This is a genomic window from Oceanobacter sp. 3_MG-2023 (genome assembly GCF_030688925.1).
Taxonomy (GTDB): Bacteria; Pseudomonadota; Gammaproteobacteria; order Pseudomonadales; family Oceanobacteraceae; genus Oceanobacter.
The window spans coordinates 1-57,671 of record NZ_JAUYVX010000013.1; the positions used below are offsets into that span (position 1 = coordinate 1).

Genomic DNA, 57,671 nt, shown 5'->3' on the forward strand with positions numbered 1-57,671 from the left:
CTCGTAGCTCAGCTGGATAGAGTACCTGGCTACGAACCAGGTGGTCGGAGGTTCGAATCCTCCCGAGCGCACCATTTATTAGATTAAATAAATGATTCAAATCGTGAGTGCTTTTCTGATGTGCGCTCGTAGCTCAGCTGGATAGAGTACCTGGCTACGAACCAGGTGGTCGGAGGTTCGAATCCTCCCGAGCGCACCATTTCAGAGAAATCTCAGAAAAATCCTTCGAAGCGTCCGCTTCATGATCAAATCCCCTGTTATAAATATTCATGCTTAATCAACGGCAACCTTCGTTGTCGTACGGCTTTTATATCAATCACACTCTTTCGAACCCAGGCACTGCTGCTGTTGCACCCACTCTAACAACTGCTCAAATCGTTCCGGCGGAAAGCAGACAATGCCATGCTGTTGCAGCAGCGCAGCGGTGATGCCGCTATAGGGTGTCAACTGCTTGCTGAATGAGCCATCGTAAGTACTGTCGGTGCCACAGGAAGGAGAACGTGATGCCAGTAACGCCGCTTGTACGTTATGGGCCTGGGCATAAGCCAGGGTGTGCCGAGCGCCCGCCAGAAACGATTCAGTAACGTCGTCACCACTGTATGTCAGCACTCGGCGCTGGCCAGCCAATACCTGCGCACCATCACCGCCAACGATTTCCGCCGCCGGTCGTGGGGTCGGCAAACCGCCAGCCATTTCCGGGCAGACCGGTATCAGCCATCCCTTGCGCCGCCACTGATCAAGCGTTGAGTGGTGGTGGGCCAGTTTGGTGGCGTTGTCGGCACCATCATAGCGGACGGGCTGACCGAGCAGGCAGGCTGATACCAGAATATTCATGGGTTGATTATCACCGAGTGGTACGTCTGGCCATTACATGGATATAACGACCGAACAGGCGATAGGGATCTTGCAGGCCAAATTCCAGATCGGCCTGATTAACTGCCGACTGGCCGATACGGTCACGGATTTTCTGGTGCATATGATCGTGGATGCAGCGGATGCCACGCCAGCGGACAATATCAAAACCACCTGCTTGCAGCTTATCCATCACCTTGTCTGGGTCGAGAGGATGCTGGGGTGCATTGCCTTCCTGGCGCAGCCGATCATTGGAGCCGTCCGGAGCATGGGTACGGCCGTTCATAAGCTGACGCCACTGATGACCATGGCGGTTGTAAAACATCAGCGAGAGCCAGCCGTTGGTTGCGACCTTGCTGGTGATGGCCTGCAGTGCATCGTAGGGCTGTTCCAGCCATTCCAGTACCGCATGGTTGAGTACCAGGTCAAACTGACCAGGAAACCGGTCTGAGGCTGACTGCAGGGAGCAACAGGCACTGTTGAGCGGCAGGTTGTCGGCCGCAAAGCTGTGTTTTGCCTGCGTCAGCATGGTTTCGGAAATATCACACAGATGGATCGCCGCCCCTTGTCGGGCCAGTTCCAGGGCAAATTGCCCTTGTCCGCCACCGAGATCCAATACCCTGGCGTTGGGTAGCGCGATCTTCAGGTCGGCAAAATCCTGTCGCAGGGCCGCCAGGCGCAGCTGGCCTTTGGGGGTGTCGTAAATCGTTTTGCGAAAGCGGGCAGAGATATCATCAAAATTACGATCAGGTGCCAGTTTGTCACTGACTGTTGGCGGTTGAGTACTCATTATCAGCTCTGTGGGCGCACCATTTTTTTCTGTTTGGCCAGCCAGCGATCGAGGCTATTGGCAAACGACTGTTTGTCACGTTGATCAAAGGCAGAAGGCCCGCCACTCTGAATACCGCTGGAACGCATGGTTTCCATAAAGTCACGCATGTTCAGCCGTTGACGGATGGTTTCGCGGCTATAGGGTTCGCCGCGAGGGTTCATGGCATCCACCCCCAGCTCCATGATTTCTGCGGCCAGCGGAATATCCTGAGTAATCAACAGATCACCGGGGCGAGCGCTTTGCACAATCGAGTTATCGGCGACATCAAATCCGGCGGCCACGGTACGGCTGTGGATCCACTCCGATTTGGGTAGCGGTAGCGTATGGTTGGCAACAAACCAGATATGCACCTGTGTGCGCACAGCGGCTTTACAGAGAATATCCCGGATGGCTTTGGGGGCGGCGTCGGCGTCAACCCAGATACAGGCTGGTTGTGGCAGGGTGTTCAATAGAAAAATCCGTTCAAGACAGTATTGCTTGCAGCACCCATCGTTCTTGGTGGTGATGGGCGTGCTCGCCGGTTAAAGGTGGTCGACTGTATGTACCAATGACATGTTAAGCCATGACAGTGGAGGCTTGCATTTACCATCGAGCGTGTCGTTGTGGTTATCAACCAGAGCTGCCGAGACCAAACGATTATCCGGGTTCATCAGGTTAAATCCAAAGCGGCTTTGAAAGGCTATGGGGTAGTCACGATGACCGGCGTTATTCTGGGCGCTGGCGACAGGAAACTGGGTAATGGAGCCAGCCAAGGCTTTATACGTATCGCTGCAAGGGCCGGGAGAGCGGGCCATATCAATGAGCCAGCCACTCCAATCCTGATTGTTGTGGATACCGAAAGCAGCACAATGGTCGATGCCCTGTTTTGCATCCGGGCAAACCCCCCAGGGGATTTGCAGTTCATCCAGCCGTGTTTCCCATAGATGGTTGCTGGCAGATAGCACAACAAACAAGGGTAGCTCACTGCCGATAGCGGATTGCAGTGCTGATTCCAGCTCAGGCAGAGGCATCAGGCTGGCAGATAAATCATTAAGACACGCGGCCTTGTTGGCGACTAATACGATACCGGGTGAAGACATACGATGACGCCCCTGATTCAAGGGCTTAAACCCTACTACAGAGACGGGAAGTGGTAAATATATAACCGTATTGTTTGATCCAGCGCCGTAGAGCAGCCGGGCCAACACCAGGCGCTTGGCAAGCCTTGTGGTTGGGGGCTTATTGATAACTCAAGCTTCCAGAGGGATTAGGCTATCGCAACCTGGCCGAGGCCAAGAAAGATGTTGGTGGTTATCTGATGGACTACTACAAACGGTTCGATAAATGTCACAGAAGCCCCCTGTAGAAATTGGTCATCAATCTTGTTTGAATTGTGTGATCTCCACGTCTTGCCCATCTGGAAATTTTGCATGGATTTCGAGTTTTCCACCTAGGGCTTCAACATAAGACGCCAGTGTGCTGATCATTGTGTCAGGGCGCTTTTCAATTTGAGAAACATTAGGTTGGGCTATACCCAAGGCGCGAGCCACCACTGCTTGACTGCGACCGCGCAGCTTACGAGTTTCTGCCAGTGACATTTCTGCAACTATGCCAACTGCCTTTGCTCGTGCGGCTGCTTGTACTTCAGGGCTCATTTTCTTTCGCAGTTCGCTTAAAGGCTTTGCCATTTCATTTCTCCCAGACCTACTTGAGGCCTTCGCTTTTTAAGTGATCCGCAAACTCTGCTTCAGCTAGCGGAACCATCTGTTTGTAAAATTGTTTATCTTTCGATCCATCTTTGCGACCACCGCATAGAAGAACAGCCCGTCGTTTGGGATCAAAGGCATAGAAAACTCTATATGGTTTTCCTGCGTGCTGAATGACCAGCTCCTTAAGGTTTTTGACCTTCTTTGTGCCTTTGATTGTGTCTGCCTGAGGGCGGCCAAGATTAGGGCCTTTGATTTCCAGAACATCTACCATTGCTTGAACGTCAATTTGTTCCGCGTCAGTTAGATCTAGAAACCAGCCCTCATATTCATCTGTGACTAATATTTCCCACGTCATGTACTGTCCCTACTTTCTTCAAAAAATACCCTGCAGCTTATATATCGTCAAGCGTATTATTTGGCTGGATGGGTGAGGGTTTGATGCGCCTCGCCAGTAAAGCTAATCGGGCAGTTAGAGGCTGTAAAGGCTATCGTTATGTATGGGTATGTAGATGATGTAACCCCGGAAAAATTAGCGTTCGGCGCTTTGATGAATCGTGTTGGAGAAGATTGGTTGGGGTTACGTCTTTCTGAACCCCGGCGGGAAGGATAAGAAATCAGGAAAGGTTTATAACTATCTGATTTTAAAGGTTTAAATGGTGGGCCTTCCCAGACTTGAACTGGGGACCTGCCGATTATGAGTCGGATGCTCTAACCAACTGAGCTAAAGGCCCTTCTGATCGAGGTGTGCGGTCGCACGCCTCTGGTTGCTGCCATAACTGGCAAAAACAGGGCGCTGATTATAAATTGGCGCTCGTGACTATGCAAAGAGTAGATATAAAAAAACCGGCGCAAAGCCGGTTTTTTTATATCACGCTGGCCGATTACACGACTATTCGTCGATAAAGCTGCGCAAGTGATCTGAGCGGCTGGGATGACGCAGCTTGCGTAATGCCTTCGCTTCGATCTGGCGGATACGCTCGCGGGTCACGTCAAACTGTTTACCCACTTCTTCCAGAGTGTGATCGGTGTTCATATCGATACCGAAACGCATACGCAGCACTTTGGCTTCACGGGCCGTCAGGCCAGACAAGACGGAGCGGGTCGCTTCGGTCAGGCCATCGTTGGTGGCGGTATCCATCGGAGACTCGGAATGCGCGTCTTCGATAAAATCACCCAGATGCGAATCTTCATCGTCGCCGATTGGCGTTTCCATGGAGATAGGCTCTTTGGCGATTTTCAGTACTTTGCGGATTTTGTCTTCTGGCATTTCCATTCGTTCTGCCAGTTCTTCCGGGGTTGGCTCGCGGCCCATTTCCTGAAGCATCTGGCGGCTGATACGGTTCAGCTTGTTGATGGTTTCAATCATGTGTACCGGAATACGAATGGTGCGTGCCTGGTCGGCAATCGAACGGGTGATTGCCTGACGAATCCACCAGGTGGCGTAAGTCGAGAACTTGTACCCACGACGGTATTCGAATTTGTCGACGGCTTTCATCAGGCCGATGTTGCCTTCCTGAATCAGATCCAGGAATTGCAAACCCCGGTTGGTGTACTTCTTGGCGATCGAGATAACCAGACGCAGGTTGGCTTCCACCATTTCTTTCTTGGCGCGGCGGGCGCGGGCTTCACCGATGGAAACACGGCGGTTTACTTCCTTGATTTCCGGGATGCTCAGGCCAACACGGGTTTCAACGGCTTGTATTTTGCGTTGGGCACGGAAAATATCGAGCTTGTAGGTGTCGAGTTTTTTCGAGTAGGGCTTGTTAGAGGCGATCAGGCCTTCAATCCAGTCATGATCAACTTCGTTGCCCTGAAAAAACTTGATGAAGTCCTTGCGATCCATCCCGCACTTGCGCGTCATCATCATCATGATCTGACGTTCCTGGGTGCGAATGACGTGCAATGATTCACGGGCAGCGACGACCAGTCGTTCAAAGTACTTGGGCGACAGCTTGATCGGCGCAAAGACAGAGGCCAGTTCAGACAGGGCCGTTTCGGCTTGTTTGCTGGCGCGGCCATGTTTTTCAATCGTGGCCAGCACTGCTTCGTTGGCGTCGTAGATTTCTTCGAAGCGACGGTTAACCTCGGTCAGGTCGATACCACCGCTTTCTTCGTCATCGTCGTCATCGCTGTCTGAGTCGTTTGTTTCTTCGACAACGGCATCAGGGCCACTTTGTGGGCCGGGTTCCGGGTCTTCATCGGAAGGGTCGATAAAACCGTTGAAGATATCACCAATGCGGTTCGGGTCCTGTTCGGCGTCTGCAAATGCCTTGAGGATGGTCTGTACGGCGCCCGGGTAATAGGACAGTGCTGACATCACTTCGCGGATGCCTTCTTCAATACGCTTGGCGATAACAATTTCGCCTTCACGGGTCAGCAGCTCAACGGTGCCCATTTCGCGCATGTACATACGGACTGGGTCGGTAGTGCGACCAACATCGCTTTCAACGGATGCCAATGCAGCAGCGGCTTCTTCAGCGGCAGCATCGTCGGCAGCATCGTTCATGAACAGTGCTTCGCCATCCGGTGCCACTTCTGATACCGGAATGCCGATGTCGTTGATCATGCGGATGATGTCTTCAACCTGATCCGGGTTGGCAATGTCATCTGGCAGATGGTCGTTCACCTGAGCATAGGTGAGGTAGCCTTGCTCTTTACCTTTGGCAATGAGTTCTTTCAATCGGGACTGTTGGGTATTCGCAGACATAGGGGCCCTGTGATCCGTTGGTATCAGGCGTGGCAAGAAAAGCGCCGAAGTATATCTTTTTGACCGGTTTTAGGCCAGCACCAAGGGGATGGGTTCCATCCGGGCTGTGAATAAAAATATACAACAAGGACTCTTTGTGTTGAGTCGGGGCATTTCTGATACGACTTATCCATATGGGGGTGAATGTTTGTGTTTTCAAGCAGCATAGACCGGATCTAACGCTGATGTGGGTTGTTCAGGTAAATATCGCCACGTCCGGCGGTGAGTTCACGGCGTTGGCGTTGGTAGGTTTTCAGCTGTTTTATATCGTCGGCGCTCATTTGGCGGCGGCTTTCCTTGTGCTGGTAGCGTGCCAGTAGTGACTGGTATTCACGTTCCGTCTGGCGGGCACAGAGGCGCTTGATGGCATTGCCAACTTCGGCAAGAACGGGTCTGACCGGTGTTTCGTTGTGGTTGGCCAGGCGAGTCAGCTCGGTGTGGAAGGGGGTGCCTATCCATTGTATGAGTAGTCCAACGCTGCTGGATTGTGGCGACTGATGCAGCTTTTTCATAACTTCCAGCAAGAGTTGTTCGCGCTCGGTGAGGGGCTCAAAGTCGACGGGGTCCAGCTGGCTGGCGAGTGCCGGATTGCGTATCAGGGCGGACAGTGCGCGTTCCACTGCCGCTACCATGCGTTGGCTGTCGCTGGCGGAACTGTTGTCGGAACCGCTTTGACCGGTCTGGTTATTGTAGGAGTGGCTGGTATCGGTGGTGTCATCATCGAGCCAGGCGGGCACGTTATCTGAGTGTGGATGGCGCTCGATTGCTGGCTGGTGATTCTGGCTGGCAGGTGGTGTGTGATCGTCATCGGCGCTGTTGATTTTGTTCATTGCCCGGCTTTGCACGCCCAGCTGTTTTTCCAGTTCAGCGGTCATCAGGTCGCGCAGGGTGCCACGCGGGATCTTGCTGATCAGTGGCGCGGCCAGTTGGTCCAGTCGTGCTTTGCCATCCAGGCTGTCGAAGTCGACCTGTTGTTTGAGGTGATCAAACAGAAACTCTGGCAGATGGCGGGACTGGTTCAGGCGCTGTTCGAAGGCTTCTTTGCCTTCCTGTCGTATCAGGGTGTCCGGGTCTTCACCATCGGGTAAAAACAAAAAGCGGGCTTGCAGGCCATCTTCAAGGATGGGCAACACGGTTTCCATGGCCCGGGCAGCGGCGGTGCGACCAGCGGCGTCGCCGTCAAAGCAGAAAATCAGTTCGGGCACCATTTTGAACAGCCGTCGCAAGTGATGCTCGCTGGTAGCGGTACCGAGGGTGGCAACGGCGTAGTGAATTCCGTATTCGGCCAGGGCGACAACATCCATATAGCCTTCGACGATCATCAGGCGATTCAGTTTCTGGCGAATTTTGCGGGCTTCGTAGAGGCCATACAACTCTTTGTTTTTCTGGAATATCGGCGTTTCCGGCGAGTTGAGATATTTGGGTTTTTCGTCGCCCAGCACGCGGCCACCAAAGGCGATGACGCGGCCACGGATATCCCGTATCGGGAACATGATGCGATCGCGGAAACGGTCATAGCAACGGCCGTCGTCTTTTTCGATCAGCATGCCTGATGTGATCAGTTGTTTGATATCGCCGGGAGTGTGGCCCAGAGCATCGAGCAGGTTGTCCCAGCCGGGCGGGGCGTAGCCAATGGCAAAAAACTTGGCTGCCTTGCCGGAGAGGCCTCGGCTTTTCAGGTAATCGACGGCGCGCTGGCGCTGGTCATGCTGACGTAGCTGGCGACTGAAAAAATCACTGGAGTGAGACAGTTGGCGATACAGGGGGTCCTGTTCTTGCTGCTGCCGTACCATATCCTGGCTTTGCTGGTCGCGAGGGACATCCAACCCGACACTGGCGGCCAGTTTTTCGACGGCATCAGGGAAGCTCAGGCCGTCAAATTCCATCACAAATTTCAGCGCACTGCCGGAGGCGCCACAACCAAAACAATAGTAGAACTGTTTCTCGCGGCTGACGGTAAACGAGGGGGTGTTTTCATTATGGAAAGGGCAGCAGGCGGAGTAATTTTTGCCGGCCTTTTTAAGCTTGACGCGACTGTCTACCACATCGACAACGTCGGTGCGTGAGAGCAGTTCATCAATAAATGCTTGTGGTATCCGGCCCGCCATCGATTATTCAACCCGTCGACAACTACACCTGCGGTATAGCGTAAATAAAGATAGCAGAAAACAAAAAACGCCACTGTAAAAAAGTGGCGTTTTGACTCTGGCGTTGGTGTCTGTCCAGCCGCTTAACCGAGTATGGCTTTCACCATTCGGCTGACTTGCGCCATATCTGCGCGGCCTTGCACCTGTGGTTTGAGGATGCCCATAACGTTACCCATGTCCTGCACGGAGGCAGCACCGGATTGTGCAACGGCATCAGCAACGAGCTGGCTCAGCTCATCTTCACTCAGAGCTGCTGGCAGAAATTCGCTAAGCACATCAATTTCGAATTGCTCAACGGCTGCCAACTCATCGCGACCTGCTGCCGTATACTGGGCAATAGAATCGCGACGTTGTTTGGTCATCTTGTCGAGAATAACCAGAGCCCGGGCATCATCTACGTCGATGCGCTCGTCCACTTCCACTCGTTTGAACTCAGCAGTTAATAATCGCAAGGCGCCCAACCGGTCTTTCTGTTTGGCGCGCATGGCGTCTTTTACTGCTGCTTTTACCTGTTCAACCAAAGTACTCATGATGGCTCCTGTTGTTATTCAGAACAAAAATCAGTACAGGCGAACCAGCTTGCGTGATTCACGTTGTACTTTTTTCAGATGACGCTTGACGGCAGCAGCAGCCTGGCGTTTACGGATCCAGGTTGGCTTTTCGTAGTGTTCACGACGACGTACTTCAGACAGTACACCGGCTTTTTCACAAGAGCGTTTGAAACGACGCAGAGCGACGTCAAATGGTTCGTTTTCTTTAACTTTTACAGCGGGCATCCAATCACCTACGTTTTAGCTGAATTCTTTTGTCGAGGCCGATGATTCAGGAAACTCCTGCACGGACCCCAGTTAGAGGGCGGGCATTCTAATGTTTTTTGCAGCGGAATGCAAAGCCCTGGCGGTCTGTTTGGTTGGCTTTCGATCAACTGGGCCGTATTATGGGCGGCTTGGCTGTTGCTGCAAGATATTCTTGGTGGCGGTCGACCAAAATCAGGAGCAGATGAATGAACGTGTTGAAGGGTGTGGCGTGATTGTATTGGGGCTGGAAACGTCTTGTGATGAAACCGGTATTGCCGTTTACGATACCCGCCGTGGATTGCTGGCGCACCGGTTGTATTCCCAGATTGCCGTGCACGCGGAATATGGTGGTGTCGTGCCGGAACTGGCTTCGCGGGATCATGTTCGCAAGGTGATGCCACTGATTCATGAAGCGCTGGCGGAGTCCGGTCTGGTGGTAAACGATCTCGACGGCATTGCCTACACATCGGGGCCTGGGTTGGTTGGAGCCTTGCTGGTTGGGGCCTGTTTTGGCCGCAGCCTGGCCTGGGCGCTGGGAAAACCGGCGATTGGCGTTCATCATATGGAAGGCCATTTACTGGCCCCCATGCTGGAAGATAATCCGCCGGAGTTTCCGTTTATCGCCCTGTTGGTCTCGGGTGGCCATACCCAGCTGGTACAGGTGGACGGTATTGGTCAGTATCAATTGCTCGGTGATTCGCTGGATGATGCGGCCGGAGAAGCGTTCGACAAGGCGGCCAAAATGATGGGACTGCCTTACCCTGGCGGCCCGGCTCTGAGTCAGCTGGCGCTGGTCGGTGACGACAAACGCTTTACGTTCCCGCGGCCAATGACCGACCGGCCTGGTCTGGATTTCAGTTTCAGTGGTTTGAAAACCTTTACCCGTACCAAAATCCTGGCGATGGCTGTTGATGGTGTATTGGCAGAACAAGACAAGGCTGATATCGCTGCCGGGTTTCAGGCGGCGGTGGTGGATACCTTGTCGCTGAAGTGCAAACGGGCGATGAAACAAACCGGTATCAAGCGGCTGATTATTGCTGGTGGGGTCGGTGCCAATACCCGCTTGCGCCAGCAGTTGCGAGATACCGCGGAAGCCATGGGCGGAGCGGTGTATTACCCCCGTCTGGAGTTTTGTACCGATAACGGTGCCATGATCGCTTACGCCGGAGCACAACGTTTGGCTGCGGGTCAATCTTCAGATTTGGCGGTGGCGGTTGTTCCCCGTTGGCCTTTGGTGGATTTACCGGCTGTCGCCGGAGTAACAGCAATGGAGATCGCCATCGATGGATAGAGTGTTTATTGAAGGCCTCAGGGTGGACGCCGTCATTGGTGTATTTGAGTGGGAAAAACAGGTTCGCCAGCCGTTGGTGTTTGATTTGGAAATGGCCTGGGATATTCGTCAGGCCGCGGTGACCGATGATCTGGCGTTTGCCCTGAATTATCAGGCGGTTACTGAATATATCGAAGGGTTTGTGCGTGAGCAGCACTTCCAGTTGCTGGAATCGTTGCTGGAGCGCTTGTCTGACGGGTTATTACAAGAATTTGGCATGCCCTGGTTGTCGATCCGGGTAGAAAAGCCGGCAGTGGTGCCGCAAGCGCGGGCTGTCGGGTTAAAAATTGAGCGAGGAGTCTTGTAATGGCGGTTGTCTTTCTGGGGATCGGTTCCAACCAGCGGCCAGAAGAAAACATCGTGGCTGGCTTGGTGGCACTGGAGCAGCAGTTTGGGCTGGAACAGGTGTCGCCCTGGTACCGCTCACCAGCCATGGGGTTTGATGGCCCGGCGTTTATCAATCTGGTGGTCAAGATCTCGACCGACTTGTCGTTACAAGCGTTGGGGCGTGTGCTCAAGCAGCTGGAGCGGGATTTTGGCCGCGCTCCCGATGCGGTGAAATTTTCATCCCGTACGCTGGATGTGGATGTGTTGCTGTACAACGATCTGGTTGGTGAATACGAAGGCCATTCGTTACCGCGTGGTGATATCCGTCGCTGTGCTTTTGTGTTGCGGCCGTTGCTGGATATCGCACCGGACCTGAGTTGCCCATCGAGTCATCAGCGGTTTGACAGTTTTTGGCCAGCATTGGCCTTGCAACCGCTGGAGCAAATCACGCCGCCGGTGGATGTCGAAGGGCGAGTGCCCTGTTTCAAGCAACCTGCCTGATGGCTAAGACCAGGCATCACGATGCCTGATGCGCTTTCCAGTCTTCCAGGTGGGTTTTTCTGGCGGCTGCCAGTGCGGGTCGAATAGCGGCTCCGCTAATACCGGTGGCGATAATGTCCTGGGCGCTGATGGTCAGTACTGCTGCCAGCGCGCGTTGCAAATACTCCACTTGCGGGTAGTCGCAGTCTTCAAAACCGGTTCGGCCTCTGGAATCCGCCTTGGCAACCAGCAGCAGTTGCTCAAACCGCTCCCGCCGACGCCAGACATCCACCCCATCGAATAACTTCAAGATGGTTTCTGGTCGTAATTCCAGTGCCCGGTGCACATGGGTGTGCCATTGACTGGACAGCAACGACAACTCGGCAGCATCTTTTGGGGTTTTCAGGCGTTTGGCCAGTTGCTTGGCCGGCTTGATGCCTCGTGTTTCGTGGCCAATATGGCGCGGCCATTCTGCTGGTGCGGTCAGGGCTTTGCCCAGATCGTGGGTCAGAGCCGCCCAGCGGACTGCCACCAGGCTGGAGAGACGTGCTGCCGCGGTGAGTGACATCAGGGCATGGATGCCGCAGTCGATTTCCGGGTGATGCTGTTCCGGTTGTGGCACGCCAAACAGGGCGTCGATTTCCGGGAACCAGACCGCCAGTGCGCCGCAGTCACGCAGCGTTTGAAAATAGACCGCAGGCTGGTTTTCTTGCAAGGCGCGTTGGGTTTCTTGCCAGACCCGCTCTGGCACCAGGTGGTCTAGCTCACCGGCTGCTACCATGGCGCGCATCAGGGTTTGGGTTTCGTCGGCGACGGTAAAGCCCAGGGATGCAAAACGAGCGGCAAAACGTGCAATCCGCAATACCCGCAAAGGGTCTTCTGAAAACGCCGGAGAAACATGGCGCAACAGCCGGTTGTGCAAATCCTGTTGGCCGCCATAAGGGTCAACCAGGCTGCCATCTTCTTGCTGCGCCATGGCGTTGATGGTGAGATCCCGTCGCAGCAAGTCTTCTTCCAGTGTAATGTCGGGGCTGAAACGGCATTCGAAACCTTGATAGCCGTTGCCGGACTTCCGCTCGGTGCGAGCGAGAGCGTATTCCTCGTGGGTGTCCGGGTGCAGGAATACCGGAAAATCGGCTCCGACCTGTTCATAACCCTGGTCGAGCAACTGTTGTGGTGTTGCGCCAGTCACAACCCAGTCGTGATCTTTTACCGGAATGCCCAGTAGTGCGTCGCGGACGGCACCGCCGACCAGATAAGGCTGCATGATGTTGGTTATCCTGAACGAGTGGGTTGTCTGGCTTTGCTTGTCTTGCCAGAACGACAAGCATAAAAAACGCCAGCGGGCTTGTCACCTGCCGGCGTTTTCGGGTTGGTGTGACACCCGCTGGGCGTGTCAGACCGAGGTATTAAAAGTAAAAACCGGTTTCCAGAGCGATGCCGGCTTCTTTTTCAACATCGTTGGGGTTGGCCATGGCGGCTATATCGATATGCACGCCAAAGGGCGAGAAGCCGAAACCGATCGAGGCGACTTCGGCATCGGAGACACTCAGGTTGGTGCGGTAACCGGCCCGCAGCTGCAAGGTGTTGTAGATATCAAATTCTGCGCCGACAGCGACATATTGCGTGGGGTTTTCCCAGGCAACCGGGTCGTTTTCGGTGAGATCAACGTCCAGGGCGACGGTGGTCCAGTTGCCATTAAAGGCCAGGCCTGCGCGGAACTGGGGGTTTAGGGATATTTTTGGCCCTGCCAGAGTGGTTGAGTCTGCTGAGCCGCGAATCACCACTTCCTTGGCTTGATAGGTTTTGCCAATCAGGTTTTTACCAACCAGACCAAATACCCATTTGTTGGTGGCTCCAAAACGGAAGGAAGCCCCCAGATCGACGTTGAACTGGTTAAAGGTTTCGGAAGCATCTTCCAGGTCCTGCTCGTCGATATCACCTTCATAGTCGGCTTCTGCGGCATAGTGAAGCGTGATAACGCGTTGGTATTTCGGTGTGATACCAATGGCCACTTTTTTGTCCCAGATGCTGAACTCCCGGGAAAAGGAAACCCCGAGGTCAGAGACAGCAACACCCACCATTTCCAGATAGGAGTCCATGTCGGCATCTTCGGCTTCAGAGCTCAGCTGGCCATTTTCGATGATACTGATATCACCGGCTGCGGTGGAGATGCTGTCGGATGTGTAGTTGCTGGTATTTTCGGCTTGAGTGGTAATCCAGTCGAGATCATCTTCTGTCACATCACCGTTCTCGGCATCGTTGAGCAGCGCGTCGAAGTCGGTGCTCAGGGCGTCGGCATCGTCGACGTAACCACTGGCGGCATCACCATAGCCGTTAATCAGGTTGTTATCGTTCGAGCTGTAGCCAACGCGGCCAGAAAAGGTCACGTTGGCAGACAAGCTGATGGCCGCGGCAAAACGTTTGCTGGGCAAGGCAATGGCGGCAGAAGTGCCCAGACGGCCACTGAACGGGTTGCCGGAGATAGAAGTCAGATCACTGGTCAGCTGGTCTGTCAGGCTGTCGACCTGTTTCAGGTCGTCATTGACGGTGTCCAGAGCACTTTGCAAGTTGTTGTTTTTGGCGCGTAGTTCGGCGATGGTTTCATCGACATTATTGACATCGTTTGCGCTCAGGCTGTCGAGTGCGTCGTACAAGGCCTGGGAGGCATTATCCAGTTCTTCCAGGTGCTGGTTGAAGTTGTTATTTTCGGCGTTATCAAACAGAGCTTCAAATTCAGGAATCAATTCGTCATTCATGTCGATGAAGGTATCGTACATTTCTTCTTCATCGGCGATGGAAAGTCCGAGCTGTGGAAACAGGATGGCAAAATCATCATCGTGTTCGGCTTGTGATAGCAGCGAGGGGTTGTAGGCCGGCGCGTGCGCACGTTGGGCACTGGCAACACCGGTATTACCCATAGCAAGCCCTCGGGCGTCCATCGGCAAGAAAGGGGTTGCCTGAACACTGGCTGCACCCAGTGTGGCAATGGCTATAGCAAGCAGTGAGCGTGTCATCATATCCGGGTCCTGATATTGATCTATGTGATAAAGCGATTGATGCGTATTACTTCACGGCCTGGTCAAGCTTGATCTTTTTCTCGTCACTGGGTATTCGCTGCCTGGTATGACGAAAATAGAGTCATAAAAAAGTCATCTTTTGTTGGCGCTGTAAAGTTCCGTAATGTTAGCGATTTTTTTTTACTCTTGCACGGCTATTGCTGGATAAGCAGGCTACTGGCTCATTTGGCACTGCAGACAGAACAGGGGAGGAGGTAAGGAGGAGGTTGGGAGCAAAGAAAGTACCTGCAGCTTGTTTGAGCAGCTGCAGGGTGGCGGGTCAGGGACAGAACATAATAATATTACGGAATAATGAAACCAATGATGCGATTATGGTTCTTTATTGGTCGCTATCATCCGTTAGCGACAGGGTTTGCCGGGAAATTTGGCCACATATCAAAAGGCTGTTTTTCGAATAGCATCTCACCATCCGGGCCTTGTTCTATGTTGATCCAGGCCTGCCAGTTTTCTTTATCGACCTCCGGGTAGTCGAGGCGATAATGGCTGCAGCGGCTTTCGGTACGCATGATCGATGCCTTTAATTTCATTTCGGCAGTAATAATCATGTTTTCTGTTTCATGAGCAAGACGTAATGCATGTAAATCTTCAGCCATTAACATCGGGCTGTGGTGGTCTCGCAGTTCTTCGATGTAAGCCAGAGCGGCTTCCAGTAAACGGCCTTTTTTAATATATAAAACAAAATTCGGAATCATGATGCCCTGCAGAACCTGAGTGACCCAGGCCGGGCTGTAGCCCCGCTCACGCAGCAATGGAGCCAGGATTTGCTCGGTATTGTAGCGCTGGTTGGCAGCGCTGATCGGATTGTGTGGCAAGGTTGCACTTTGTTTGGCGGCTGCTTCACCGGCAATGGCTCCCTGTACGGCTGAACCGGCCAGTGACGAGCCAATCTGGGTGTAGATGCCGCCCGACATATAAGAACCCAGCGCATCACCGGCAGCATACAAACCTGCAACGGTACTCAGGCCGGTTTCATTTATGGGAACCAGTCCTTCGGATTTGTGAATGGCCATGCCGGCACTGGAGCCTCCCACCTGTTCGCCACCCATACCTGGAGGGCCGGAGGGTCTGCCTTTACCAAACAGCGCTGCCAGGCCTAGCTCTGGTGGTGGCATGGGCGGGCGACGGTCCGGGTGCCTGAATGCGTCGGGTATCCATGGGCCACCACTCAATTCGGTGTCTGTTTGGGCTCCGGGTGGTGCCATGGTGACCGGAGCACCCAGATTATAGGCTTGATAATTGAGGTCAACGCCGAGATCGTGGTGTACCTCAATCCCCGTGGTGGATGGCTTTTCTTCAATTTGACCATGCCAGTTGTCATAACTGGAGCCTGAATTTTGGGCGGATCCCGGGTGACCATCGTTCCATTCCTTGCCGGTGATCTTGGCACCAATCTTATAGGCCATGATACTGCCGTCGTGGGTCAAGTCGCAGACCGGAAAGCCATTGGGCTTGAAGCCACCAGAGCCGGTACACAGCACAACGGTTTTGGCGTGAAAGTGGATGATTTTGGGGCTGTCGAGACTGAAACCGGAGGCTCCCACAACACGACCATCCTGCTTGACCAGATGGGTAATCATGATGCGTTCGTGCAAGGGAATGCGGCGTTCTTCGATGGGCCGCATAAACGACTGGTTGTACAGGGGAGAATCAAAGAATCCCCAGGCTTTTAATTCCTGTACCCGATCATAAGAGTGTTCGGCCATTTGGCGGGTAAATACCGGATTGTTGGTATCTATGGCGGATTCCGTTACTTTTTCTACGAACTCATCCAGGCTGATCTGGCTGTTATGCTTGTCGTAACAAAAAATACCTTTGGCAAAAGGCGTCAGGCCGGAGCTGCCTAGGCGGCCTTTCGATACCATGGCGACCGTGGCCCCGGCATCATGTGCCTTGACGGCGGCAAAAAGGCCAGCCATTCCGCCACCAATCACCAGCACATCGGTGGTCTGGTTGTCGGTGGTGAATTCGGCGGATTCGATTTTGCGTTTGTTGATGGTTGGCGGTTGCCCCAGAAAATGCTGACCCAGCGCATAGCTGCCAATGGCTGCGCCGACAGCACCGCCGGTGAGGCCGATAAATTGACGCCGGGATAATCCGCTTTGCCCGGATTGGGTGTCTTGCTTGCTCATGTTATCTCCAGGAAACCATAACAGGGATGCTTTTTTCCGGCGTAATGGTGATTGCTCCGACCGGACAATACAGGCGACACAAATGGCAAATCTGGCAGTCTTCTGGATAAGCGATCACGGCCTTTTTGGTTTCCTGATCCAGTTTTATCACATCGGTCGGACAGCTTTTAATACATGACTCGCAACCAATGCAGCCAGAAATCTGATGAATAGGCATAATGAAACGTCCCGGGTTGGTTATTAAAAGTCAAATTCTTCGCAAATGATGTTGTTTTTCGGGATATGCAACAACCCCAGATCTTTTTGAACGCTCTGCATCATTCCCTCTGGGCCACAAAGATACACAGCCCAGTGTTGTGGTTCTGGGATAGTGATTGCCAGGCTGTTGCTATCGATAATACCGTGATGAATGTCAGGGTCCGATGTGGGTACTTCACAGACAAATAGCGATTTGAAATCTACCATGGACTGCTCCAGCGCTTTGATCTCTTTATACATCACTATTTGATCCTGCTTTTTGTTGCCATAGAGTAAGCGGACAGGGCGAGGGTCATGGTTTGCGGCCAGCTGGCGTAACAGCCCCAACATTGGCCCGATACCGGCTCCTCCGGCAACCAGAGTGATGCCTTTGGCTTTTTGGCTGGCATCGAGAGTCAGCTGGCCAAAGGGGCCATCAAGGTAGACGGTTTGCCCGACCGACAATTGATCGAGCTGGCGGGTGTAATCTCCCAGCTCTCTGATAACAAAAGAAATATCAGGCAGGGACTGGGTGCACGAAGCGATAGAAAAAGGATGGTAATCCAGACTGTAAGGGGAAACATGTGTATTAATCCAGACAAATTGACCGGCGTCAAAATCAAACGCTGTGTGTGATTTTCCTGTCAGTGTCAGTTGCCAGTCAGTGCTACTGATTTTTTCGATTGACCGGATAACAAAAGCATGTTTTTGCAGCGTTTTGGGCTTGATGGCGTAGTTGTAAAAAGAAATAGCAACAGCGATACAACACAGCCCCCAGAAGATACTATTAAATACGGGCTGTAACTGACCATGACTGCCAACCGCCGTGATATGGAGCGTTGCCAGAATGGTAATAACAATAAAACCCAATGTGTGCCAGAAACGCCATACCTCATAACCTAATGGCAGTTGTTTTTTTAACGCTGAAAAAACAACCCAAACAAATAATAGTATCCAGGCGATAATGCCGGTGAGCATCTCAGGTGCAAACAGGACCGTCTTGATGGCCAGCCAGCCATCTGCTGTGGATAACATCCATTTGGGAGCCATAATCAGAAACGGGTGCAGAAAGAATATTCCACCAATCCAGTACCCCATGGATTTATGCTTGGCCACACTCCAGTTTATATTCTTGAATAAAGGAAATGTCTTTAAACGCCCGGTTAATGGAAATTGCAGATAAAACGCTGCAATCCCCACCAGGTTGATCAAAATAATCAGCCGAACATAATAACCCTTGTCATCCATCGGAGAAACAAAAGAGCTGAAGTAAAGTATGAGCAGCAAAAAACTGTAACCGATAGAGAATTTTGTATTTTTGGATAGAGAAATTTCAGGCATTCTCACAGACAATCTCCAGCACAAACAGAATGAAAACGGTGTTTATTGGATCACAAGTTTATTGTGGCTATCCATGATCTTTATTAAGAGATTGGGTTTTTATGAGTATGTTTGCGAAGGATTACAATATTTACAATTGACTTATACTTGTCGACTTGAGTGTTTGGTACTGTTCCTGCTGAACTTGGAGGCGGAGCAGAGCGGTTGACAGTCAACGATCTAACGTCTGTTTGTTAATTTCAAAATAACTGATTTTCCTGAAACCAGGCCATTGTCTGGCGTGTAATACACTCTGTTTTTGCTCCTTGTTTTCTCAACGAGTAAAGGCCGGAAAGCCGTTAACGGCTGGTGTTTATTTTATAGAGGATAGATATGAAAAAAAATTTGATCGCCTTACCCTTATTGGTTCTGTCTGCTTATAGTCTGACAGCAGTAGCCGCTGACGATGATCGACCACAGCGTCCACCCAGCTTTGAACAAATGGATACCAATGGCGATAATGAGCTGAGCAAGGATGAGGTAAAAGGGCCACTGCTGGATGATTTTGACAAGTTTGATGAAGACGGCAGCGGCACACTGACAGAAGACGAACTGCCAGAACCTCCCAAGGGTCGATAAGCTGGCGACAAGGGTTTCACAACCGTGGAGTCCTTGTGTCCTTTCTGGCCAATTGCCATTGGCCACCGTGTTGCGTGATGCCGCTATCGCGCAGCTCAGTATCTCCACCTTCTGATTGATAAGCCGCCAAGGCATCCTGCCATACAGGTTGTTGCAGCAGACGCCATGGCTGCTTCCCATCCTCGTCCTGTACTGAAATCAGCCACCGCCCGATAAGTTGTCTGGATCAGGTTTGTCAGCAGTGTCCACATGAAGGCCCGTGTCACAACAGAGCAGGCTATCTGGATCTATAGCTCTGGATTCGAAGGGTTACTGTATTCCGCAAGCACAATGCTCAGATTGGTTCTCAGAGAGCCATAGCACCAGAATCTGGCCAAACAGGACACCCACTATGAAAGACATCACCAATCTCGATATCACTGCGCAATCTTCACAGCTGGTTGAGCTGTACAACACCGGCATTAGCGAGCTGTGTCGTTTCAAAGACCCATCACCACGCATTGAGGCCATGTTGAACGACGATCCAGCCTTTGTGATGGGACTGATTCTGCAGGGCAACCTGTGTTTGTGGACCACCGACAAGGATGACCATGGTGGTGCGCTGGAGGCACTCACTGCCTTGCAGACACTGCCAGCCACACACTTTAATCACCGCGAACGCATGCACCTGGCGGCGCTGGAACCCTGGGTTAAAGGCGATCTGATGACCGCCTCCGATATCTTTGATCAGCTGCTGGTGGAATACCCGCAAGACATACTGGCGCTGCTCAGTGGCCACCAACTCGACTTCTTTTTGGGGCAGGTGCTGAATTTACGTGACCGGGTTGGCCGGGTACTGCCGTGTTGGGATCAGCAACATCCACTATACGGATACTTGCTGGGCATGCTGAGTTTTGGCCAGGAAGAAGCCGGGCATTATGAGCAAGCCACCGACAACGGTTTGCGGGCGGTGGCGATGAATCCGGGGGACATCTGGGGTATTCATGCGGTGGCTCACGCCCGGGAAATGCGTGGCCAGTTCCAGGACGGTGCGGCATTCATGCGCCAGTACGAACCGTACTGGAACAAGGATAACGATATGATCAGTCATAATGCCATCCACCTTGACCTGTTCCTGCTGGAAACCGGTGAACTGGAGGAAGCTGTGGCGGTTTACGATAAATATGTCCATTTCCCGAGTGTCAATCCGGCACCAATGGCCTTGTTGGATGGCTCCTCGGTGTTGTGGCGGCTGTATCTGGAAAACCAGAACCTGGGGCATCGTGCCCAAGCACTGGCCGACTCCTGGATGGATAAACACAAACAGCAGTTTTATGTCTTTAACGATGCCCATGCTGTGATTGCTCACGTTGCAGCGGGAGACTTTGATACGGCGACGGATATCGTCACTGATCTGAAAGACTATCTGGTACATGGCGATAGCGCCCCGACCAACTACCAGATGGTGAAACAAACCGGCCTGGCCGTGTGCGAAGCATTTTTGGCCTTTGGCCAAGGAGACTATAAAACAGCGGTGAACAAACTCTGGCCAATCAAGAACAGCAATGGTCAATTCGGAGGCAGCCTGGCTCAGCGTGACGTACTGGCACGTACCCTGCTGGAGGCTGCAATCCGGGATGGTAATCGCTCACTGGCACAGGCGTTGGTCAATGAACGTTTATTGGCGCGTCCGGCGAGTCCGTACAACCTGGGCAAGCAGGAAACCATTCGCGCCATGGCATAAATGCGTGGTGCAAGTGCGTGGTGCTGGCCGGTGATTTTCGGTTATGGCTGTTATTGGCGGGCTTTTTGACTCGGTTGATTGATAGAATCCTGTGAGTCACTCAGCCGTTTGAGTCGGACAACGACCCGGAAAAGTACCGATACACCATGTTCAAACAACTGTTTCACCTGAACCCGGACAGCACCAACACCTTGCAGCAGCAAGTGCGAGAGCAAATCAGCAAAGCGATTTTGGCAGGCCATATCCCGGCGGACATGCAATTGCCGTCTACCCGTGAATTGGCCAGGATGCTGAAGATCTCCCGCAATACCGTCATCATCGCCTATCAGGAATTGATTGATGATGGCTACCTGATCTCGCGACAACGGGCCGGGTTTTTCGCGGCCCCAGATATCCGCAAGGATTGCTTGCCGGTGCCGTGCGACCATGACCACCACACCCGGCATACACCAGACTGGCAAGGGTTATTGATCGACAAACCGGAGCTGCTGGCGGAACCCGGACAGGTGCGCTGGCAACAGGCTCAATACCCGTTTGTATACGGTCAGCTTGACCCGGCCATGTTTCCGGTCAAGCGTTGGCGGGAATGCAGCCTGGATTCGGTCAGAACCCAGTCTGTCAAAAGCTGGTCATCGGATCATTACAATAGCGATGACCCTCTGCTGATTGAACAGATTCGTTCGCGGTTGCTACCGCGGCGTGGCATCTGGGCAGAAGCCGACGAGATATTGATTACCGTTGGTGCCCAGAATGCGCTGTACCTGCTGCTGAACGCCCTGCTTGGGCCTGGACGGGTGTTCGGTTTTGAAAATCCCGGCTACCCGGACCTGTCCCGTATCGCCCGCCTGGTGGGGGCCAAAACCCGGGCCCTGCCCGTTGACAGGAACGGGCTGGTGGTAAATGAACAGCTGGATCACTGCGATGTGGTCTTTACCACGCCCAGTCACCAGTTTCCGACCACCGTCACAATGCCGCTGGACAACCGTAAGGCACTGCTGGAACGCGCTGCCGCCGATAACTTTCTTATAATTGAAGATGATTATGAATGCGAAACCAACTTCGCTTCCCATCCGACTCCGGCACTGAAAAGCCTGGACCGTCATCAACGCGTGATCTACGTGGGCAGCCTGTCGAAAACCCTGTCACCAGGCTTACGGATGGGCTATATCGTAGCTCCCAAACGCCTGGTTGCCGCCTTGCGAGAATTACGGCGCTTAATACTAAGACACCCACCAACCAACAATCAGCGAACGGTTGGACTGTTTCTTGAACGGGGCTACCACGACAGCCTGATTCGCCATCTGCTGGAAGTGTATGAAGAACGCTGGCAACTGATCCGGCAAGGGGTTGATGAGCTGATGCCGGTCAGTACTATCCCTCCGACCTTTGGCGGCTCCGCTTACTGGATTGAAGGTGACGCCGGGCTAGATAGCCTGGCCCTGCAATCCCTGGCGGTGAAACAGAGCATTATTATCGAACCTGGCCAGTGTTATTACGATCAGAATGGGCCACTCAACTGTTTCCGGCTGGGCTACTCATCGATAGCCACTGAACGGATTCGGCCTGGCCTGGAACGTTTGGCAGTTCTGGTGGCTCAGCTGACTCGTTAGGCAGTCATTAACCATGAAGGGCTATCGGTCGTCAGGCGTGCCGTGGTGAAATCTGGGTCTGTAGCGTCAATAGCTTTTTAAGAAATAAACTATTAGGTGTTTAGTTTTGTTTGATTTTAACTATTTTATAAAAGCGTTAATCTGTCTGTGTACCTAATCAATGCCAGACAACGCCTACCAGGCAACTGGCGAGGAGCTTGAAATGACCAAGACATTAACCTTTGCTGTCATGCACTTTTCTGTCGCTTTTACCGTTGCTTATGCTTTGACCGGAGACTTGCTCGTCGGAGGGTTGGTGGCGATTGTCGAACCGGCGATTAACACCGTGGCTTTTTACTTCCACGAACTGGCCTGGAATATGAAAACCAATGTGACGGATCAGATTCAGACGGCAGGCAGTGCGGGTATGGAAGGCTGGGTGGCGGTGCAAGCAGAAGGCGCAGGTCGTTAGCTGCGTGTTAGGGGGTATTAATCCGGGGTATTAATCAGGACACCCATTATTAAATCGCTCAGAGTTAATCAGGACATCCATCGATTAAATGGGTATTAATCAGGACACCCATCATTAAATCGCTCAGCAATCCTCTATATTCTGCGATTTCTGACTTCGTTATGACGGCCTGTGTGTTTTTGATGCTCGCTGGCAGGGTGTACTGGTGATAATTGAGGGTAAAACCGGACTTCTGGGCGTAATAAAACCTCAGAGCGCGGTTCTCTGATCAAGGCAATGCGTTAATCTGGGCTTGTCGGAGTCAATCAGCCTGCCAGTAACTGTCTGGCTGGCGCTATACCGGTCGGTCGTTTGTAACCGAGTCGTTCGCAGGCAGAACGAACATTGGATTCGCTACCAACAAAGGTTGTGAAGCACTGCTCGAATTGCTGACTAATGGTCAGCCACTGATTGTCATCCAGCCCAATTCGGCTGAGGATCGGCGATACGCTTGTATCAATCGCGCCACGTTTATCGCCGCGAGCTATCCGCCCGGTTGCATCAACTAACGCCAGATAGTCACTCAACGGCATTTGGATACCCACGGGTGAATGTTGTTTCGGATGGCCAACAAATGGCAAAAGCCCGGAAGATTGCCGTTCGATGGCATCGGTATTTACCGTCGTTGTTGCGTCATTGATTCGACGGCTAACGGATGTGTGATCGGAGGTTTCAAGCGTCGCGGCAATTTTCGCTCGCACTGGATTCAAATCCACGTAAGCCATGCAACTGAGTAACGCCGCTTCGTCGAGCAATGCCTGGGACTTGAAACGACCTTCCCAGAATCGCCCGGAGCAGTCGTCTTCCGCATTCGCCTCGCGGGCAATGGCTTCGTTTAACACGCGCATAAACCAGCTGATATCCGACAGTCGGGAACGCCATTCCTCAATCAGAATCGACAACCGATGTTGCTCCGGCTCTGAGAGCAATTCTTCCTGCACAAACCGCTGCGACAGCGCATTGCCCTTGAACAGCTGATGCCAGCGCAGCACAACGTCCATATCGCTCCAGGCCTGAGCCTGGCGGGTATCGATAAACAGCACCACATGGTAGTGATTCGACATCACTGCATAAGCCGCAACCTGGATGGCGAATATTTGCGGTAACGCCAGAATACGCTCTTCCAGCCAGCCGCGGCGATGTTCGTAACTCTGGCCAGACACTGAATCTGTTCCGCACAGATAAGCGCGGCGTACACAGCGGGAAACGCAGTGGTAATAAGGAGTGGCCTCAATCGAGACCTGTTGTTTACGAGGCTTGGGCATAGTCGAACTCCGTCCGTGAAGTTGATGATTTTCAATTATGACATCGCGACGCGGCAATGGAATCAGGCAAAAGTACTTGATCGATGGGTGTCCTGATAGTCTGCCAGGCCTGAACCTGTCGGGTATCGATAAACAGCACCACATGGTAGTGATTCGACATCACTGCATAAGCCGCAACCTGGATGGCGAATATTTGCGGCAACGCCAGAATACGCTCTTCCAGCCAACCGCGGCGATGTTCGTAACTCTGGCCAGACACTGAATCTGTTCCACACAGATAAGCGCGGCGAACACAGCGGGAAACACAATGGTAATAAGGAGTGGCCTCAATCGAGACCTGTTGTTTACGAGGCTTGGGCATAGTCGAACTCCGTCCGTGAAGTTGATGATTTTCAATTATGACATCGCGACGCGGCAATGGAATCAGGCAAAAGTACTTGATTAATGGGTGTCCTGATAGTCTGCTCTTAAGTGGGTGTCCTGATAGTCTTGTCTCTGCTACTTGATTAATGGGTGTCCTAATAGTCTTGTCTTTTGATTAGTGGGTGTCCTGATAGTCTCTACTTAAGTGGGTGTCCTGATAGTCCGCTGATAGTCCGCTGCTGATAGTCCGTCCTTGATCGGTGGGTGTCCTAATAGTCTTTGCTAATAGTCTTTAAACACCCCGCTGACAGCCCCTACGAACGAGAGCCTCTATATCACTTTGCTGTGTTTTATCACTTGAGTTGATTGTATTAAATCCAGAGCAAAAAGGTCCTTGGTATAGTCCGCATTCATATGGGTTGCCAGTGATTCCTGACTGGTAAAAATCTCCCATAAGATAAACTGGTTTGGCTTTTCAGCTGCTTTAAAAAACCTGAATTCAACACAGCCTGGCTCGTCGTTGGTGACTTTCTCGAACTCTGGCAACTGTTTTTCCAATGCTTCTACACAACCGGTTCTGGCTTCAATAACAGCAGTCATTGCAATGTAATCTGACATATTCATTTTCCTGTTACTTCAAGAGATACAAGCAGCTTATGTTCCAGTAAACACGGTATAAGCCAGCGGATAATCACATTTCAGCAAACCGATTTCTGCTTGCTGATGTACCCGTATAGCTTGTGCACCAGCGGGCAGGTAGTCCAGTGTCAGTATTGGGAAAAAGAATTGCGCAGGTGGTATATATCTTATCCCTGCGGCATTTGCGTGGCCGCTGCTTGATTTTCCGTTAACTCAACTCCCGAGCCGCTCTGCCAGAAAATCCACCAACAGCCTGACCTTGGTCGACAGGTGGCGGCTGTGCGGATACAGCGCCCAGATCCCTTCGGCTTCCGGCTGGAATTGCGGCAAGAGCTCAACCAGTGCGCCACTGTCGATATGTTCCTTGACGTAATAATTCGGCAGCTGAACCAGACCTATGCCCTTGAGGGCTGCATCGACCAGCGCCAGGCCGCTGTTGGTGCGCAGGTTGCCGCTGACGCGGAGGATTTTTTCCCGGTTGTACTCTCGAAAACGCCAGTAATCGAGAGTGCCCAGCAAACAGTTGTGGTGTTGTAACTCCGAGAGCGAATGGGGCTCGCCCCGTTTGCTCAAGTACTCTGGCGAAGCACACAGATATTGCTGGCGAGTGGTCAGGCGGCGAGCCTTCATGGAGGAGTCTTCCAGCTTGCCCAGGCGAATGGCGAGGTCGTAACCGCCGTCAATCAGATCGAGTTTCTGGTTGGTCATCTGGCATTCAAGCTGCACCTGGGGATGCAGCAGCAGGAAGTCGTTGAGCAACAGGGAAATATGATTTTCACCATAGGTGAACGGTGCGGTCAGTCGTAACAGTCCGGTGGCTTTGTGGTTGAGGGAGTTAAGCGCTTGCTCGGCTTCTTCCAGGCCATCAAGCAAAGGCCGACAATGCTGATAATACAGTCGGCCGGCTTCCGTCACCGACACCTTGCGGGTGGTGCGGTGGAGCAATTCGCTGTTGAGTCGGGCTTCCAGTGCGGCAACCTGGCGGCTGACCTGAGCTACCGATAGTTTCAGCCGTTGGCTGGCCGCGGTAAAGCTGCTGGTTTCGGCCACGGCAACAAATTCTCTGACTCCTTCCCATTGCACCATTATTTCTACACCGTAAAGATAAATTGTTAATTGAGGGGATTATATCCATGTGGGGAAAAACTAGAATGGTGTTTTACAATAAATCCTCAGCAGGAGAACAACATGACTGGATCCATCACATGCCGTGCCGCGATTGCCTGGGGCCCGAAAGAGCCTCTGAAGATTGAAGAAGTTGAAGTTGCTGCACCAAAAGCCGGTGAAGTGCGAGTAAAAATTGTCGCGACCGGTGTGTGTCACACCGATGCCTTCACGCTGTCTGGTGAAGATCCTGAAGGTATTTTCCCATCGATCCTGGGCCACGAAGGTGGTGGTATCGTTGAGTCTGTTGGTGAAGGCGTGACCAGCCTGAAAGTAGGCGACCATGTGATTCCGCTGTACACCGCCGAATGTGGTGAGTGCAAGTTCTGTAAATCCGGTAAAACCAACCTGTGTCAGGCTGTACGTGCCACACAAGGCCAGGGCCTGATGCCAGACGGCACCACGCGTTTCACTTGTAAGGGTGAGCCAATTTTCCATTACATGGGTTGCTCTACTTTTTCTGAGTACACTGTGCTGCCAGAAATCTCTCTGGCCAAAGTCAACCCGGATGCCCCGCTGGAAGAAGTGTGTCTGCTGGGTTGTGGTGTTACCACTGGCATGGGCGCAGTGATGAACACCGCCAAGGTCGAAGAAGGTGCCACCGTGGCTATTTTTGGCCTGGGCGGTATTGGTCTGTCGGCCATCATTGGTGCCACCATGGCCAAAGCCAGCCGTATCATTGGTGTGGATATCAATGAAAGCAAATACGAATTGGCGAAAAAACTGGGTGCAACCGATTGCATCAACCCGAAAGATTTCGACAAGCCGATTCAGGAAGTGATCGTTGACCTGACCGACGGTGGGGTGGATTACTCGTTCGAATGTATTGGTAACGTTGATGTAATGCGTTCAGCGCTGGAATGCTGCCATAAAGGCTGGGGCGAATCCGTGATCATCGGTGTTGCCGGTGCCGGTCAGGAAATCTCTACCCGCCCATTCCAGCTGGTGACTGGCCGAGTCTGGCGCGGTTCAGCGTTTGGTGGCGTCAAGGGTCGTTCCGAGCTGCCGGAAATCGTTGAACGTTACATGGCTGGCGAATTTGCCCTGAACGACTTTATCACCCACACCATGCCACTGGATCAGATCAACGAAGCCTTTGACCTGATGCATGAAGGCAAATCAATCCGTTCCGTTATTCATTACTGAAACCCCTGATGCCAGATGGCGGAAGTCTGGCCTGGCCAGCTCCGCCATCGGCATTGCCGTTTAACCATTTGCATCTGACGTCTGCTGGCAGGCGTCTGACCTATCTGAAGGGGACTTCCATGGAAATGATTAGTCAGAACAAAAGCTTTGATGGCTGGCACAAGCAATATACGCATCGGTCGGAAGTACTGAACTGCGATATGCGCTTTGCGATTTATCTGCCGCCACAAGCGGTGCAGGGGCAAGATGTACCGGTGCTGTACTGGTTGTCGGGACTGACTTGTAGCGATGAAAACTTTATGCAAAAAGCCGGTGCCATGCGAGTGGCAGCGGAGTTGGGCATTGCGATTGTCGCACCGGATACCAGCCCGCGTGGTGAAGAGGTAGCCGATGCAGACCAGTACGACCTTGGTCAGGGGGCTGGTTTTTATGTCAATGCCACCCAGGAGCCTTGGAGCAAGCACTATCGCATGTACGATTATATAGTCAGCGAATTGCCTGCCCTGATCGAAGCGACTTTCCCGGTGACAGCCAAACGGGCAATTGCCGGTCACTCGATGGGTGGCCACGGGGCATTGACGATCGCCTTGAAAAATCCGGGTATGTTTTCATCTGTATCGGCATTCAGCCCTATTTGTAATCCGGTGAACTGCCCTTGGGGTCAGCAAGCCTTGACTGCTTATCTGGGTAAAGACCGTGAATTGTGGAAGCAACACGATGCCAGTGAGCTGATGAAAAACCCAGCGGTGCGTATTCCAGCGCGAGTGGATCAGGGAGAGGCGGATAACTTTCTGGTGGAGCAATTAAAGCCAGAGGCACTGACCGCTGCTGCAGAAGCAAGTGATTACCCACTGACATTGCAAATACATGCCGGTTACGATCACAGCTATTACTTTATTGCTTCATTTATTGAAGAGCACTTACGTTTTCATTATCGCCATTTCTGATATTGGCGCTCGGGTATTGGTTGGTGCTTGCTTATCAATCACTGCTCAGGGGTAACAAGCAGAACATGGCTTGAGAGTCGAGAGTGTGGATACTGGCATCTGCGGATGGTCGTCGGATGCCAGTATCGTCGTTGATCGCTCGCGCAGCCATCAGGCTGGTGTACCCGTCAGCTCCAGTCTCTAGCAGGCTGTTGATTTTATCCCTGATACCTACTGGCTTCGGTAAGGTTCTACACGATCACCCTTTACGATCCATCAAAACCCTGTTCGATCAGGCACTCACCCACACCGATTGGAAACTCAGCCTGATCCATTCCTCCGGAGCGTTTATTGAGAGCCTTTCTGCTGCAAATCCTCTTCAGTATTTAGTATTCGCAGCGAACGGCAGCTGGTCGAGCAGATTCAGTACAACATGCTCTATCGCTGGTTTGTCGGCCTGAGCATTGATCACTCCTTGATCTGATATGTATGCATATCCAGTATAATTGAAAGTTGCCCAAATCAATGCGCGCTTTTTCAGAAGCCTTGCGCGCTTTCCCGGACGTTGTTATCGTTAAGGCATTGATATACGGAAAGTTGTTGCGCAGGTTGACAGATTAATACGCAAGGCACACAGGAACAGGAGTTAATGCGCATGCTCGCTTTCACAGAATGGACTGATCTGGAAATGGATTTTACTTCCTATTATTCAAGTAGTTACGGTGATTTCCCAGAAACCGACTTGCCCAGAAACCGCGCATGCGCACTAATAAACTGTTAGCGTAAGTTGATAAGGAGGATGCATGGAAGTAAATGCAACAATTGAACTCAGCGATGAGGATCAGCAAGAGCTAGCCCGAATTCTAGATTGCTCGATAGACGATATATCAGATTCTCTTTCATCGTATTCAACAGCTGCGCTGAGGGAATATGTTTCCATGTTTTTGGGGCAGAAGATATTCAGGCGTGGATCTGATCTCAACGAATATCGACTATTTCTCTTGATAACAAATGTGTTCGAGAATAGGATCCCGGACGAACAGGAGGTTTGCCGACTCTTTCAAACGAGCGCTACAGAAAGTCGAGCATTGATTCGGGCAGTAATGTCCAAATTTCAATATCAACTACGTGACGCCATCGATAACTCAATACGAAGGGCATTAGAGTCTGCTCAGCAAGAGGGTGATACTGGTCCCTATGTGGTAACAATCAACAGCCAAAATGTTGTCGAAGAGCTCAATAGGGCGCTTGCATCAATAGATGGAACACTTCAGCAAATAAAGAAAAAGCGAAGTAGTGTTTCCACTTTTGAAATATCCCCTGCCGCATATGCCAGACTGACGGAAAAATTTATTCCTAATGAATGAGCTTCTTACTGCAGCAAGTGTTCTTTTGGCTATAACAGGCGTCCTGTATGCGCTTTGGCATGATGATATTGTTAACGCAATAGCTAAGGTTATGCCGCAGCACAAGGAAGACCGAGGGGAGTTCGAGAAAAGTCTTAAGTCAGTATTATGGTCCCGTGCGATACCACTATTGCTGGCTACACTATGTATAATGCTGGTTTATCTTCCGCCGAGCATCGGTATTATTGCATCGTCTTTTAAGGGTTACTGCTCTCTTGGACTCGAAAACTTTCAGAACTATGACCCGATCGCTACGTCGTTTGTCTTGGTAGAGGTTTTCACTTTAGTTTTAGCCGTTCAGAGTATTGTGTATGTTTGGAAGCTTATGTCCAAATTACGGGAGAGTAATCGCTAACAAATTGCTGCACGCGGATAAATTACTCGCTACGCTCGCAATTTGCCGGTGAGCAAAGCGTTAGGGCTCCGTCCACTCAAAAGGGATCGTATGAATATTTTAGGAATCAGAGTAGAACCTAAAAAAACAACATTTTCAGTTATTAGCACTGAAAATGAAAACTACCAAATAATCAATATTGAGCTTATTAAAATTCCAGCAGCATTAGATTTTCCTGAGAAATTAAAATATATTCGAAATTGTGTTTTAGATATATTGCGAGAGTACAATATTTCAATTGCAGGAATTAGAGTTGCGGAGAGTAATGCACAAAACTTAGATGTAACAAGGTTGCACATTGAAGGTGTTATTCAAGAAGCATTTTCCAGTAGCAATGTTGAACAATATTTTGTTGGTAGAAAAAACTCAATCGCTTCGAAACTAAATATGACAGGTAAAGAATTAGAATCCGTATTTAAAGGAGATAAGGTGTTTGAATTGATCGATAATTGGGATGCTTGTCGAACTAGACCGGCACGAGAGTCCGTTTTGACAGCAATGGGGGCACTAGCTTAATGTTTGCATATCAAAAAGCTCAAGTATCATTTAAAAAGTTAGAAGAAATTGGGCATGAAGGTAAAAACTCAAAAGTATACCGAGCCCACGATCAAAATTTAGATGCAGAAATAGTAATTAAAGAAATAGAAATAAAACATGGTTTTTCTTCTAAAGATTACTTCGAAGAAGCACAAGCGCTGTATAAAAGTACGCACCCGAATATAGTTCAAGTTTGCTATGCATGTGAAGATGACAAAAAAGTTTATGTGGCTTCGCCTTTTTATCGTAACGGTTCTCTTAAAAAGAGGATGGCAAAAAAAAGTCTTACTGTTAGAGAAATCATTAGATACTCTACTCATTTCTTAAACGGCTTACATAATGTGCATTCAAAAGGTTTGATTCATTTTGATATAAAGCCTGACAATGTTCTTATTTCTGATAGAAATGAAGCATTATTAGCGGATTTTGGTCAATCAAAACCAATGGACAGAAACGGCCTAGCAAAACAGCCTGTGCTATATGGAAAGCAATTTCCTCCAGAATACTTCGGTAATGCTCAATGTGTTTTTGACAATAGATTTGATATTTATCAAGCTGGTTTAACTATGTATCGAATGTGTGTGGGAGACAAAGAGTTTGACCGCCAATTTAGCAAGTATAAAACATGGCCAGAGCTTGGTGGTGATGTAAGAGCTGGTAACTTCCCAGATAGAAAGGCATATCCTTTGCATATTCCTAGAAAGTTGAAAACAGTGATAAATAAATGTTTAAAGCCTAATCCGGGCGATCGTTATGGTTCACCTGTAGAGATTGTAAACGGACTTGCAGATATTGATGGTTCTATCCTAGACTGGGAGTATATTCTAGATAAAAACAAAAGAATATGGCGACAAGAAGTTGAGGGGACAATCAAAATGATTGAAGTATGTGAACAGAGAACTTCCAAAGCCTATAAACATGGTGTAAATTCAGCTACAAGACGAGTCAAAGAATTCTGTTTAACTGACATAGAAGATAAAAAAATAGTTGAGTTCTTAGAGAAATGAAAAAATTAACGGCAAACTCCAAATCTGAATTAACAAGTAGAGCGAAAGTTGTTAGCAACCGTAGAACTACCCCCTACTTGGATAAATTGCCGGAAATTACAGAAAGCATGTATGACAACCTACCTGACTTTAAGTCAACTAGCTCAAGCTTTATAGATATGAGCAATCCTAAGAAAGCCCTAACAAGCTGTTAAACAAGGACTAAATACAGTTGGTTCATGCTCCTTCGTCGCATATTTTAACCAACTATATTTAGCCTGTTAACAGGGCGTTATAGCGCAATGGTAATCATAATAATATGAATGTATTCTTTAAGTTTTTTTGGGCTTTTTTATGCTTTGCTGTCGGAACTGCCGGGGCTTTTATAATGATTTCTGGATATGTGTCAGATCGAGTTCTTTTTAGTCAAAGTCTCGCAGATATCGGAGCGTTTGGAAGTTTTCTTGGAGGGTGTGCAACACTGGTTGCTTCAATAGCGGCAATCATTGGTGTTAATACTTGGATAAAGCAGATCAAATTAGGACCATACTTCGGCTATATATGGAGTGCGAAAGTAGCCTTAAGAAAGATCAATAATGAAAAAATGTCTTGGTATATATTTAAGTATCAGCTTAGAAATAACCCAGATTTACCTGAAGAAGTAAAAGATCAGTTATCAGGAAATATCGAAAAACATAAAAAAGAGCTTGAAAGTCAGTTTGATATTTTGAAAGATAAATTTGATCATATCGATCAAATTATTACTAAAAATGATTATGAGTGGGTAAATCACTTATCAAGATACCGTCGAGCATACAAAGACATTGATGATTTTTTAACAACGACAAATGTGCCTGTTTTCGATGAAAGTAACTTAACTGAGTTTTTAGTTGATAATTCAAAATTAGTTACACTAAATAGTCATTTTAGCAATTACTATGATTTTTTATGTACAGAATTGGATAAGCTTGAAATGAAACACTCAGAAGCGCTATAACAAGGCAAATCAAAGGACGCTAACAGTTGTCACGGTTTTTGCCAAAACAAAAAGCTCGCAAAAAACAGCGCCAACTTACGCGCCATTACGATCCCGTGGCGTCTCCAGCTCAAAGGACCCGGAAGCCGTTTTAATGGTTTTGCGGGAGGCCCCGTTTTTACGATTAGGCTGGGAATCCTGCCCCAGATGTTCATCCAGTTCAGCACCTAATGCAGCTTCGGTGATCTGCTTGATCAGAGGTGTTAGCAGACCGTCTTTGCCATTGAGATCCTGACCGGACTGGAGGGCCTTAGCAAAGGCTTGAATGTCGATTTCGTGATGTGTCACTCCCTGTAGAGGGTAAACTATAGGGGTGACACAGAATTTTGAACACTATCAGCGAATCAGATACGAATTTCAACGGCCTGCTAGAGCACGATATCGTCAAAGCTGCTGACTACCGGGTGAGGTGATTGGGTTGGCAACTCGCCATCACGTACCAGCCAGCAAGTTTGCATGCCAGCAGCAGCGGCAGCGTCCAGTTCAGCTTTGATATCCGACAGAAACAACACCTCGCGGCTATCCCGTTGTAACTGTTGGGCAATCGCCCGGTACGATGCAACTTGCTGTTTGCCGCCGACCGTGGTGTCGAAGTGGCCACGAAACAGTGGCAATAAGTCGCCATCCTGGCTATAGCCAAAAAACAGCTGCTGCGCTTTTACCGACCCGGATGAATACACGTACAGAGGAATGCCTGCCTGATGCCATTGTTTCAGATTGGCGGTGGCATCCGGGTACATATGTGCGACGTAATCACCGTTTTTGTAACCCGCTTCCCAGATCAGCCCCTGCAATACCTTGAGTGGAGTGGCCTTGCGGTCAGTGGCGATCCACTCCAGCAGGGTATTGATCAGCGCATCGGTATCCGCACTGCTGATACCACTGCCGGGGGCTTCCTCTTCGAGTAGCTGCGCCGTAGCATGCAGCTGCTGCTGTACCAGAGGATCGTGCTGGTTGGCCCGTACGTAACCGGCCAGATGGCTGGCCGCGTAAGGAAACAGCACCTCTTTGACAAAGGCGATGGAAGAGGTGGTGCCTTCGATATCCGTAAGAATGGCAGTTACCGTCATGGTCAGTTTTCCAGGCGATTAAAACGGTCGGCAATGGGGTTGCCGGTGTAATTGGCCACCCAGCCATCCGGGTTGTTAAACAGGCGAATAGCGATAAAACCGGGATTGTCACCCATATCAAACCAGTGTGGCGTATTGGCCGGTACACTGATCAGATCACCTTGCAGGCAGAGTACTTCGTACACCTTGTTATCGATATGCAGGCTGAACAGCCCTTCGCCAGCGACAAAAAAACGGACTTCATCTTCGCTGTGGCGGTGTTCCTGCAGAAATACCTGACGCAATTCGGCTTTTTTCGGGTTGTCAGTATTGAGGCTGACCACGTCGATGCTCTGATAGCCTTCTTCCTGTACCAGGCGGTCGATGTCTCTGGCGTAAGCGGCAATGACGTCTTCCTCGCTAGCGCCGGGCGTTAGCTCGGTATCGGTGCTCCAGTGTTCAAAGCGTACACCCACCTGTTGCAGGCGTTCGCGAATGTGGGCGTGAGTGTCGGTCGTAAATAACAGTTGTGCGGTTTCGTGGTCCGGGTAAATACGCAAGATGCTGCCGGGCTCTTCTTGCACCATATCCAGCTCGGCGCGCATGTAGCCACTGCGTCGGGCGTGGGAGGGTTTACCATTATTCCAGGTACGGAGATCTTTACGAGTCAGGCTCTGACGAGTGATGTACCTTGGTTTTGGTGGACGTTTCATTGCTGCCTCAGTCGTTTGAGTTCCAGTTGATAGTCGAACAGGTGTTCCAGTGCTTCGAGGTGACGCATGCATTCGGCCAGATTCTGTCCCCAGGTATAAACCCCGTGACCACGAATCAGGTAGGCATGGCCTTGTTGGCTGGCTTGCATGCGCTGTTCAACCTGCTGCGCCAAACGGTGGATGTCCTGATCGTTATCGAACACCGGAATCACCATTTGGCAGTGATGGCTGGTCTGGCCTGAAAAGGCTTTCAGCAGTTCCCAGCCGCTGAGTATCAGTTCACTGGTCGGGTGGATATGAGAGAGCACCACGGCGGCTTTGGAGTGAGTGTGTAACACGGCGCCAATGGCGGGGTCACGCTGATACAGTTGTGTGTGTAACAGGGTTTCGGCACTGGGCTTGCCTGCAGTCCAGGCCTGTCCTTGCCAGTCGACCGCCAGAATATCCGCAGGGGTCAATTCCCCCTTGTGCTTGCCCGAACTGGTCAGGGCGCAGCCGTGCTCATTCAGGCGTACAGAGTAGTTGGAGCTGGTGGCCGGAGACCAGTCGCGATCGTATAGCTGTTTGCCATAACGACAGAGGTCAGAGGCGGCCAAACGGAAAGCTTCCGGATCAAATACAAGTGCCATGATACTCCTCGGCGATATCCTTGTCAGTGAGTTGCCAGCAGAGCAGCCACTGTTGCAACCGATGGTTGATGAATCACACCACGCTCGGTCACGATGGCGTCGATCAACCCGGCCGGAGTAACGTCAAACGACGGGTTGATGGCCTGGCAGTCGTCCGGTGCAATCTGGATACCTTGCAGACGGGTTACTTCGGTCATCGGCCGTTGTTCAATCGGGATATCAGCACCGGATGGCAAGCTCAGGTCAAAGGTGGTGGAGGGGGCGACGACCATGAATTTCATGCCATGATGGCGGGCCAGTACTGCCAGGCTATAGGTACCAATCTTGTTGGCGACATCACCGTTGGCGGTAATGCGGTCAGCACCGACAATAACCCAGGCGGTATCGCCCTGTCGGAACAGCTGGGCGGCGGCCCCATCACACACCAGAGAGACCGGAATACCATCCTGCATCAGTTCCCAGGCGGTAAGACGCGCCCCCTGTAACCAGGGACGGGTTTCTCCGGCGTAGACATGGCGGATCTTGCCATCAGCCCAGGCACTGCGAATAACACCCAGTGCGGTGCCATGGCCACCGGTTGCCAGTGCACCGGTATTACAGTGGGTGTACACCGTGGTCTGGTCGCCCAGTAATTCGCTACCCCATTGGCCCATGGTCAGATTGGCCTGGATATCTTCCTCGTGAATCCGTCGTGCTTCGGCCAGGAGTTGCTGGCCGTTGGCGTTGGTCAGCGCGGCCATGCGCTCCAGTGCCCAGAACAGATTCACCGCCGTTGGCCGGGATTCGGCCAGTACCTGATACGCAATATCCAGATCGCGACCTGCCAGTGCATCCAGTGCGAAGCCATAAGCGGCAGTAATGCCAATTGCTGGCGCACCACGAACCACCATTGAACGAATGGCATCGGCGGCATCGGCGGCGGAGTGGCATTCAACCAGCTGATGTTGGTGGGGAAGGATGCGCTGATCGAGCAAATGCAGCGTCTGTTGCCGCCATTCAATGGCGACGACCTGAGAGTGTAGAGACATAAGCGTGGGTTATTCCAATGGGAACGACAGACCCTCGATACCCTCGAGTATGGCCTGTCTTAGAAGATATAAACCCGCACAGTTTAGCGCTAACCGTGGCAACTGTCGCGACCGGGACCGTGGCAATCGCCGGAAAAATACCTTCCGGCTGCGTCATGTCAGGACATAACGCAGCCGCTGATCAAAGTTTCGACTGCATGCAATGGAAGGCTTCAATCAGACCGCTGGTGGAGCTGTCAAAGGTATCCGGGATGGTATCGGATTCCAGGGCATCCAATACCTTGCTGCCGAGTTTTTTACCCAGTTCAACTCCCCACTGATCAAAGGAGTTCAACCCCCAGATCATGCCCTGGGCGGCCACCTTGTGCTCGTACAGGGCGATCAGGGCACCGACGCTTTGCGGCGTTGTTTTGGGGAAGTAGAGGGTATTGCTGGGGCGATTGCCGTTGATGGCTTTCTGCTTCGCCAGGGCCTTGGCCTCGGCATCTGTTTTGCCTTCGGTCATCAGTTCGGCGATGGCTTCCTGTTCTGTTTTGCCTTGCAGCAGCGCCTGGCTTTGGCTGAGGCAGTTGGATACCAGCATGGCATGGAAGTTATCGATGGGGTTGTGACTGCACATCGGCATGATGAAGTCGCAAGGAGAAAAATGCGTGCCCTGATGCAGCAACTGGTGGAAGGCGTGCTGGCCATTGGTACCAACGCCGCCCCAGATCACCGGGCCGGTATGGTAATCCACCGGTTGGCCGTCGAGAGTGACGGACTTGCCGTTACTTTCCATATCCAGCTGCTGTAAATGCGCGGGCAGGCTGCGCAAATAATGGTCGTAAGGCAGAATGGCGTGGGAATTGACACCAAAAAAGTTGACGTACCAGATACCGAGCAAGGCCATGATAACGGGCATGTTCTGCGCCAGTGGCGCAGTACGGAAATGCTCATCCATATGGTGAGCGCCACGCAACATATCGCGGAAGTTGTCGATACCAATCGCCAGCGCCAGCGGCAGGCCAATGGCTGACCAGAGTGAATAACGGCCGCCGACCCAGTCCCACATCGGGAAGATGTTTTCTTCGGCGATACCAAATTCAATCGCTTTTTCAACGTTGGAAGAAACCGCCGCAAAATGCCGACACAAATACTTTTCACAGCCGCCATTGCTGAGAAACCACTGACGGCAAGCCAGAGCGTTTTTCAGGGTTTCCTGGGTGCCAAAGGATTTGGACTGGATAATAAACAGCGTCGTCGCCGGATTCAGATGTTTGAGAATCTCGGTGATATGGGTGCCGTCAATGTTGGCCAGGTAGTGCACATTCAGGCCGCTGTCGGAATACGGCTTGAGGGCATTGGACGCCAGTTTTGGCCCCAGAAATGACCCTCCGATGCCAATGGACACCACGTCGGTAAACGGCGCGTTATTGTAGCCGCGCCATTGGTTACGACGAATTTTCCAGCAGAATTCTTCCATTCGCCGTACCGTGTCGCGTACTTCCGGCATGATATCGGTGCCATCCACCATCACTGGCCGGTCACTGAAGTTACGCAAGGCGGTATGCAGGGCGGGGCGGTTTTCACTGCGGTTAATCGCTTCGCCTTCAAACATGGCGTTGATTTTGGCCGGTAACTGGCGTTCCTCCGCCAGTTGTAACAGGTGGCTCAGGGTCTCTTGGGTGACACGGTTTTTGGAGTAGTCGAGACTCAAACCGGCAGCGTTCAGATGAAAATCATCAAAGCGGTTCGGGTTGGCAGCGAACCAGTCAAGCATGTGCTGGTCTTTGATCTCGCCGTAATGGCGCTGCAGGGTTTTCCAGGTATCGGACTGGGTCAGGCTACTGGCCAGGGTCATAAAGCTTCCTTCAATGTCCATATGGTCTGTGAGGAGTATACGGAACTGCTTCATGGTCAGCAAAAAATCGCATAAGTACTTTGGTCGGCGTTATATCAACGGGAATAAGAGCCGGACAGAGAAGCAACAGAGAAGATGCCCATATCGAAGATAACGACACATAGGCGGTAGAGAGCAGCAGGGAAAAACACCGTGGCGGACAAATCGCCAGTAAAAGAATCGGCCACCACGGGAGGTGGCCGGGCAGGTCAGACGACCTGTACAGGAATATCGAAGCTGGTATGGCTGGCGGTGTTATCAGCGTTGATATACACCATTTTGGGTTTGTACGTTGCCAGTTCTGCTTCGTCAAAATTACCGAAGGTACAGATGATAATCCGATCACCAACGTCAGCCATGTGCGCGGCTGCCCCGTTCACTGAAATCATGCCAGAGCCGTCTTCCGCCCGAATGATATAGGTGGTGAAGCGTTTGCCGTTACTGATGTTGTAGATCTGGATCTGTTCGAATTCGCGCATACCGGCGAGATCCAACAGAGCGCCATCAATGGCGCAGGAACCTTCGTAATTAAGCACTGAGTGTGTCACACAGGCTTTGTGAAGTTTGGCTTTCAGCATAATGGATTGCATGGTAACCCCTTAAGAGTACTGCGGTTCGACGCACTTGGAACGACGCCGAAACCGGGGATTTCCCTCGCCAGATCGGCCAATAATTGCACGATTGATGCAAGGGGGCGGGAGTATGCCCTAATCAAAATCGGTATTCAATGACACCAGAATATTATCGATCAGCCGGGCTTTGCCAAGCGAGGCGGCAGCCAGGATCACGATTCTGGTGGCTTTGGCTAACTCGCTGGTGTCCAGTTCGGCCAGTGTATCGGCATCACGTACTTCGATGTAGTCCCTGATGAACCCTTGTTGCTGCAGGTCACGGTCGGCCTGCTGCAGTAATCCGGGCAAGGCTTCACCGGCTTGCAGGCCCTGGGCGATTCGGGTCAGCGTGCGATACAGCTGTGGTGCCGCCTGTCGTTCAGCATCGGTCAGATAGCCGTTACGGGAACTGAGTGCCAGCCCATCGCTGGCGCGAGCCGTTGGTACTGGCACCAGTGATACCGGAATATTGAGGTCTTCGACCATTTTCCGAATCACCGCAACCTGCTGGAAATCTTTCTCACCAAAAAACGCCAGATCCGGCTGTACCATATTGAACAGTTTGGATATGACGGTGGCGACGCCATCAAAGTGGCCCGGACGACTGCCACCACACAACCCGGCAGACACCCCGGGTACGTGGACATGGGTCTGGATGCTCTGGCCATGGGGATACATTTCGGCCACAGAAGGGGCAAACACCAGATGGCATCCGGCGTCGGCCAGTTGTTGGCTATCGGCTTCCAGCGTGCGCGGATAACGTTCCAGATCGCTGGGGTCGTTGAATTGCAGCGGGTTGACAAAAATACTGGCGACCACAAAGCAGTTTCTCTGCCGGGCGGCGTCGATCAGCGAGATATGACCCCGGTGCAGATTACCCATGGTCGGGACAAGGCCAATATCATGGCCTGCGGCTTTGGCTGCGCGCAGCTGTTGGCGCAGCTCGGAGACGGTGTGAACAGTCATCATGGTGGGTGTAGACATCAGGCAAACTCATGTTCCGGGGAGGGAAAGGTACGATTCTTGACTTCGTCGTTATAAGCCGCCAGCGCTTCGGGAACAGTACGTCCTGAGGTGGCAAAGTTCTTGACGAATTTCGGGACATGATTCGGGTTCAGCCCCAGCATGTCGTGCATGACCAGCACCTGGGAATCGGTTGCTGAGCCGGCACCGATTCCGATGACCGGCACGGTGACGGCCTGCGTAATACGCTTACCCAGGTCGGCCGGTACGCATTCCAGTAAAATCATGTCAGCCCCGGCTTCTGCCAGAGTGACCGCAGCATCCACCATGGTATCGGCATGCGACTGACCACGGCCTTGTACCCGGTAGCCACCTAACTTATTGACTGATTGCGGCGTCAGACCAAGGTGAGCACACACTGGCACTCCCTGTTGTGCCAGGCTGGCAATCAGTGGTGCAAGCCATTGATCACCTTCCAGCTTGACCATATGGGCACCGGCTTGCATCACGGCGCGGGCACTGGCCAGGCCTTGCTCCAGCGTGCCGTAGCTCATAAAGGGCAGATCCGTCATGATCAGCGCCGGTCGTTGTGCCCGGCGGTTGCCATTGGCAACACAGCGAGTGTGATACACCATATCTGTCAAAGTGACAGGCAAGGTGCTGTCTTGCCCTTGCAGCACCATACCCAGCGAATCACCAACCAACAGGGCTTCAATGCCTGCATCAGCGGCCAGTTGCGCGAGGGTCGCGTCGTAGGCGGTCACCACAGCAAAGGTTTGCTGCTGGGCCTTGTATGCCTGTAATGAACGAAGTGTTACTGGATTCAATGTGCTACTCCCGTGTGGATAAGCCACTATCAGGTCGCCAATGGTGCGGATTGGTGATCATAAGTCAATATTGGCAGGTTAACTTTTGTTTATTGGAACAGGTCGTTCGATCCTGCTGCTCATTTTTTGACGTATCAGACGTCAAGCCATTATGCGTACGGATGACGCGACAACAGGATGGTATGAGGGTATTTCACCGTGGCCAGGGTCACGGGGGTGATAGCAGATCGGCGCGACTGGGGGTGGTCATGATAACCAGCTGATCTTGCTCCGTCAGTGTCTCCAGTATCGAGGACAAGGCTGTGCCATTGGGTAATCGACCGTCCGGGGCCAACTCGACCAGGGGCTGGATAACAAACAACCGGTTGCACATCTCAATATGGGGCACCGACAGGCGTGGCAGGTCGATACACTGGTCGGCGTACAGCAGGATATCAAGATCCAGCGTTCGCTCTCCCCAGCGGCGCAAGCGCACACGGCCCTGCTGTTGTTCGATCATCTGTAACTGGTCGAGCAGCGCCAGCGGTGCCAGGGTTGTGTCTATGCGAGCAACCGCATTGACATAATCCGGCTGATCCTGCGGCCCGACCGGCTTGCTGCGATAAAACGACGACCAGCCTGTCAGCTGGATGTCGCGACACTGCTCCAGGGCGCTTAATGCCTGACGCAACTGCTCGGCGGGCTGGTCGAGATTGGCCCCCAGCCCGAGGTAACAAGTAACCGGTGTCATGTGTTGCGGGGTTTGCGGCGGCGGCGTTTGCGCTGCGGCTCATCGCGATAGGCATGGCGAGACGTATCGGGTACCCCTTCGCGTTTTTGTAACTCGGTCCACCAGTCGCCAATACCGTGTAAATCTTCACCGGATTGCTCACGCAGCAGCAGGAAGTCGTAAGCGGCGCGGAAGCGAGGATGCGCCAGCAACTCTTTGGCTTTGCGGCTCTGGATTTTGGGCAGACGCAACTGCAGCTCCCAGATTTCGCGCATCGGAATAGAAAAACGCTTGGGAATGGCGGTGTGGCGAATCTGTTGCGATAAAACCCGGTCAGCGGCTTTCTGTAGCGCCGGATGAGGGGCCATACCGGATGCTTCAAATTCTTGCTGCATTCTTACCAGAGCAGGCCACAGCAGTGCCGCCAGGAAAAAATACGGCGTAACCGACTTGCCAGCCTGAATGCGGGTGTCGGTATTACGCATGGTGTTTTCAGCGATATTGCGAGCAACTTCATCTTCTTGCATACACTGTTCGGTTGCCGGAAACATATGCCGGAACAAACCATGATCACGCAGTAATTGCAGAGTGGTCAGTGCCTTGCCAGCCAGAAACAGTTTCAGTAATTCATCAAACAGGCGAGCGGCAGGAATTTGCTCCAGCAGCGGTGCCAGCATGGGAATCGGTGCCGCGGTATCAGCTTCCAGATCAAAATCGAGCTTACCCATAAAGCGGATGGCTCGCAGCATCCGTACCGGATCTTCACGATAACGGGTTTCCGGATCACCAATCAGGCGCAACTGGCGGCTTTGCAGGTCGTCCCAGCCACCGGCATAGGAATACACACTGAAATCCGCAATATTGTAGTACAGCGCATTAATGGTGAAATCCCGCCGCAGCGCGTCTTCCTCGCGATTACCGAAGACATTGTCCCGCAGGATCATGCCCTGGTCGCCGGTAGAGGCTTCCTTGCTGGAATGTGCTTCGGTAGGAGGGGCGCGGAATGTCGCGACTTCGATAACTTCCCGGCCAAACACCACATGCACCAGCTTGAATCGGCGACCGATCAGGCGGGAATTACGGAACAGCTGGTTCACTTGTTCCGGCGTGGCGTCGGTGGAGACGTCAAAATCCTTGGGCGACAGACCCAGTAAGGTGTCCCGTACACCACCACCAACAAGCAAGGCTTCGTGGCCGGCATTATGGAGCCGGTACAAGACCTTTAAAGCCGCGTCGCTGATCTGGCTGCGACTGATATTGTGCTCATCACGGCTGATAACACGCAGGTTGGCGGAAGGCGCGGCGTTGTCGGCAACGTCGTCGGGCTGGAGAATATTTTTGATAAATTTGGTTAGGCGCTTCACTGATGCTCAGTTTGGTTACTCGCAACGAAGCGAAAGAGTTTACCAGTGTCAGCCACAATTGATAAATCAATCCGTCAAACAGGCAATAAAAAAGCCGCACAATGGCGGCTTTTACTGGGAGGCCCTATTTTTATTATTGTGTCCCTCAATGCTCGGACTGGGTGTCCGCTCTTTTGAATATTCAGTATCGCCTGTTGTTATTTTTATCAGCGAGACCATTCATTCGAAACAGCCGACAGGGCGCATCTCTTGTTATTTTTGTTATCGAGACTTGCCACGGCAGATGGAAGTTATTGTTATTGTCATCTGCGAGAAGCGCTTCGCATTGTTGTTTTTATTGTCCGCTGCGCTTCGTGATATAGATAAAGCAGGTGCTGTGCCAACTTTTAAAATACCATTTAAATCAATAGCTTATGATTTTTTGGAAATTATTTCCCCAATATTTGGCCCAGATTGTTACCTGCTTTCGGGGTCTAAGGTAACAACCAGTGTGCGAGGTAACACTTTGAGCCAAAGAGGGTTTTTCGTGCCAGAAAAGAATCAGAATGCAACTTTTAATTTTGCTACCAGCCGATTTTTACGCCGCACAGTCAGCAGCTGTCACCAGTAACAGTCGCCAGTCACCAGTCACCAGTCACCAGTCACCAGTCACCAGTCACCAGCAGCGCCGGATACCCCAGGCACCGGCCATACAGATCGATGGATTATCGGCACCAACCGTATCGCAAGGGCGCTACGGCGGGCGATCGCGGAAATCCTGACGGCCCCAATGCCCTGAATACACACGATCCCGGCTTGTACAGAAATTGAATGGAGTGGAATCAGGCATTAAGCGAATCGATGTGATGGTGTCGCAGTGATGGTGTCGCAGTGAGAAGGGATGAAATAACAAACCCCGCCACCTTTACAGGTGCGGGGTTCCGGGGGATAGCATGGTCTGTCCTATACTCAATCACCGTTTGTTATTTTTATTGTCGGTGATGGCTGGCTGAGTGCAGCTTGTTATTTTTATAGTCTGCCTCAGCTCTTGTTCTTGAGTTTAATATAGCGAGTACCGTGCCAAGAAATAAAACTTATTTAATATCAATGAGTTAGGTATTCCACGGTGCATCATGTCCATGAATGACAGGCATTTGTTACCTTGATAGCGGGGAGTTGGGTAACACATTGGCCATGGCGTAACACTTCGGTAGCACTTCTTTGGGAGGAGAAGCGGACAAGGACAAATGGATACGAATGGAACCGGTATGAATATAGACAAAGGGACACGGACGGAGCCGGGGGCACGGATAGAGTGATACGGAGAGATGGATGTAAATAGAGCCTGGTATGGACGGAGCCGGTTATAAATACGGCGGCCCGGAAAAGAACAAACCCCGCCATCTTTACAGATGCGGGGTTCGCGAGAGAGTACGATTTTTTTTTGTTCTGACGCTCATTCGCCGATTGTTATTGTTATTGGCGGCGTAAGGTTGGAGATCACTGATTGTTTTTATTGGTGGTGATGCCAGCTCTTGTTGTTGCGCTGGTTAAAGCGATTTGTGTGCCAATAAACGGGCTTTTTCTTTATTTTATTTTTTATCCTTTAAAATCATCAGGTTACGTTTTTTGGTTGTGGTGGGTGTCCATAATGATATTGGTATTTTTACGTAATGATGCGAGGTGTTACTCAGTGTGTTACCGCGAGTAGCGTTGCCGTCGGCTTGTTTGGGGTAGTGGGGTAACACTTTGGTGGTGGGCTGTTTGGGGTGTGCTGCTGCAATGGCAGCTAGCAGCACGAATGCCCGCCCTGAACGATTTCGTGGCGGCCAGGTGCTGCGGTTGCTTGAGGCGTGGTTGGTGGAGCGCGGTTATTTTTTCTTGCGCGGTATGCCCAGGCGCTGGCGTCGTTCCCACAGGCTTTTACGGGAGATGCCGAGTTTGCGGGCAAGGTCGGTCTCGGTCATTTTGGCTTCGTTTTCCAGCACAAAATGCACAAAGTAGTCGTCGAGAGACAAGTCACCCTGGTCGCTGTGTTCTGCCCGTTCGGCGGTCGCGGGGTTGTTGTTGTTTTCGATCAGGTTCTCGCGCATGGCGGAGCTGATGTAGCGATCGGGGGAGAGGTCAATGCCAAGCAGTTCTGCGCTGACGTACTGATCTTCCGCAAGAATAACGGAACGCTCAACGGCGTTTTCCAGTTCACGAACGTTGCCAGGCCATTGGTACTGTTTGATGCTGGCGATGGCGCCGCTGTCGAATTGCATCGGTGGTTGGCCGAGTTTTTCGCAAGCCCGTGTGAGAATAAAGCTGGCCAGTTCGATCACGTCGTCACCGCGCTCACGTAACGGCGGCAAGATCAGTTCAACCACATTCAGGCGGTAGTACAGGTCTTCGCGGAATTCGCCACAGGCAGCCATTTCCTTGAGGTTACGGTGGGTGGCGGCAATCAGGCGTACATCGACCTTGATACTTTGTACGGCCCCCACGCGGCGGATTTCACTTTCCTGCAGTACCCGCAGCAGTCGCGCCTGGGCTTCCAGTGGCAGCTCACCGATTTCGTCGAGAAACAGGGTGCCACCATTGGCGGCTTCAACCAGCCCCTGACGCTGGCTGGCAGCGCCGGTGAAAGCGCCTTTTTCATGGCCAAACAGTTCGGATTCCAGCAGGGTTTCGGGGATGGCGGCGCAGTTAACCGAAATCAGCTGGGCGGCGGCGCGGTGGCTCTGGTTGTGCAGGGCCTTGGCAACCAGCTCTTTGCCGGTGCCGGATTCACCATTGATCATCACGGTTGCGTTGGTGGGGGCAACCTTGCTGATTTTACGAAACAGTTTTTGCATGGCATCGCAGCTGCCAATAATGCCGTTGTTGCGGGAGATATCGGTGGCGTCGTTGTGTCCGGCCTTGTTGCTGTCGCTGGTTTGAGCGGGCGCCGGCTGGCTGGCAGTCACGGCGGAGGTGTCTGTCAGCGATTGACGGGCCTTGTCGAGGATCGATTTGACGGCTTCGACCAGTTCGCCATGGTCAAAAGGTTTGGCAATGTACTCAACCGCTCCCATTTTCATGGCATCGACCGCAGAGCGGAGGCTGGCAAAGCTGGTCATGATCAGAACCGGGGTGGTGCCGGCCAGTTCTATCAGATCGGTGCCCTGGCCACCGGGCAGGCGCAAATCGGTGATCACCAGATCAAAGGTGCTCAGATCGTGCTCACGGGCGGCATCGATACTATCGAGGTCGGTGACTTCGTAGTGGTGACGCTGCAGTAGTCTGCGTACCGATTGGCGAATAATGGCTTCGTCTTCGACGACCAGAATGCGACTCATAGATTTGTTTCCATCCTGTTTTCCGGCAGGTAACGCGGGAGGCTGACTTTAACACAAGTACCGGCATTCCCGCTGACTGGGCTGACGATCTGTACCTGACCATAATGTTCTTCAATAATACTGTACACCAATGCCAGACCAAGACCGGTGCCTTTCCCCACTTCCTTGGTGGTAAAAAAAGGCTCGAATACCTGTTCCATTGTATCGGCCGGAATGCCGTGTCCCTGGTCGATAACGCGAACAGTCACCTGATGCATGTCTGCCAGTGTATCGGCAATGACTTGTTGCCCAGGTTGACTGGCATCACGGGCGTTGCTTAGCAGATTAATAAACACCTGTACCAGGCGCTGGGAATCACCAATGACCATCAGTTCGGGGTCACTCTGGTTAACGAACTCGATATCCGGGCTGCGCTTGTTCAGCCGCAGCAGTTGCATGGCGTCTTCCAGGCAGTGATGCAGGTTGACTTCTTCGTTTTCGGTGGCGTGATTACCGGCATGGGCGAAATTCATCATGGATTGCAATATGCGGCTGACACGTTGGGTCTGCTCCCGGATTTGCTGGGCAATCTGGTGTATCTCGGGGTTGTCGGTTTCGTATTCCATGCTTTGGGCAAGGCAGTCGATACCTGTGATCGGGTTGCCAATTTCATGGGCGACACCCGCCGCCAGACGGCCGATCGATGCCAGCCGTTCACTGTGAATCAATTCCCGCTCCAGCAGCTGGGTTTCGGTCTGGTCTTCCAGCAGCAGCACGATACCGCCGGGCTGGCGGTTGGCCGACTGGATAATGGATTTGTGCAATGTGTACCAGTGGGGCTGCAAGCCAATATCGACCCGTTTTTTGTGTTCATGGAGGGTGGTTGTGGTAATAAAGCGGCCTAATAAATCACCCCATGGCTCGGGTAATTGCGCCAGCAAGGTGCCGGTTACCCGCTCCGCTGCCAGGCCGGTCAGCTCAACCATGGCCTGGTTCCAGAGCAGGATTTCGCCATCTTCTGCCAGCGAGCAGGCACCGATAGGCAACCGCTCCAGGGTTTGGCGATGATAGCGGCGCAGGTGGTCCAGCTCTCCGGCAATACCGGAGAGGCGGTCATTAAAACCTTCGAGCCGCTGCTCAATAATATAAATATCGCTACTGAGTTCGGTACCTTCCTGCAGTGGCAAATAGCGGCGGATAATATCCTGTGCCACGGTGGGGCCAAGCAGGCTCGACAGGTTGGCTTCGAGCCGTACCCGCAAGCGGCGCAACTCGTGCGGCCGGTCTTCGTAGCTGGGCAGGCCGAGGTCGGTCAGTGCCTGATGCACTTCACGTTCTGCCATATAGCGGCCCAGTGGCCGACTGAGCGTCAGAATGGCGTCGTTGGAGTTTTCGGCTTCCAACAGTTGCATGCTGGGGCGCTGGGCGGCAATCACACAGGCATCGGCGGCACTGAGCTCGGCATCCTCTGGTTTGCGTGTCAGGCTGATGCCAACAAACAGCATGGCGTTACCAAGCACACTGAGCAGCGCCGTGCGGTGCCAGTTGCTTTCGTCGGGAATCATAAACCAGTGCTCCCACTCGGAGCCGGTCAGTAACAGCGGCAAGAGCAGTCCCAGCAACCAGATACCGAGGCCGACACTCAGGCCAACCACAAAGCCGGTGCGGCTGGCTCCGCGCCAGTACAGCAGGCCGACGATACCGGGCAGGAATTGCATTGCGGCCCCGCAGGCCAAAATACCGAGGCGGTTGATGTCGAGGGTATCGCCCATCAGCTGATAAAAAAGATACGACAGCGCAATCAGCCCGAGAATCAGCAACCGCCGTGACCATAGCAGCCAGCGGTAAAAATCGTGTTTCGGGCTGGGCTGATAGTGCGGAAACAGCAAGTGGTTCAGCAACATCGAGGTGGTGGCCAGCGTCATCTGGATACTGACACCGGTGGCGGCGGCGACACCACCCAGAAAGACCAGCAGCGTAATGGTCGGCGAGCCGGTTTCCAGCCCCAGCCCCAGGGCAAAGTACTCGGTAGGCACCGTTAGCTGGTGGTTCATGCCACCCCAGAGCAAGGGCGGTATCGACAGGCTCAGCGCCAATAAAATCAGTGGGAAGGCCCAGCTGGCCAGTCGCAAGGCCCGGTTGCTGACGTTTTCGGTAAAGGTAATGTGAAAGGTATGGGGCATTGCAATCGCAATCGCCAGACACATCAAAAACAGCGTTAGCCAGGGGCCACTGGGTGGCCCCGAAGGGCGGCTGGCAAGGTATTGATGAATCGACTGCAGCCATTGGTCGCCACCGACAGAGGCCGGAATAATATCGAACAGCAGCACCAGGGTCGTCACGGCAATGGCAATCAGTTTGAACAGGGACTCCAGCGCCAGAGAAAATACCAGCCCTTCGTGGTTCTCACGGGGGGTCATCTGGCGCGCGCCAAACAGGACCGCCAGCGTCAGCAGAATGGCGGAGAAGCCGAGCGCCAGATAATTCACCGGCCAGCCCGGGCTGAGAATGTCAAGGGTATCGGCCACGGCCTTGATTTGCAGGCTGAGTAACGGCACCACCACACACAGCATACAAATACTGACCAGCACACCCGCAGACGGGCTGCGATAGCGGAAGGCCAGCAGATCGGCGAGGGAATTAAGCTGATAGCGGCGGGTAATACGCAGGATCGGCCGCAGCAACAGTGGCGTCAGCAAAAAAGCACCGGCGAGGCCACCAAAATAAGACAGGTAGCCGTAGCCGTACAGCTGCGCCAGCGCGACACTGCCGTAGTAGCCCCAGGCGCTGGCAAATACCCCCAGCGACAACAGATACACCAGCGGTTGTTGTACCCAGCGGCGCGGTATCCAGCTGCGCTCGACAGCGTAGGCGCTGAGATACAGCAGAGCCAGATAGCCAAGTAATATCAGGCAGAGCAGACTGAGGCTGAACGTCATCAGGCAGGTTCCTGGTCTGGAGCGGGTGACCGTCACGAGCAACAGCGGCGAGGCCACTGCGTTATCGGGCTAAAACCGCGACGCTAAAAAAGGACGACAGGGTAACATAAAGCCTTTCCGCGCTGATATTTATGCCGGATCACTACTGCCAGGGCGTTGAAACGCCGCCGGAGCAGGCAGCTGGTGGCGGCCATGCAAACGTTCGGGTTGCCAGTGTTGGATCGCCCACTGCAACAGGGTGTGATTCCCTGCACCTTGCAGAGTGGCGGGTGGTTGCTGGCCCAGCCAGTCCAGCGCCAGCCAGAGCGTCTGGCCGCTGTGGTCGGGTTGTAGGGGCAGTGCCAGGTTCTGTTTGCTGAGCTTCTGGCCGTTGCGTTCGGTAGCGACCGGAATATGGGCGTAGCCGGGTGCATCCCAACCGAACGCCTGATAGATCAACAGCTGGCGCTGGGTCGAGTCAATCAGATCAATGCCCCGAACGATCTGGTTGATACTCTGGTCGTGGTCATCCAGCACCACTGCCAATTGGTACGACCAAAGCTGGTCGCGGCGACGAATTACAAAATCCCCGATGTCACGGCTGGGTGACAGGCAATAGCGGCCTTGCAGGCGATCGTCAAAACACACCGGCGCGGCCTGGGGATCAACCCGGAAACGCCAGGCGTAATCCTGCCCTGCTTCCTTGTTGGGGGGATGGGCGCAGCCTGCCAGATGCAAACGCCCTTGCAACTGCTTGCGGGAACAGCCGCAAGGAAACGCCAGACCAAGATCGGCCAGCTGATGCAGACCGTCTGAATAAGCCGCATGACGCTGACTCTGGTAACAGACGCTGCCATCCCAGGTCAGGCCATAGGCTTCCAGTGTGCGGAGAATATGCTGGCTGGCGGCCGGATCTTCCCGCGGCGGGTCAAGGTCTTCAATACGCACATGCCACTGGCCACCGGCGTGGCGCGCATCCAGATAGCTGGCCAATGCCGCCAGCAACGATCCAAAATGTAAGGGGCCAGTAGGCGACGGCGCAAAACGGCCGATATAAACCGCTTTATGAGCTGTTGTGCGTGGGGTTGCCAGTTGCGCAGAAGAGGCGTGTCGGGAGGTGGCGGAATCAGTCACTGGACTGGTTGCCGGATGGTGTGCGGAAACAGCAGCAGAGCAGGGCATAAGCACTTGGCATCAGGAAACGTGCGGGCAAGTATTGCCCGCCGCGTACAACCGGGTCAGACGCCCAGTTGTTTTTCTTTGATTTCTGCGAGGGTTTTGCAATCGATACACAGGTCGGCGGTTGGACGTGCTTCCAGACGACGAATACCAATTTCTACACCACAGGCTTCACAGTAGCCGTAATCACCTTTGCTGATCAGCTCAATGGTTTTATCGATCTTTTTGATGAGTTTACGCTCACGGTCACGGGTCCGCAGTTCGAGGCTGAATTCCTCTTCCTGGCTGGCGCGATCATTGGGATCGGCATAATTGTTCAGCTCCGTTTGCATGTGCTCTTTGGTGCGATCGACTTCTTCCATCAGCTCTTGTTTCCATTTACGCAGAATATTTGCGAAATGCTCAAGCTGAGCGTCGTTCATATACTCTTCAGTCGCGGACGCCTGGTAAGGAGTAAAGTCTGTCAGAGCGAATTCTTTTTTATCTTGCGGCATGGTGTTGCTGCCTCACCTGGTTAACGGGTTCAATCAACCGAACACTTGGCGCTCATGGCAGTAAGGACCAGTGGCCTGATCCGGCATGTCCATGGACGCCAAAATAATAAGGCCGGGAAACTATCAGATAACGGCGCGAGCGCCAACTATTTCATGGGGCCGAAGCCGCCAGCAGGCAAATAGACGCGTTAGTGCTCGACAATTTGTCGAATTGCTGGCTTCTGTCACACTATTGAGTTCGATGCAGGAGACTTTTGTGGAACACACCGCCCAACCTTCCCAGACACCAACCGAGCCCGCCATGACCCGGCGCAGCCAGGCAATATCCCCGTTTCAGGTGATGGCGATCCTGACCGAAGCGCAAACCTTGCAGGCCGCCGGTCACGACATTATTCACCTTGAAGTCGGGGAACCGGACTTTCCAACGCCAGCGCCCATGATCGATGCCGCCTTTAGCGCGTTACGGGCGGGCAAAACCGGCTACACCCCGGCGCTGGGCCTGCCAGCACTGCGCGAAAAGCTTGCCGAGTGGTATCAACAGCGCTTTGGTATCCGCGTTGCGGCGTCCCGCATTGTGCTGACTCCCGGCGCTTCCGGTGCCTTGTTATTACTGGCTGCCGCCCGACTGGAAAGCGGCGACAAGCTGATGCTGGCTGACCCCGGCTATCCGTGTAATCGCCACTTTGCCCGGCTGTTTGAAGCCAGTGGCCAGCTGATTGCTGCAGGGCCTGAGCAACGTTATCAGCTGACCCCGGCGATGCTGGAGCAGCACTGGACACCGGCCACCAGGGCCGCACTGGTGGCCAGCCCGGCGAATCCGACGGGTACCGTCCTGAATCTGACGGAATTGTCTCGATTGGCCAGTACAACTGAACGGCTGGGCGGCGAGTTATGGGTTGATGAAATTTATCAGGGGCTGAATTACGGCAGCAGCCCGGAAACCGTGTTAGCGGTTGCCGACAACGCCGTGGTGATTAACAGCTTTTCCAAATATTTTGGCATGACCGGCTGGCGGCTGGGTTGGGCCGTTGTGCCGGAGCACTGGGTGCCGACACTGGAAACCCTGGCGCAGAATGTCTTTCTGGCACCGCCAACCCCGGCCCAACACGCTGCCATGGCCGCCTTTGAACCAGAAACGCTGGCGCTATTGGCTGAGCGGCGGAACATTCTGGCTGAACGCCGAGACTATCTGCTCACCGCCTTGCCAGCGTTGGGTTTTGTGGTGCCGGTAGCACCGGATGGTGGATTATACGTGTACGCCGATGCCAGCCGTTTCACCGACGACAGTCTGGCGTTTTGTTTGCGCGCCTTGCGCGAAACCGGTGTTGCCCTGACACCCGGGGTGGATTTTGGTGAATATCAGGCCCAGACCCATATCCGGTTTGCCTTTACCGCCGATCTGGCGCGGCTGAAGCAAGCGGTCGAACGGCTGTCAGATTGGCTGGTGCCACGCGGATGAAGTACAGCTCCGCACTGATTCCCGGCCGTTTGATCAAACGCTACAAGCGCTTTCTGGCGGATATCGAGCTGGCCAACGGCGATATAATTACCGCCCACTGCGCCAATACCGGTGCCATGACCGGCTGTGCCGACCCCGGCTGCCGGGTCTGGTTATGGGACAGCGCCAACCCCAGGCGCAAACTGCGCTACAGCTGGGAATGGACTGAAGTGGCAGGGTTGTATAAAGCCTGCATCAATACCGCCAGAGCCAATCAGCTGGTGGCTGAATTTCTGCAGGGCCAATTGACGGCGGAGCCAGGCACGGCTCCGGCCAGCCCACCAGACAGCCTGACGAGCCTGACGATATCTGAGCGCTTCCAGGGTTACACCCGGGTACAACGAGAACCCAAAGTGACGGATGGACGGCTGGATTTTTTGCTGCAGGGGGAAGGGCTGCCGGATTTGTATATCGAAGTCAAAAGCCTGACGCTGCTGCGTGAAGATCGGGGCCACGGCATGGGCTGTTTCCCGGATGCCCGCACCGAGCGTGGCTTGAAGCACTTGCGCCGCCTGCAGCAGCTACAACAACAAGGCCATCGCAGCCTGTTGTTATTCTGTGTGGCGCTGGAGGGAATAACCCGGGTTGCCGCAGCGGCGGATATCGACCCGGACTACGCCACGGCATTGGCCGAGGTGATCCACAGTGGTGTTGAAGTGCTGGCCTTGCCAGTGCAGTTTGATGTTGAGCAATCCAGCTTACAGCTGTTAGCCAATCAGGAAATAGCGGTTGTGTCTGCTGCTGTGGCTCCGGGGACGGAATAAGCCGCTTCCAGCCAGATTGGGGTCGCCGCAGTAGCCGGGCGGCGGCAAAAAACAGCGCCATAAACGACAGCCAATCACTGTATTTTGCGCGACACCAGCCTGGTGCCGTTTATGTAAAGAACAGCAAGAAGACATTTGCCCCGTTAATTATTGCTCTTTTCCGACTATGCTGTTGCTCGCGATCCGCGGGCCAGTCGCAACGAGCGTATTGGCGCATCCATGGATACATATTAACGACTCCGGAGTACTTGTATGAATGTAACCACCCGATTGATTTCTGTTGCCAGCCTGGCTGTCGTATTGGCGGCACCTGTTTATGCCGATGACGAGCCGTCCTGGTGGGACAGCCTGGTGAGCAAAGGCAAGGCGATGTTTGATAGTGGCGAAGAAGACGTTGCCAGTCAGGTCGATGACAGCAGCGAAGCCGTCGCAGACAGCTCTGACGAAGGCGAAAGCATGGCGGCAGAAGGAATGGAAGCAGGCAAGGAGATGGCCCAGGACAGCTACGAATCCAGCAAGGAAACCCTCAAGGAAGGTTATGAAGCTGGCAAGGAAACAATCACAGAAGTGGTTAAAGAAAGTTATGACAATGGCAAGGATGTTGCCAAAGAAAGTTATGACGAAGGTAAAGAAGTAGCCGAAGAAAGTTATGAATCCGGCAAAAGCGCACTCAAGAATGCGTTTAACTAAAAGCCGCTGACGGAGTTGTTGTCTGCTCCGCAAGATGGCTGGCGCTGCCAACCGGCAGCGTCAGCGGTTGTTCAGATGATGGTTAAAACGAGGTATCAGGCTGGCGGTATATTTATCCATCCAGTTGTACCAACAGCTGGCCGTCCCGGATTGTCGATGCAACACCCGTTAGATGCTGGCCGCTACAGGGGCCAGCGATACATCGGCCATCCTCAACCTGAAACAAGGCCCCGTGGGTGCTGCACTGGATAAAATGGCCATCGATATCCAGAAATTGATCTGGAACCCATTCCAGCCGAATCCCCAGATGTGGGCACTGATTGCGGAAAACAAACCACTGCCCGCCCCGCCGCACGACCAGTAACGCCGTATCATCCAGCTCAAAACCTCGACTGCAACCCTCGGCAATAGCGTCTGTAGCGCATACGCTGCGCCATGTATTTATCGTCATTATTACCCCGGGTTAACATGGTGTGACGCAAGGGGACGGCAGCTGCCGCTGGACAATAGCCCGCCTACCGCTCACGCAGAGCCACGAATGGTAATACCCAAGGGCCGGCATGACCAGTTATGCGCAAGTGCGGAATAGCGAGAGTGACCGGGATAACAGGAAACAAGCACAAGTGCCAGTAGCAGGAATCAGAAGCAATAAACGGAAGCAATAAACAGCAGGCAAAAAAACGCCCCTCAAATAGAGGGGCAAAGCAACCGTGATTAGCTTGATGAGAGAGATCACCGCACAACCTGAGCTGTGATGTGAACACCGTTGCTATCTCTAGCGCCGATAAGTAAACAATAGTCATTCTCATTATCGGTGTCAATAATAATTCTCATTTATTTTGGGCGAATGCCGGGAGTGGCGCATTATGACCTTCCCTATGATCTTCTCTGTGACCTTCTCTTGGAGGTATGAACGCTTGCCGCGGCTGATAGCCCTTACTCTCGTTGGGCATTGGCTGTGAACCGGGTGCGGCCGGTTACCGATCGGTTGTAGTCAGCCAAAACCAGGTTGATTAAACTGGACACCCACCTGCACCGATGATCCTTCATGAGCCGTTCGCTTGATGCCTTTCTACTGACTTCCAGCTGGTCGGATAGCGCCCCAGCCCAGGATTCTGAGCTGGTATTCTGGTGGCACACCCCGAATGGCCCGTTACGCCAGCAACTACGTCAGCCAGCGGTGTGTTTTATCGAACGTCGCCATCAGGCAGACGCTGAGCGCATGGCCCACACCCTCGGTTGGCCTGTGCGTTGTCGAGCGGTTGAACTCACCACCTTTACACAGCAAGCGGTCACGGCGTGTTATATGCCCGCCAGCTACTGCTATCGCTGGCGCAACTTGCTACAGAACCAGGGCATTCCCTGTCGCGAAGTGGATGTGCGTATTACCGACCGCTACTTGATGGAGCGTTTTATTTACGGTGCCGCGGTGATCCATTACGAAGAGGGCGGGCTGACATCTGCGTTACCCGCGGTTGCCGACACAGACACAGAGGCCGCTGGCCCTGCCTATCAATGGCTGAGCGGTGGCCATTTAACCCCGGGCAGCTACCGCCCGACTTTGCGCTGGCTGTCGCTGGATATCGAGACCAATATTCCACGGCAGGGAGAAGCGCTGAAACTCTATTCGGTGGGGCTGGTGACACCAACGCACCGGTGTGTGCTGCTGGTGGAGCAACATGGTGCCGCACCAGAAGCGGCAACAGATCCATCTGAGCTGGTCCGGCTAGCGGACGAAGCATCGGTATTACACGCCCTCAACAACCGGATAGCTGCCAGCGACCCGGATGTGATACTGGGCTGGAACCTGATCCAGTTCGATCTGGATGTGCTGCAGCAAAAATACCACGAACATACCATCCCCATGAGTTGGGGCCGGGACGGCAGCATCCTGCGGGTTCGGCAACAACGGAATCCCCCCGACCGGATTATCGTGAATATGGACGGGCGGCTGGCACTGGATGGGATCGAACTGCTCCGGGCAGCCAGCTACCAGTTTGAAAGTTTCTCGCTGAATGCGGTGTCTGAACAGCTGTTAGGTGACTCCAAGCTGCTTACCGGCAGCCAGCGCGGTGATGATATTCAGCAGCTTTACCAAACCGACCTGGCCGCCTTCAGCGCCTATAACCTGCAGGATTGTGATCTGGTCTGGCGTATCTTCGAAAAGGTCAAACTGCTGGATTTTGCGATCGAACGCAGCCTGATGACCGGGCTGGCACTGGATCGGATGGGCGGTTCGGTGGCGGCCTTCGAGAACCTTTACCTGCCGCGCCTGCACCGCGCCGGTTATATCGCCCCCAATATTGGCGAAGGTTATCAGGCCGAAAAAAGTCCCGGTGGTTATGTGATGGATTCAACCCCGGGCCTGTTCGAGCACGTACTGGTGCTGGATTTCAAAAGCCTGTACCCGTCGATTATCCGTACCTTCAAGATCGACCCGATGGGCTTGATCGAAGGGCTGGCCACCGACGCCACACAGGCGTTACCCAATGACCATTGGGTGCCGGGCTTTTTTGGTGGGCGTTTTCATCAACAACAGCATATTTTGCCCGAACTGATCCGAGGGTTGGGCGAACACCGGGAACACGCCAAGCAAGAAGGCAACAAGCCGCTGTCTCAGGCGATCAAAATCATTATGGCGTCTTGTTACGGTGTTTTGGGATCGGAAGGCTGCCGGTTTCACGATACCCGGCTGTCGGCTTCGATTACCAAACGCAGCCATGAAATTATCCAGGCCAGCTCCGACTGGATTGCGGCACAAGGCTACGAAGTGATTTATGGCGATACCGACTCGGTATTTGTCTGCTTGCGTACGGCGGTCTCCGATGCCGCCGCCGACCGGATTGGCCAGCAGCTGGCCAGTGATTTGAATCGCTGGTGGGCAGATAACCTGCAACAACGGTTTGGCATCCAGAGTTATCTGGAAATGGAATACGAAACCCATTATCAGCGCTTTTTTATGCCCTCGATCCGCGGGGCAGACACGGGCAGCAAAAAACGTTATGCCGGGCTGATCCACGATGCCGATGGCCTGCCACACATGGTCTTCAAAGGGCTGGAAGCGGTTCGCTCCGACTGGACACCGCTGGCGCGGCAGTTCCAGCAACAGCTGTACCGGAAAATCTTTCTGCAGCAGCCGTATTCTCACTGGGTGCGGCAACAGCTGGATGATCTGCTGGCGGGGCACTCGGACCATCTGCTGAGTTACCGTAAACGTTTGCGACAACCGTTGGCCATGTACCAGCGGCAGATACCGCCCCATGCCCGGGCAGCAATGAAACTGGATCAGTGGCGACAACAGAACGGCCTGATGCCGAGATACCAGCAAGGGCGTGGCTGGATACGTTACCGCATCACCGCCAAAGGCCCGGAGCCGCTGGATGACATATCAGAGAACGACCAGCACGACGGCATAAGCTACCCAACTGCCGCACCGGATTATCAGCACTATATCGACAAGCAACTACGGCCCATTGCCGCTGCGATTTTTCAGTTTACTGGCGATGACGTGGATGACCTGCTGGGGATGCAAGGGTCCTTGTTTTTGTGACAGGTAACGGGCAAGCCGCCGTGCATAGCGGTAATTACCGACAGGCACGGCGGCGTGATCACATGGTGGAGAGTCCCTGATCCAGTATCGCCAGGATCTGGTCAATCTGAGCGTCGGTGACACACAAAGCCGGGCTCATATTAATCACGTTATTAAACGTATCAAAACAACGGTTGGTACGGCCGACCAACAAGCCCGCGTTTTTACAGGCTCCCACCAACTGCATGGTTACGGACTCATCTACCGGTTCTTTGCTGTGCGGATCGGCGACCAGCTCCAGCCCACACAACAGCCCTTTACCGCGAACATCACCAATCAACGGGTATTTGGCTTTTAATGCCTGCAAGCCCGCCATCAACCGATCACCCATCACCTGACAGTTTTCGATCAGGCCTTCGCGCTCGATAATATCCATATTGGCGAGGGCCGCAGCCGGGCCAGCCAGACAGCCACCATAAGTGGAAATATCACGGAAGTAGCCCATCGTATCGGCGGCATTCTCTTCCTGCAGCGCCTGATACACTGTTTCGGTAGTAACGGTACAAGAGATCGCGGCATACCCGGACGCCACCCCTTTGGCCATGGTGACGATATCTGGCTGCACATCATAATGCTGATACCCAAACCACTGGCCGGTACGACCAAGGCCACACACCACTTCGTCGATAATCAGCAGCACATGGTGCTTTTTGCAGATTCTGTCGACCGCCTGCAAATACCCTTCTGGTGGCGTGATAATGCCGCCCCCGGCGGTAATCGGCTCAATAATCACCGCGCCAACCGTTTCCGGCCCTTCGCGCAGAATAACATCTTCCAGCAACTGGGCGGCTTTTTGGCCGTAGTCGGTGGCATCGTCAAACTGGTTGCGATATTCAAAGCAGTGCGGAAACTCAACAAAATCCGGCACAAACGGGCCGAACTGTTCCCGGCGCTGGGATTGCCCGGCCGCACTCAAGGCGGCGATGGTGGTGCCGTGGTAATCCCGATCGCGGTAAAGAATCTTGTTCTTTTTGCCGTCATAATATTTGTGGGAAATCTGGCGCACCATCTTGAAGGCTTTTTCGTTGGCCTCGGAACCGGAGCTGGAATAGTACACCCGGTTCATCCCCGGCATCTTTTCCAGCAGGCGATGGGCAAAGCTGGCCGCCGGTTTGCTGCCCATACCACCGGCAAAGAAATTCAGCTCTAGCAACTGGGCGCTGATCGCATCCACAATTTCCCGCCGGCCATAACCCACAT

At 52.8% G+C, this 57,671-nt stretch carries 53 protein-coding genes, 2 tRNA genes and 2 pseudogenes (1 of these 57 running past the window's edge); 20 read left to right on the forward strand and 37 right to left on the reverse strand.

Going from position 1 to position 57,671, the window contains the following annotated elements; genetic code table 11:
* Positions 1-122 precede the first annotated feature (122 nt).
* Positions 123-199, forward strand: a tRNA-Arg gene (locus tag Q8W32_RS12250).
* A gap of 113 nt (positions 200-312) precedes the next feature.
* On the opposite strand, the gene Q8W32_RS12255 is transcribed toward Q8W32_RS12250, so the two are convergent.
* From Q8W32_RS12255 to rpsU, 11 genes are all read right to left on the reverse strand, one after another.
* Complete coding sequence (locus Q8W32_RS12255) at positions 313-834, reverse strand: DUF523 domain-containing protein (RefSeq protein ID WP_305415142.1); 522 nt, start codon at positions 832-834, stop codon at positions 313-315.
* 10 nt (positions 835-844) lie between these two features.
* Positions 845-1,642, reverse strand: coding sequence for a methyltransferase domain-containing protein (locus Q8W32_RS12260; protein WP_303434196.1), 798 nt, complete (start codon positions 1,640-1,642; stop codon positions 845-847).
* 2 nt (positions 1,643-1,644) lie between these two features.
* Entirely contained in the window at positions 1,645-2,133 is a 489-nt protein-coding gene (locus Q8W32_RS12265; RefSeq protein WP_305415143.1) for a YaiI/YqxD family protein, read from the reverse strand.
* Positions 2,134-2,205: 72 nt separating this feature from the next.
* The gene (locus tag Q8W32_RS12270) at positions 2,206-2,763 is read right to left on the reverse strand and encodes a hypothetical protein (protein WP_305415144.1); all 558 of its coding nucleotides are present in this window, start codon (positions 2,761-2,763) and stop codon (positions 2,206-2,208) included.
* A gap of 276 nt (positions 2,764-3,039) precedes the next feature.
* Positions 3,040-3,351, reverse strand: a complete 312-nt coding sequence (locus Q8W32_RS12275; protein ID WP_305415146.1) for an XRE family transcriptional regulator — start codon at positions 3,349-3,351, stop codon at positions 3,040-3,042.
* A gap of 16 nt (positions 3,352-3,367) precedes the next feature.
* Positions 3,368-3,727: a type II toxin-antitoxin system RelE/ParE family toxin gene (locus tag Q8W32_RS12280; RefSeq protein ID WP_020406119.1), complete on the reverse strand. Its 360-nt coding sequence runs from the start codon at positions 3,725-3,727 to the stop codon at positions 3,368-3,370.
* A gap of 299 nt (positions 3,728-4,026) precedes the next feature.
* Positions 4,027-4,103 (reverse strand) — tRNA-Ile (locus tag Q8W32_RS12285).
* 158 nt (positions 4,104-4,261) lie between these two features.
* Positions 4,262-6,079: an RNA polymerase sigma factor RpoD gene (gene rpoD, locus Q8W32_RS12290; RefSeq protein WP_303434201.1), complete on the reverse strand. Its 1,818-nt coding sequence runs from the start codon at positions 6,077-6,079 to the stop codon at positions 4,262-4,264.
* Positions 6,080-6,294: 215 nt separating this feature from the next.
* Positions 6,295-8,226: a DNA primase gene (dnaG, locus tag Q8W32_RS12295; protein WP_305415150.1), complete on the reverse strand. Its 1,932-nt coding sequence runs from the start codon at positions 8,224-8,226 to the stop codon at positions 6,295-6,297.
* A gap of 122 nt (positions 8,227-8,348) precedes the next feature.
* The gene (locus Q8W32_RS12300; protein ID WP_303434203.1) at positions 8,349-8,795 is read right to left on the reverse strand and encodes a GatB/YqeY domain-containing protein; all 447 of its coding nucleotides are present in this window, start codon (positions 8,793-8,795) and stop codon (positions 8,349-8,351) included.
* Between the two features lie 30 nt (positions 8,796-8,825).
* Complete coding sequence (rpsU, locus tag Q8W32_RS12305) at positions 8,826-9,041, reverse strand: 30S ribosomal protein S21 (protein ID WP_303434204.1); 216 nt, start codon at positions 9,039-9,041, stop codon at positions 8,826-8,828.
* 250 nt (positions 9,042-9,291) lie between these two features.
* Between rpsU and tsaD the strand changes: the two genes are divergently transcribed.
* From tsaD to folK (Q8W32_RS12320), 3 genes are read left to right on the forward strand one after another with little or no spacing between them, the layout of a single operon-like run.
* Entirely contained in the window at positions 9,292-10,353 is a 1,062-nt protein-coding gene (gene tsaD, locus Q8W32_RS12310) for a tRNA (adenosine(37)-N6)-threonylcarbamoyltransferase complex transferase subunit TsaD (protein WP_305415250.1), read from the forward strand.
* Positions 10,346-10,699: a dihydroneopterin aldolase gene (gene folB / locus Q8W32_RS12315; protein WP_303434205.1), complete on the forward strand. Its 354-nt coding sequence runs from the start codon at positions 10,346-10,348 to the stop codon at positions 10,697-10,699. Before tsaD ends, folB begins: the two co-directional genes overlap by 8 nt.
* A complete protein-coding gene (gene folK, locus Q8W32_RS12320) occupies positions 10,699-11,220 on the forward strand; it encodes a 2-amino-4-hydroxy-6-hydroxymethyldihydropteridine diphosphokinase (protein WP_303434206.1) in 522 nt (173 codons plus the stop codon). The genes folB and folK (Q8W32_RS12320) overlap by 1 nt, the downstream gene beginning before the upstream one ends.
* Before the next feature lie 16 nt (positions 11,221-11,236).
* Here the strand turns inward: folK (Q8W32_RS12320) and Q8W32_RS12325 are convergent, their stop codons facing one another.
* The 5 genes from Q8W32_RS12325 to Q8W32_RS12340 all read right to left on the reverse strand — a co-directional run bounded on the left by Q8W32_RS12325 (position 11,237) and on the right by Q8W32_RS12340 (position 17,986).
* A complete protein-coding gene (locus tag Q8W32_RS12325; RefSeq protein ID WP_305415153.1) occupies positions 11,237-12,466 on the reverse strand; it encodes a multifunctional CCA addition/repair protein in 1,230 nt (409 codons plus the stop codon).
* Positions 12,467-12,608: 142 nt separating this feature from the next.
* The gene (traF, locus tag Q8W32_RS12330) at positions 12,609-14,219 is read right to left on the reverse strand and encodes a conjugal transfer protein TraF (RefSeq protein WP_305415155.1); all 1,611 of its coding nucleotides are present in this window, start codon (positions 14,217-14,219) and stop codon (positions 12,609-12,611) included.
* A 392-nt stretch (positions 14,220-14,611) separates the two neighbouring features.
* A complete protein-coding gene (locus tag Q8W32_RS12335; RefSeq protein ID WP_305415157.1) occupies positions 14,612-16,408 on the reverse strand; it encodes an FAD-binding protein in 1,797 nt (598 codons plus the stop codon).
* Between the two features lies 1 nt (position 16,409).
* Positions 16,410-16,625: a ferredoxin family protein gene (locus Q8W32_RS16635; protein ID WP_368501395.1), complete on the reverse strand. Its 216-nt coding sequence runs from the start codon at positions 16,623-16,625 to the stop codon at positions 16,410-16,412.
* A gap of 23 nt (positions 16,626-16,648) precedes the next feature.
* A complete protein-coding gene (locus tag Q8W32_RS12340; protein WP_370693688.1) occupies positions 16,649-17,986 on the reverse strand; it encodes a ferric reductase-like transmembrane domain-containing protein in 1,338 nt (445 codons plus the stop codon).
* A gap of 372 nt (positions 17,987-18,358) precedes the next feature.
* Between Q8W32_RS12340 and Q8W32_RS12345 the strand changes: the two genes are divergently transcribed.
* The 4 genes from Q8W32_RS12345 to Q8W32_RS12360 all read left to right on the forward strand — a co-directional run bounded on the left by Q8W32_RS12345 (position 18,359) and on the right by Q8W32_RS12360 (position 22,388).
* Positions 18,359-18,604, forward strand: coding sequence for a hypothetical protein (locus Q8W32_RS12345; protein WP_303434211.1), 246 nt, complete (start codon positions 18,359-18,361; stop codon positions 18,602-18,604).
* Positions 18,605-18,995: 391 nt separating this feature from the next.
* Complete coding sequence (locus Q8W32_RS12350) at positions 18,996-20,327, forward strand: tetratricopeptide repeat protein (RefSeq protein WP_305415158.1); 1,332 nt, start codon at positions 18,996-18,998, stop codon at positions 20,325-20,327.
* A 146-nt stretch (positions 20,328-20,473) separates the two neighbouring features.
* Positions 20,474-21,937 carry a PLP-dependent aminotransferase family protein gene (locus Q8W32_RS12355; RefSeq protein ID WP_305415159.1) on the forward strand — a complete coding sequence of 488 codons (1,464 nt, stop codon included), beginning with the start codon at positions 20,474-20,476 and terminating at the stop codon, positions 21,935-21,937.
* Positions 21,938-22,139: 202 nt separating this feature from the next.
* Positions 22,140-22,388: a DUF2061 domain-containing protein gene (locus tag Q8W32_RS12360; RefSeq protein WP_303434214.1), complete on the forward strand. Its 249-nt coding sequence runs from the start codon at positions 22,140-22,142 to the stop codon at positions 22,386-22,388.
* 305 nt (positions 22,389-22,693) lie between these two features.
* Here Q8W32_RS12360 and Q8W32_RS12365 read toward each other — a convergent pair whose 3' ends face one another.
* From Q8W32_RS12365 to Q8W32_RS12380, 4 genes are all read right to left on the reverse strand, one after another.
* Complete coding sequence (locus Q8W32_RS12365; RefSeq protein ID WP_305415161.1) at positions 22,694-23,692, reverse strand: transposase; 999 nt, start codon at positions 23,690-23,692, stop codon at positions 22,694-22,696.
* Positions 23,693-23,723: 31 nt separating this feature from the next.
* Positions 23,724-24,053 (reverse strand): hypothetical protein, encoded by a 330-nt coding sequence (locus tag Q8W32_RS12370; RefSeq protein WP_370693684.1) that lies wholly within the window; start codon positions 24,051-24,053, stop codon positions 23,724-23,726.
* Positions 24,054-24,385: 332 nt separating this feature from the next.
* Positions 24,386-24,673 (reverse strand): putative quinol monooxygenase, encoded by a 288-nt coding sequence (locus tag Q8W32_RS12375; protein WP_303434216.1) that lies wholly within the window; start codon positions 24,671-24,673, stop codon positions 24,386-24,388.
* Between the two features lie 234 nt (positions 24,674-24,907).
* Positions 24,908-25,780 carry a LysR family transcriptional regulator gene (locus Q8W32_RS12380; protein ID WP_303434217.1) on the reverse strand — a complete coding sequence of 291 codons (873 nt, stop codon included), beginning with the start codon at positions 25,778-25,780 and terminating at the stop codon, positions 24,908-24,910.
* A gap of 102 nt (positions 25,781-25,882) precedes the next feature.
* Between Q8W32_RS12380 and Q8W32_RS12385 the strand changes: the two genes are divergently transcribed.
* The 7 genes and pseudogenes from Q8W32_RS12385 to Q8W32_RS12415 all read left to right on the forward strand — a co-directional run bounded on the left by Q8W32_RS12385 (position 25,883) and on the right by Q8W32_RS12415 (position 32,250).
* Positions 25,883-27,004, forward strand: coding sequence for an S-(hydroxymethyl)glutathione dehydrogenase/class III alcohol dehydrogenase (locus Q8W32_RS12385; RefSeq protein ID WP_303434218.1), 1,122 nt, complete (start codon positions 25,883-25,885; stop codon positions 27,002-27,004).
* 119 nt (positions 27,005-27,123) lie between these two features.
* Complete coding sequence (gene fghA / locus Q8W32_RS12390; RefSeq protein WP_303434219.1) at positions 27,124-27,951, forward strand: S-formylglutathione hydrolase; 828 nt, start codon at positions 27,124-27,126, stop codon at positions 27,949-27,951.
* 309 nt (positions 27,952-28,260) lie between these two features.
* Positions 28,261-28,399: pseudogene (locus Q8W32_RS16640) on the forward strand (transposase); the annotation flags it as partial.
* A 334-nt stretch (positions 28,400-28,733) separates the two neighbouring features.
* On the forward strand, positions 28,734-29,297 hold the full coding sequence (locus Q8W32_RS12400; RefSeq protein ID WP_305415164.1) for a hypothetical protein: 564 nt from the start codon (positions 28,734-28,736) through the stop codon (positions 29,295-29,297).
* A 484-nt stretch (positions 29,298-29,781) separates the two neighbouring features.
* Positions 29,782-30,246, forward strand: coding sequence for a hypothetical protein (locus Q8W32_RS12405; RefSeq protein ID WP_305415165.1), 465 nt, complete (start codon positions 29,782-29,784; stop codon positions 30,244-30,246).
* The gene (locus Q8W32_RS12410) at positions 30,246-31,274 is read left to right on the forward strand and encodes a serine/threonine-protein kinase (protein WP_305415166.1); all 1,029 of its coding nucleotides are present in this window, start codon (positions 30,246-30,248) and stop codon (positions 31,272-31,274) included. Before Q8W32_RS12405 ends, Q8W32_RS12410 begins: the two co-directional genes overlap by 1 nt.
* A gap of 298 nt (positions 31,275-31,572) precedes the next feature.
* Positions 31,573-32,250 (forward strand): hypothetical protein, encoded by a 678-nt coding sequence (locus tag Q8W32_RS12415; protein ID WP_305415168.1) that lies wholly within the window; start codon positions 31,573-31,575, stop codon positions 32,248-32,250.
* A gap of 78 nt (positions 32,251-32,328) precedes the next feature.
* Here Q8W32_RS12415 and Q8W32_RS12420 read toward each other — a convergent pair.
* The 11 genes and pseudogenes from Q8W32_RS12420 to pcnB all read right to left on the reverse strand — a co-directional run.
* Positions 32,329-32,577: pseudogene (locus Q8W32_RS12420) on the reverse strand (transposase); the annotation flags it as partial.
* An 80-nt stretch (positions 32,578-32,657) separates the two neighbouring features.
* Positions 32,658-33,359 (reverse strand): acireductone synthase, encoded by a 702-nt coding sequence (gene mtnC / locus Q8W32_RS12425; protein ID WP_305415170.1) that lies wholly within the window; start codon positions 33,357-33,359, stop codon positions 32,658-32,660.
* A 2-nt stretch (positions 33,360-33,361) separates the two neighbouring features.
* Positions 33,362-33,925, reverse strand: a complete 564-nt coding sequence (locus Q8W32_RS12430) for an acireductone dioxygenase (protein WP_305415252.1) — start codon at positions 33,923-33,925, stop codon at positions 33,362-33,364.
* 122 nt (positions 33,926-34,047) lie between these two features.
* Positions 34,048-34,680 carry a methylthioribulose 1-phosphate dehydratase gene (locus Q8W32_RS12435; RefSeq protein ID WP_303434225.1) on the reverse strand — a complete coding sequence of 211 codons (633 nt, stop codon included), beginning with the start codon at positions 34,678-34,680 and terminating at the stop codon, positions 34,048-34,050.
* Positions 34,681-34,703: 23 nt separating this feature from the next.
* Positions 34,704-35,708: an S-methyl-5-thioribose-1-phosphate isomerase gene (mtnA, locus tag Q8W32_RS12440; protein ID WP_305415172.1), complete on the reverse strand. Its 1,005-nt coding sequence runs from the start codon at positions 35,706-35,708 to the stop codon at positions 34,704-34,706.
* Between the two features lie 181 nt (positions 35,709-35,889).
* Complete coding sequence (pgi, locus tag Q8W32_RS12445) at positions 35,890-37,548, reverse strand: glucose-6-phosphate isomerase (RefSeq protein ID WP_303434227.1); 1,659 nt, start codon at positions 37,546-37,548, stop codon at positions 35,890-35,892.
* Between the two features lie 248 nt (positions 37,549-37,796).
* Positions 37,797-38,177 carry an aspartate 1-decarboxylase gene (panD, locus tag Q8W32_RS12450; RefSeq protein ID WP_303434228.1) on the reverse strand — a complete coding sequence of 127 codons (381 nt, stop codon included), beginning with the start codon at positions 38,175-38,177 and terminating at the stop codon, positions 37,797-37,799.
* A gap of 117 nt (positions 38,178-38,294) precedes the next feature.
* Complete coding sequence (panC, locus tag Q8W32_RS12455; RefSeq protein ID WP_370693685.1) at positions 38,295-39,182, reverse strand: pantoate--beta-alanine ligase; 888 nt, start codon at positions 39,180-39,182, stop codon at positions 38,295-38,297.
* A complete protein-coding gene (gene panB, locus Q8W32_RS12460; protein WP_303434229.1) occupies positions 39,182-39,988 on the reverse strand; it encodes a 3-methyl-2-oxobutanoate hydroxymethyltransferase in 807 nt (268 codons plus the stop codon). The genes panC and panB overlap by 1 nt, the downstream gene beginning before the upstream one ends.
* A gap of 208 nt (positions 39,989-40,196) precedes the next feature.
* Positions 40,197-40,718 (reverse strand): 2-amino-4-hydroxy-6-hydroxymethyldihydropteridine diphosphokinase, encoded by a 522-nt coding sequence (folK, locus tag Q8W32_RS12465; protein WP_305415174.1) that lies wholly within the window; start codon positions 40,716-40,718, stop codon positions 40,197-40,199.
* Positions 40,715-42,061, reverse strand: a complete 1,347-nt coding sequence (gene pcnB / locus Q8W32_RS12470) for a polynucleotide adenylyltransferase PcnB (protein WP_303434231.1) — start codon at positions 42,059-42,061, stop codon at positions 40,715-40,717. The genes folK (Q8W32_RS12465) and pcnB overlap by 4 nt, the downstream gene beginning before the upstream one ends.
* Here pcnB and Q8W32_RS12475 point away from each other — a divergent pair.
* A complete protein-coding gene (locus Q8W32_RS12475; RefSeq protein ID WP_305415176.1) occupies positions 42,036-42,671 on the forward strand; it encodes a hypothetical protein in 636 nt (211 codons plus the stop codon). The genes pcnB and Q8W32_RS12475 overlap by 26 nt on opposite strands.
* A 1,240-nt stretch (positions 42,672-43,911) precedes the next feature.
* On the opposite strand, the gene Q8W32_RS12480 is transcribed toward Q8W32_RS12475, so the two are convergent.
* The 4 genes from Q8W32_RS12480 to dksA all read right to left on the reverse strand — a co-directional run bounded on the left by Q8W32_RS12480 (position 43,912) and on the right by dksA (position 49,930).
* The gene (locus Q8W32_RS12480) at positions 43,912-45,360 is read right to left on the reverse strand and encodes a sigma-54 dependent transcriptional regulator (protein WP_305415178.1); all 1,449 of its coding nucleotides are present in this window, start codon (positions 45,358-45,360) and stop codon (positions 43,912-43,914) included.
* Positions 45,357-48,278 carry an ATP-binding protein gene (locus Q8W32_RS12485; protein ID WP_303434234.1) on the reverse strand — a complete coding sequence of 974 codons (2,922 nt, stop codon included), beginning with the start codon at positions 48,276-48,278 and terminating at the stop codon, positions 45,357-45,359. Before Q8W32_RS12485 ends, Q8W32_RS12480 begins: the two co-directional genes overlap by 4 nt.
* Before the next feature lie 129 nt (positions 48,279-48,407).
* On the reverse strand, positions 48,408-49,391 hold the full coding sequence (gene gluQRS, locus Q8W32_RS12490) for a tRNA glutamyl-Q(34) synthetase GluQRS (RefSeq protein ID WP_305415181.1): 984 nt from the start codon (positions 49,389-49,391) through the stop codon (positions 48,408-48,410).
* 104 nt (positions 49,392-49,495) lie between these two features.
* Positions 49,496-49,930, reverse strand: coding sequence for an RNA polymerase-binding protein DksA (gene dksA, locus Q8W32_RS12495; RefSeq protein ID WP_303434236.1), 435 nt, complete (start codon positions 49,928-49,930; stop codon positions 49,496-49,498).
* Positions 49,931-50,186: 256 nt separating this feature from the next.
* On the opposite strand from dksA, the gene Q8W32_RS12500 reads away from it, so the two are divergent.
* The 3 genes from Q8W32_RS12500 to Q8W32_RS12510 all read left to right on the forward strand — a co-directional run bounded on the left by Q8W32_RS12500 (position 50,187) and on the right by Q8W32_RS12510 (position 52,882).
* Positions 50,187-51,389 carry a pyridoxal phosphate-dependent aminotransferase gene (locus Q8W32_RS12500; RefSeq protein WP_370693686.1) on the forward strand — a complete coding sequence of 401 codons (1,203 nt, stop codon included), beginning with the start codon at positions 50,187-50,189 and terminating at the stop codon, positions 51,387-51,389.
* Positions 51,386-52,192 (forward strand): DNA/RNA nuclease SfsA, encoded by an 807-nt coding sequence (locus Q8W32_RS12505; protein WP_305415182.1) that lies wholly within the window; start codon positions 51,386-51,388, stop codon positions 52,190-52,192. Before Q8W32_RS12500 ends, Q8W32_RS12505 begins: the two co-directional genes overlap by 4 nt.
* A gap of 252 nt (positions 52,193-52,444) precedes the next feature.
* Positions 52,445-52,882 carry a hypothetical protein gene (locus Q8W32_RS12510; RefSeq protein ID WP_303434238.1) on the forward strand — a complete coding sequence of 146 codons (438 nt, stop codon included), beginning with the start codon at positions 52,445-52,447 and terminating at the stop codon, positions 52,880-52,882.
* A gap of 112 nt (positions 52,883-52,994) precedes the next feature.
* Here the strand turns inward: Q8W32_RS12510 and Q8W32_RS12515 are convergent, their stop codons facing one another.
* Positions 52,995-53,333, reverse strand: a complete 339-nt coding sequence (locus Q8W32_RS12515; protein ID WP_305415183.1) for a Rieske (2Fe-2S) protein — start codon at positions 53,331-53,333, stop codon at positions 52,995-52,997.
* 597 nt (positions 53,334-53,930) lie between these two features.
* On the opposite strand from Q8W32_RS12515, the gene Q8W32_RS12520 reads away from it, so the two are divergent.
* Positions 53,931-56,432 (forward strand): DNA polymerase II, encoded by a 2,502-nt coding sequence (locus tag Q8W32_RS12520; protein ID WP_305415185.1) that lies wholly within the window; start codon positions 53,931-53,933, stop codon positions 56,430-56,432.
* A gap of 58 nt (positions 56,433-56,490) precedes the next feature.
* Here Q8W32_RS12520 and Q8W32_RS12525 read toward each other — a convergent pair whose 3' ends face one another.
* A protein-coding gene (locus Q8W32_RS12525) for an aspartate aminotransferase family protein (RefSeq protein WP_303434241.1) crosses the window boundary here: on the reverse strand, positions 56,491-57,671 show its 3' portion. It continues 193 nt past the right edge of the window; 1,181 of the gene's 1,374 nt are visible here — the last part of the coding sequence; the start codon falls outside the window, past its right edge; it ends in the stop codon at positions 56,491-56,493.

Coding starts and splice junctions, on each gene's coding strand:
- Q8W32_RS12255 (WP_305415142.1), bottom strand. CDS start 834: ATGAATATTCTGGTATCAGCCTGCCTGCTCGGTCAGCCCGTCCGCTAT.
- Q8W32_RS12260 (WP_303434196.1), bottom strand. CDS start 1,642: ATGAGTACTCAACCGCCAACAGTCAGTGACAAACTGGCACCTGATCGT.
- Q8W32_RS12270 (WP_305415144.1), bottom strand. CDS start 2,763: ATGTCTTCACCCGGTATCGTATTAGTCGCCAACAAGGCCGCGTGTCTT.
- Q8W32_RS12275 (WP_305415146.1), bottom strand. CDS start 3,351: ATGGCAAAGCCTTTAAGCGAACTGCGAAAGAAAATGAGCCCTGAAGTA.
- Q8W32_RS12280 (WP_020406119.1), bottom strand. CDS start 3,727: ATGACGTGGGAAATATTAGTCACAGATGAATATGAGGGCTGGTTTCTA.
- rpoD (WP_303434201.1), bottom strand. CDS start 6,079: ATGTCTGCGAATACCCAACAGTCCCGATTGAAAGAACTCATTGCCAAA.
- dnaG (WP_305415150.1), bottom strand. CDS start 8,226: ATGGCGGGCCGGATACCACAAGCATTTATTGATGAACTGCTCTCACGC.
- Q8W32_RS12300 (WP_303434203.1), bottom strand. CDS start 8,795: ATGAGTACTTTGGTTGAACAGGTAAAAGCAGCAGTAAAAGACGCCATG.
- rpsU (WP_303434204.1), bottom strand. CDS start 9,041: ATGCCCGCTGTAAAAGTTAAAGAAAACGAACCATTTGACGTCGCTCTG.
- folB (WP_303434205.1), top strand. CDS start 10,346: ATGGATAGAGTGTTTATTGAAGGCCTCAGGGTGGACGCCGTCATTGGT.
- folK (WP_303434206.1), top strand. CDS start 10,699: ATGGCGGTTGTCTTTCTGGGGATCGGTTCCAACCAGCGGCCAGAAGAA.
- Q8W32_RS12325 (WP_305415153.1), bottom strand. CDS start 12,466: ATGCAGCCTTATCTGGTCGGCGGTGCCGTCCGCGACGCACTACTGGGC.
- traF (WP_305415155.1), bottom strand. CDS start 14,219: ATGATGACACGCTCACTGCTTGCTATAGCCATTGCCACACTGGGTGCA.
- Q8W32_RS12335 (WP_305415157.1), bottom strand. CDS start 16,408: ATGAGCAAGCAAGACACCCAATCCGGGCAAAGCGGATTATCCCGGCGT.
- Q8W32_RS16635 (WP_368501395.1), bottom strand. CDS start 16,625: ATGCCTATTCATCAGATTTCTGGCTGCATTGGTTGCGAGTCATGTATT.
- Q8W32_RS12340 (WP_370693688.1), bottom strand. CDS start 17,986: ATGCCTGAAATTTCTCTATCCAAAAATACAAAATTCTCTATCGGTTAC.
- Q8W32_RS12345 (WP_303434211.1), top strand. CDS start 18,359: ATGAAAAAAAATTTGATCGCCTTACCCTTATTGGTTCTGTCTGCTTAT.
- Q8W32_RS12350 (WP_305415158.1), top strand. CDS start 18,996: ATGAAAGACATCACCAATCTCGATATCACTGCGCAATCTTCACAGCTG.
- Q8W32_RS12355 (WP_305415159.1), top strand. CDS start 20,474: ATGTTCAAACAACTGTTTCACCTGAACCCGGACAGCACCAACACCTTG.
- Q8W32_RS12360 (WP_303434214.1), top strand. CDS start 22,140: ATGACCAAGACATTAACCTTTGCTGTCATGCACTTTTCTGTCGCTTTT.
- Q8W32_RS12365 (WP_305415161.1), bottom strand. CDS start 23,692: ATGCCCAAGCCTCGTAAACAACAGGTCTCGATTGAGGCCACTCCTTAT.
- Q8W32_RS12370 (WP_370693684.1), bottom strand. CDS start 24,053: ATGCCCAAGCCTCGTAAACAACAGGTCTCGATTGAGGCCACTCCTTAT.
- Q8W32_RS12375 (WP_303434216.1), bottom strand. CDS start 24,673: ATGTCAGATTACATTGCAATGACTGCTGTTATTGAAGCCAGAACCGGT.
- Q8W32_RS12380 (WP_303434217.1), bottom strand. CDS start 25,780: ATGGTGCAATGGGAAGGAGTCAGAGAATTTGTTGCCGTGGCCGAAACC.
- Q8W32_RS12385 (WP_303434218.1), top strand. CDS start 25,883: ATGACTGGATCCATCACATGCCGTGCCGCGATTGCCTGGGGCCCGAAA.
- fghA (WP_303434219.1), top strand. CDS start 27,124: ATGGAAATGATTAGTCAGAACAAAAGCTTTGATGGCTGGCACAAGCAA.
- Q8W32_RS12400 (WP_305415164.1), top strand. CDS start 28,734: ATGGAAGTAAATGCAACAATTGAACTCAGCGATGAGGATCAGCAAGAG.
- Q8W32_RS12405 (WP_305415165.1), top strand. CDS start 29,782: ATGAATATTTTAGGAATCAGAGTAGAACCTAAAAAAACAACATTTTCA.
- Q8W32_RS12410 (WP_305415166.1), top strand. CDS start 30,246: ATGTTTGCATATCAAAAAGCTCAAGTATCATTTAAAAAGTTAGAAGAA.
- Q8W32_RS12415 (WP_305415168.1), top strand. CDS start 31,573: ATGAATGTATTCTTTAAGTTTTTTTGGGCTTTTTTATGCTTTGCTGTC.
- mtnC (WP_305415170.1), bottom strand. CDS start 33,359: ATGACGGTAACTGCCATTCTTACGGATATCGAAGGCACCACCTCTTCC.
- Q8W32_RS12430 (WP_305415252.1), bottom strand. CDS start 33,925: ATGGTGCAAGAAGAGCCCGGCAGCATCTTGCGTATTTACCCGGACCAC.
- Q8W32_RS12435 (WP_303434225.1), bottom strand. CDS start 34,680: ATGGCACTTGTATTTGATCCGGAAGCTTTCCGTTTGGCCGCCTCTGAC.
- mtnA (WP_305415172.1), bottom strand. CDS start 35,708: ATGTCTCTACACTCTCAGGTCGTCGCCATTGAATGGCGGCAACAGACG.
- pgi (WP_303434227.1), bottom strand. CDS start 37,548: ATGACCCTGGCCAGTAGCCTGACCCAGTCCGATACCTGGAAAACCCTG.
- panD (WP_303434228.1), bottom strand. CDS start 38,177: ATGCAATCCATTATGCTGAAAGCCAAACTTCACAAAGCCTGTGTGACA.
- panC (WP_370693685.1), bottom strand. CDS start 39,182: ATGTCTACACCCACCATGATGACTGTTCACACCGTCTCCGAGCTGCGC.
- folK (WP_305415174.1), bottom strand. CDS start 40,718: ATGACACCGGTTACTTGTTACCTCGGGCTGGGGGCCAATCTCGACCAG.
- Q8W32_RS12480 (WP_305415178.1), bottom strand. CDS start 45,360: ATGAGTCGCATTCTGGTCGTCGAAGACGAAGCCATTATTCGCCAATCG.
- Q8W32_RS12485 (WP_303434234.1), bottom strand. CDS start 48,278: ATGACGTTCAGCCTCAGTCTGCTCTGCCTGATATTACTTGGCTATCTG.
- dksA (WP_303434236.1), bottom strand. CDS start 49,930: ATGCCGCAAGATAAAAAAGAATTCGCTCTGACAGACTTTACTCCTTAC.
- Q8W32_RS12505 (WP_305415182.1), top strand. CDS start 51,386: ATGAAGTACAGCTCCGCACTGATTCCCGGCCGTTTGATCAAACGCTAC.
- Q8W32_RS12510 (WP_303434238.1), top strand. CDS start 52,445: ATGAATGTAACCACCCGATTGATTTCTGTTGCCAGCCTGGCTGTCGTA.
- Q8W32_RS12515 (WP_305415183.1), bottom strand. CDS start 53,333: ATGACGATAAATACATGGCGCAGCGTATGCGCTACAGACGCTATTGCC.
- Q8W32_RS12520 (WP_305415185.1), top strand. CDS start 53,931: ATGAGCCGTTCGCTTGATGCCTTTCTACTGACTTCCAGCTGGTCGGAT.